We start from the raw sequence: 57,671 nt of genomic DNA, 5'->3' as shown, positions 1-57,671 counted from the left end.
TCTTACCCCACCCTTTCACCCTTACCGCCCGGTACACGGACGGCGGTCTTCTTTCTGTGGCACTGTCCCGCGGGTCACCCCGGGTGGCCGTTAGCCACCGCCCTGCTCTGTGGAGCCCGGACGTTCCTCAGCCTGTCTGGTGCTCCAGGAGCCTGGGCCACCAGACAATACCGCGGCCGCCCGGCCAGCTTGTCCGCAGGCAGCAGCATACCGTACTGACCACCTTACCGGCCTCTAGCAGCCCTCCTGGCGCCTGGTGCTGCTTGCAGCTACCTGAGGCTGCCGTGTCCTAGGATGCGCTCGTGCTCATCCTCCTTCCTCCCTCTGAAGGGAAGACCGCGCCCCGAGAGGGACCAGCCCTGAGGCTGTCTACTCTGCTGGAGGCGCAGGAACTCACTGGCTCCCGAGTACAGGTCATGGACACGCTCGCGCGAGCCAGCGCCCGCAAGGACGCTGCTGCCGTCCTCGGCCTGGGGCCCCGAACCCTCGGGGAGGTACAGACGAACTTGCGTCTTGAGACAGCCGCCTGCGCTCCGGCCTACGACCTGTTCACCGGAGTCCTCTACGAGGCCGCAGACCTGCGGGGACTCGGGAGCCAGGAGGGTACCCACGCGGTCATGGACAGGCACCTCATCATCATCTCCGGCCTGTGGGGAATCCTGCGACCCACAGACCGGATTCCTGACCACCGGCTCCCCATAGGCTCGGCGCTTCCCGGGCTGGGCCGAATGGCAGCCTACTGGCGGCCGCGGCTACAACCTGTCCTGGAGACCACTGCCGCTGGCAGGGTCGTCGTGGACTGCCGCTCCACGGCCTACGCCTCGGTCTGGCAGCCTGCCAGGTCCCTCCTGGCCTCGGCACACAGCCACCTGGTCCGGGTGGCTGTCGTACGGACCGGACCGGGTGGTGCCCGCCAGGTGTTCTCCCACGGCGCCAAACGAGCACGTGGGCAGCTTGTGGGGACGCTGCTGCGCGCTCTGTCCTCAGGCGCCCTGAACCCGCAGAGCAGTACCAGCGCGGTCGCTGAGGCCGCTGCCAGCATGGACGTAGTCCGCGACGTGGAGCTGAGCGAGCCGGACAGGCAGGGCCGACAGTCGCTGACTCTCGTCACGCGGCACTGACACAGTGCTGACCACAACTGATCCACGACTGATCAGGACTAACCACGGTGAGTGGCCAGCACATAACGTGCCACGGCCAGCCGGTACCCACAGGGAGCACGGCTCCTCACTATCAGTACCTCACCGTGTGCCTCTGCGCATCTCAGATGTCCATACGCACCACGATGACGTCGTTCTCCTCCGCGCGCAGGACGGCGTCCTCGGGGGCCGAGGCGAAGCGTGCATACTCTTGAGGGCTGATCTCCAGCGACCCACCCTCGATGCGCCCCGCGCGAAGGGCTACTGCACCCAGGCCACCTGTACGAGACCGCACCTCCTCGTACTCAGCCAGCAGCTCCGCGTCAATACCTCCCACCACGTCACTGCGCTGGTCTTCCACGGCAGCGCGCTCCTGGTCCAGCTGCGCGAGTCGCTCGTCCCGCTCCGCGGTCAGTTGGCGCCCCGCAGCCCGGATGTCCTGCTCCTCCTGGGCCAGGCGGTCCGCCTGCGCCTGGGCCGACTCCAGCGCCTCCAGAGTACTGACCTGTCTGTCCTCCAGCACCTGCTGGCGCTGTCCCAGGTGGTCAATCTCGTGCTGGATGGCGCTGAGGTCACGCGCCCCGGTCTCACCGGAGTGAAGACGCTCCCGCAGGGCCTGCGCACGCCGCACCACCTGGGCCACCTCCTCCTCACTGCGCTCGGCCTCCTGCCTGGCCTCCGCCAGCGCCGCTTGCGCCAGAAGGGCCTCGCGCCTGTTCGTCTTCAGACGCTCCACAGTGGCCTCGATACGTTGAAGAACCGGCAGCCGGGAGCGTTCGTGACGCAGCCGGGCGAGCCTGGAGTCCAGAGACTGCAGGTCGATCAGCATCCGCTGCTGGGTGATGGGTGCACTCCTCACGGCGGGGTATCCTTCGTCAGGGTCGGCGGCAGGTGCCTCGGTATTGTCTCACGGCCTCATGGGCGCCAGCACCCAGTTGGAACACGCAGTGCCCATGGATCTGTGACGACAGCCGACACCTCTGTCTCAAGCCGCCATCCCCGTGCCGCAGCCCTCTGCGCGAGGCCGCGGGCCAGTGGAGGCAGTCCCACCCACTCAGTGGCCCAGTGGGTCCCGCACAGGAGGTAAGGGCGTCCCGCCTCCAGGTGCTCCGAGGCGGGATGGTGGCGCAGGTCAGCAGTGACAAAGACGTCAGCACCAGCGCGACGAGCCGCGTCCAGGAGTGAGTCCCCTGAGCCACCACTGACTGCCACGGTCTCGACCTCCTCCTCCAGGCACCCACCGACCAGCAGCCCCGGAGCCGAGTCTGGCAGCACTGCAGCGACGCGCTCAGCCAGGTCTCTCAGGGACACGGGCCTCTCCAACTGTCCGACGCGCCCGATCCCCACCTGCGGATCCTGTGCGCTGGGCTCCAGCGGCACCGTGTCGCGCAGTCCTACCTGATCAGCCAGGGCGTCCGCCACTCCCCCGTGCGCGGCGTCCAGGCAGGTGTGGGCGTTGAGCAGGGCGATACCACGACGGATGAGAGTGTGGACGACATGACCCTTGGCGTCGTCGGCACGTACGGAGTCTGTCCCACGCAGGTAGAGGGGGTGGTGGGTGATAATCATGTCCGCCCCCCGGCTCACTGCGTCTTCGACAACGTCCTGCACGGGGTCCACCGCCAGCAGGACGTGGCCGACGGACCAGGATGGGTCGCCGCAGATAAGGCCGTTGGAGTCCCACGGGGCAGCGAGCTCTCGGGGCGCCAGCTCGTCCACCATGGCGACGATGTCAGCAACTGTCGGGGAGCCCGAGGAGTGTGGTGGTCGGGCCCCTGGCCCGTGCGGTGCACTGCTCACGGGTCCAGCCTACGGCTACCTGCCGCTGGGGCAGGCACAGTCCCCCCGCAGTGCCACATAGCAGTACCGGTGCTGCCAGCGCCCAGGTGCCTGGGTAGGATAGGGTTGTGCCGGTGCCACCTACGGCGCCCCGGCCTACGTGCCAGCACCAGGCTGGTTGACGCCCCCATAGCTCAGCGGTTAGAGCAGCGAGCTTATACCTCGTTTCGTGCCTGATAAGCACAAGGTCCTGGGTTCGAATCCCAGTGGGGGTACCACGACCGCCTTCAGTCGAAGGGCGGCTGCAGGCTGGCGTTGCTGCTTACGTAGGCCAGGAGGCGCGACAGGCTGTCGGCAGATTCCGCCCCGTCAGCCTGATCGGCCAGTTGGTCGCCAGCCGCACCATCGGCAGGGTCAGGATTTATGTTCGCGTTGTCCACGCCGCCGTCTCCTTCGTCGCTCGGTCTGTCATCCGGCAGAACAACCCGCCCCTCCTCATCAACCAGCGGGTTGACCAGGACTGTGTCGAAGAAGACTTGGTTAAGTAGCTTCCTCAGATGGGCGGGTGCATCGCTGTAGAGGCGGTGGCAGTCTTCGAGCAGGTCAAGGGCCTGATGAAGCGCTGCCGCAGCGCGTGTTCTGCACCAGCAGGCGGGCGCCACACTGACCGCAGTACACCGTTGTTTTGAAGTGGTGGGTGTGCTGGCGCTCGCGCTCACCATAGCGACGCGAGGCCAGGACGGTCTGGACGTTCTGCCAGGTCTCGACGTCGACCAGGGTTCATGCTGCCCGGGGTACTCGACGCCCTGGAGGGTGACGATACCCTTGTAGTAGGGGAGGCGCAGCATACGATGCAACTGGGCGCGCTCCTCATTGAGGTCGACGATGCGGATCTCTCTGCCGTGCTCGTCTCTGGCGCGCACGTTGATGTACCCCAGCGGTGCCTTACCCAAGGTCCCGTCATTCCTGGCTTTTTCGCCCATTCCCCTGATGATCTCATTAGCGAGACTGCGGCTGTAGTACTCAGCGATGGAGCTCATGATGCCGTGCAGCAGCATGCCGCCAGGCGTCCGCCGCGCTGGGCATGCTCGCGGGCGGACACGCGGATGCAGGAGACGGCTCGCTTGGGGGTGACCTGGGCGCCATGGCAGTGAAGGGACCGGGAGCAACAGTTCCTGCGGCTACCGCACCTCCTACTGCGCTACCGTCCATCGCACCAGTTTGCGTCGTTTCTGGTTCCATACCCTCATCCTCCTTTCGCTTCCGCTTTTGTCTGGGCATACCAGCCACCATGGCTGGCGTCTCTTTCCATGAACGCTCAGAATGCACAGGAAGTCCAGTGCGAAGTATGGCGAGATGGAGCCGACCAGGGATCGGGAGGAGACAGAGGGGATGCGAAGTTCACCAGCCAGGTGGTTCAGCGCTGACGGCCCATCCGATTCCACCACCGGTCCAGCAGAGGCGAAGCAACTGGACGACAGCGGTCACCCCTGACGGCGTGGACAGCAGATGGGGGTAGCCCACCAGGGGCTGTCAGTCGCAGCCAGAGATCGTGACCAAACCGCCAAACAGCACGGGAAAGTGGGACTACTTGAGTGCGGCGATTCGTCTAGCGAAACTTCTGGTGAAAGTCGATTCGGCCTAATGACTCGCTCACCATCCGCGCCTTCCGCGCTAGCTCATTGCAGGCCACCATTCAGGTGCGCATCATCGGGGAGGTGCCAACCAGCATCTGGCAGTTCACCTGCGCCAGCCCCTTTGCACACCCACAGAGCGCCAACCAGCACAACCGCACTGTCCTGGATGCCCAGCATAGAGCGACTCTCACCCAGCGCGACGTGCATGGTGGGCTGTTTGGCGAGTTTGGATGGGAATGGTAACGAAGGTGAGGAGTAGCGGCGTCTCGCCAATGCGCTGGGCAGCCCCAGAGCCACACAGAGGGACAAGGACGTAGCCGGGGCGCCGACGCAGCGGTCACAAACTAGACGAATTAACACTGCCAGCCTGCCTGGCGATAGCACAAACGTCAGGTGGCAGGATACCGCCACACCCGCGCATTAGAACTGACCAACTGCTGCAAATTTTGGCGATAGCCACAAAAATACATAGCCTGAGGTCGATTTTTCGGTATTTTTTGGGCCTTGAGGCGCCAGTCCGCCCACTTCCCACAACAACGTCCCGCCATCGCTGTCCTGGCGAACAAGCCCCCTATGGGAACCCACAGTGAGGAGTGATATACGTTCCAAACGTCCAGAACGATATGCGGGCCAGCGCGTACCCAGCGCGACGACGGAGACAGACATGCGCTACCAGGCAGACACTGACGCACTCAGGCTGCGGCGGCACCAGCAGCTGGCGCCGCCCGGCAACCTGCCCGTGCCTGCCTACCGCCGATGGCACCAGCCTGCCGCACACCATTTGTGTCCCCCATGTGGTGCAGCCATGGATCGATATTACGAGGCAGTTGCTTTTCGAATACGTCCGCGAATTTGCTCTTCACTCTGGGGTTTTCTCAACCAGACGCCCGATGGTGGGCGCACCAGTTTTGACGTACCCAAGAATTCAGGAAAAGAGCATGAAAAGTAGGACTCTTGTAGCAGGCGGCCTTTTGAGCATCGCACTGCTGTCTTCAACTATCAGTGGTATTCCGCAGGCTGCGGCGACGGAAGATGCCCCCATTGCCTGCTGCGTCAGCAGCAACTTGCGCTGCAAGTGATCAGGCCGCCTCGGCGGAAGGCTCGCTCAACGAAACCGCCCGGACTTCAACCCCCGCTCCATGGGACAGTTTGGCTATCAGTGCGGTCTCGACTTTGTCGGAGCCGCACATGACGAATAGCGCCCTTTCAATACATACGAAGCGGGACTGCGACCGGGCATACGAGCGAGACAGTAGAAGGTGCAGGAGGGCTCCGGGTGGAGCACGAGGGCGTGCCATCTGCTGGGCCGCCATTGCCGCCAAGTACGCTACTTGTTTGGCGGGTGCTAATGGGTAGCACAAGGAGTCGGAGTCGCTCCGTGCTGCAGAGGCGTCTACGGACGCCTCTGCAGCACGGGTTCTGAGCGGAAGCTCCAAAGTGGATGTCGAGAGTATTTAGTTGCTGCGGAACTGAACTATATACCCGAAGTATATTGTGTCACCGCAATCTCGGCAACGACCTTGACAGATTTCTAATGACAGGTTAATATAGTGGCACCTTAAGGAGCCAGAGTTTGCAGAGTGGAAGACTATGTTCATAAGGCGATATTCGCCCAAGAATGGGCAGGATGTGAAATTTTCCTTGTCTTTACCGTCGCCAGTATCGGAGGATAATGACTCCGAATGGCAGATTGAAATGCGCTCGACAGGATTAAGGCCGCCGTTTAAACAGACCATGTACGGTGTTGACGCCATCCAAGCGTTTGAGGTGGCGCTCATGGTCTTGCGAACAGTTGAAGAAAAAGAAGGCCTTGAGCTCCCTGAAAACTAGCAGAGAGTCTTTAATAAGAGCGTGTTACTCCATGGGTTAGTCACGCATACGAGAAAGCACTGGGATCCATAGTCGACATCGCATTCTCGGTAACACTGACCCCGGCCTGAGTTGTCGAGAATTGAAGCTCAACTAGAATGTTGATAACTCTACACCGCGCGATACGACACCGCCACCCCACACAACCGATAGGCTGTCGAGCGATTTAACACCTGTCTGCCGGACGATCTCTTTGACGGGGACACCGGCGCGGCACAGGTCGGCCACCTGCTGGCGCCGCTCCGTCGTGAGGGGTCGAAGCTTCGTCTGCGTGATGTGACTAACTACACGCGGTGAGTGAGGTGCAGCGCCGGGCGTATCACTCTCATCGTGCTGCCGGTCCCTCAGGCTGTTGTCTGGTGCGGTAGCGCGCCGGTGCAGGTTCTCGCCTTGCGGCTCTGCTGCACCTGGCCTACGGGGGTGGCTTCGGCTCGTTGACATCGGCTCCTGGACCACCTGTCCCTTTGGCGCCCGATCGATACGCTATATTGGGTCCGGTACAAGCCTGGCCGCCCTCACCGGCGGCCAGCTTCCGCCGGAAGTCCAGCAGCGCCGTCAGATTGCTAGGGTCGATGCTGCGGAGTTGTACCGGCGCCCCGGACCATCCCAGGGGCGTCCTGCCCCCGTGGTGGAACCGGTAGACACCGCGACCTTAAAAGTCGCTGCCCACCGGGCGTGCGGGTTCGAGTCCCGCCGGGGGCACCATCTGAGCAGGCTCAGCGGCGCCCGGCCGTGGCGACGCGGTGGACCCGGCCGGACTCGAACCGACGACCGACGCGGTGTAAACGCGTTGCTCTACCAGCTGAGCTACAGGTCCTTCAGGACCCGCCCTGCCGCTACTGTCGAGATCTTCCACCGGCGACTGCCGGGCAGCTGTTGCTGCAAGGTGTCGGGAGCGTCCGGGCGAGCACGGGCAATGCTACAGGAGATCCCGCCAGCCCGACCAGTTGCGGCCGCAGTAGCACACCAAAAGTGGGGTGACCTGGTCAGCGTCTGCGGGTTGTGATCCTGGTCCCGCTCCAGCGCTCACCCATAGAGGCTGTTGACGTAGCGTGCAGGCCAGCGGTGGCAGCCGCCTCCTCGACCTCGGACGCAGGCACCGCGCCCCTCGTACGAGCCTTGGGAGTCAGCACCCAGATCAGCCCGGCCCCGTCCTCAAGATTCGCTTTCGCGTCCACGAGGAGGTCGGTCAGGTCGTCGACGTCACCGTCCTCCTGCCTCCACCACACGAGCGCCGCATCAGCGACGTCCTCATAGTCCTCGTCGACCAGCGCCATGCCAGTCTCGGCCTCGACCACCTCGCGCAGTGCCAGGTCGACGTCGTCGTCATAGCCAAACTCCTGCACAACGAGGCCGGAGGGGAAGCCGAAGCCTCCGCCCGCTGTAGTCACCACTTACTGACACCGTCCTTCCCGGATATCTGCACCCCGGGTCGGGCACAGCGGAACAAGCCCACCTCACCGAGGCCATCGACGCAAGCGAACACGCACATCTGCGTCCCTATACACGGCCTCTCCCATTTCCCCCTCGTGCCCCTCGTTCTTGTCCGTTCTCGTTGCCATCCCGACCTGACACACCGCGCCACCCGCTACCTGCTCGCGCTACTGACGACACCCGCCCGCCACCCAGCAACCCGCTACTGGTGCGTCACCTCACACACGCGAGGGGACCTTCATCCTCCCTCCACCCACCAGCAGCCCACCGAGAGCGCAGATTGACGTAGATTAGGTGCGTCAACCGCATACCGAGCACAGCGGCGCGCGGTACCGGCCACATGCTGGCACAAAGACGCGGGGGAAGGTGCACTCCTGCACCCGCACCGCCCCGCCGCACCGACGCGAGGAAGAAGGATTACGTGAGCCCCTCCAGCGACTCCACGCCACTTATTGACGGCCTCCTGACCAAGGTCACCGACAACGACCCTGAGGAGACACGTGAGTGGCGCGAGTCCCTCGACGCCCTGATCACGGAGAAAGGAGGTCCACGAGCACGGTTCGTGCTGCTGTCCATGCTGGCAGAGGCACGACAGAAGAACGTCACCGTGCCGACACAGCTGACGACCCCCTACGTGAACACCATCAACGTCGCCGACGAGCCCTACTTCCCCGGGGACGAAGACCTTGAACGCGCCTACCGGCGCTGGCTGCGCTGGAACGCGGCCGTCATGGTGACCCGGGCGCAGCGCCCAGGGGTGGGGGTCGGTGGACACATCTCCTCCTACGCCTCCACCGCCACGCTCTACGAGGTCGGCTTCAACCACTTCTTCCGCGGAAAGGACCACCCCGGAGGCGGCGACCACGTCTTCTTCCAGGGCCACGCCTCCCCCGGGAACTACGCCAGAGCCTTCATTGAGGGACGCCTGAGCGAGGCCGATCTTGACGGCTTTCGCCAGGAGGTCTCGCACCCGGCGCACGGCCATGGCCGCGGCCTACCCTCCTACCCACACCCCCGTCGTATGGAGGACTTCTGGGAGTTCCCCACGGTGTCCATGGGCCTGGGCCCCGCAGAGGCCATCTATCAGGCCTGGTTCGACAAGTACCTGTCCGGCTCAGGTATCAAGGACACCTCTGCTCAGCACACCTGGGCCTTCCTCGGTGACGGCGAGATGGACGAGCCGGAGTCCCGCGGCATGCTCCAGCTCGCTGCCTCCCAGCAGCTGGACAACCTGACCTTTGTCATCAACTGCAACCTGCAGCGCCTGGACGGGCCCGTGCGCGGCAACGGGAAGATCATCCAGGAGCTGGAGGCCTTCTTCAGGGGCGCAGGGTGGAACGTCATCAAGGTGATCTGGGGGCGCGGCTGGGACCAGCTGCTCGCCGCCGACAAGGACCACGCCCTGGAGCACCTCATGATGGAGACCCTCGACGGGGACTACCAGACCTTCAAGGCCAATGACGGCGCCTACGTGCGTGAGCACTTCTTCGGTCGCGATCCCCGTACCGCCTCGCTCGTCAAAGACTGGACCGACGACCAGATCTGGGCGCTGCAGCGCGGGGGCAACGACTACCGCAAGATGTACGCAGCGTACAAGGCCGCAACCGAGCACAAGGGCCAGCCCACGGTGATCCTGGCACACACCGTCAAGGGCTACATGCTCGGGAGCCACTTCGCCGGCCGCAACGCCACCCACCAGATGAAGAAGCTGGGTATCAACGACCTCAAGGGACTGCGCGACCGCCTCCACATCCCGCTCACTGACGCTCAGCTGGAGGCTGATCCTTCGTTCCCGCCGTACTACCGTCCTGCGGACGACGATCCTGCGCTGCTCTACATGCTTGAGCGCCGCCGCCAGCTCGGGGGGTTCCTCCCCGAGCGCAGGGATGCAGGCACCGAGCTGGAGCTACCAGGAGACAGGCCCTACGAGATCCTCAAGTCGGGGTCAGGCAGGCAGGAGGTCGCCACCACCATGGCCTTCGTGCGCCTGCTCAAGGAGCTCATCAAGGACAAGGGCATTGGACGCCGTCTGGTTCCCATCGTCCCGGACGAGTCACGCACCTTCGGCCTGGAGTCGTTGTTCCCGACGAAGAAGATCTTTAACACCCAGGGACAGAACTACACCCCGGTCGACGCGGACATGATGCTGTCCTACCGCGAGTCGTCCTCAGGCCAGCTGATGCACACCGGCATCAATGAGGCCGGATCGGCAGCACTGTTCCAGGTTGTCGGCACTAGCTACGCCACTCACGGCCAGCCGATGATCCCGGTCTACATCTTCTACTCCATGTTCGGCTTCCAGCGCACCGGTGACCAGTTCTGGGCGGCAGGCGACCAGCTGGCCCGCGGCTTCATCATCGGTGCCACAGCAGGGCGCACCACACTGACCGGCGAGGGCACCCAGCACATGGACGGGCACTCGCCCCTGATCTCGGCCACGAACGAGGCGGTCGTCACTTATGACCCGGGGTACGCTTATGAGATCCGTCATATTGTGCGTGACGCTCTGGAGCGCTGGTACGGTCCCGACTCGGGACGCAACCGTGACGTCATGTACTACCTGACGGTCTACAACGAGCCGATCCACCAGCCCGCCGAGCCTGAGGACGTTGACGTCGAGGGCATTATCCGTGGCATCCACCGCCTGGAACCGGCTCCGGAGGGCGAGGGACCCGAAGTCCAGCTGCTCGCCTCCGGAGTGGGGCTGCCCTGGATCGAGGAGGCGAGACGCCTGCTGCTCGAGGACTGGGGAGTCAGGGCGGCAACATGGTCGGTGACCAGCTGGAACGAGCTGCGCCGCGACGCCCTGGCGGCCGACAGGCACAACCTGCTGCACCCAGAGGACCAGCCCCGCACGCCGTTCCTGACATCGCGACTTACTGGTTGCCCAGGCCCGGTCATCGCTACCAGCGATTACGACCACCTGGTGCCTGACCAGGTTCGGGCATGGGTGCCAGGCAACTACTACACCCTGGGCGCTGACGGCTTCGGCTTCTCCGACACACGCTCGGCAGCCCGCAGGTACTACCTCATTGACGCCCAGTCTGTGGTGGTCAAGACTCTACAGGCCCTTGTCGAGCAGGGAGGTCTGGACCGGTCAGTCCTGGGCGAGGCCACGTCTCGCTACGCCCTGCACGACGTCAACGCAGGCTCCTCCGGCAACCAGGGCGGGCAGGCCTGACCGGGCAGGGGTCCTGGAGGACGTCCCGCCGTGCTCCAGGACCCCGACTGGGTGTCCCGACCAGCGTGCCACCGGTGCAAGCGACCAAGGCTGTCCGCACCCTAGTCGGGTCTGATCCCAGGCGCAGGCACCAAGCTACAGCCTCGTTACATGAGGAAAAATACAGTTAGTTCCCAGAGTTTCTGTTGCTATCCCTGGGAAAGACTGTGGCTTCGTGGCCCATCGCACGCCATGCCCAAGAGATCTTCCCGTGATTCACTGGATTTTGTCGGTACCATCCCAGTCATGGATGAGTTGAGCACTCCGGCAGTGTCTGCGCTGCGCCAGGCGCAGGACACACTTATCGAGCACTCACTGGACCGCATTAGCTCCGCTCACGATTTCTACAGAACCCTGCCTGAGGCTGATCGCGAGCAGATTGCCGCAGTGGCACGGCTGGGCGTCACCATGTTCGTGGACTCCGTCGAGAGCCCGGCGGCACCATCGGCCCCCTCCCAGATCTTCTCTGTGGCGCCAGCGGCGCTGACCGGCGTCATCACGCTGGAGCAGACCCTGGCCCTGGTACGCACCGTCCTGGACGTGGTCGTCGACGAGGCTCCGCAGGCCGTCCCGGAGGAGGACCATGACATGGTCCGTATCTTCGTGCTCTCCTTCGGACGTGATGTCGGATTCGCCGCTGCAGAGGTCTATGCCCGGGCGGCTGAGGCGCGCGGGGCCTGGGACGCCCGCCTGGAGTCGGTAGCGGTGGACTCCATGCTTCATGACGCCCCCGAGGATGCCGCCACCCGTGCCGGGACCGCGGGATGGAACGGCACCGGCCCCGTGGCTGCGGTCGCTGCACGGACCACGCTGGACGCCCTGGGCGTCTCCCGCCTGCGCAATGAGTGCCGCAGCCTCGCTAACGACTGCCTTGTGTCCGTCCGAGGAGACTCAGTCCTCATCGTTCTGGGTGGCAAGCCCGACGACTCAGAACCTCCTGCACCCTCACCCGCCACCACCACAGCCAAGAAGGGCGCCGGAAAGGGGGCAGCCAGGCGTTCGCGCGCCTCCTCCGCAGAGCTGCTCATCGACCAGGCGGCGATGCAGGTGGCCGCAGGTCTAGGTGGCTCAGCGGTGGTCGGCACGGTAGTGCCCGGCATCGGCCACGCTGGCCGGTCCCTGCGGTCTGCGCTGGCTGGGCTTCGGTCCCTGCCGGGCTGGAGGGAGGCACCCAACCCGGTCCATGCTGACGACCTCCTCCCTGAGCGGATCCTGGCTGGGGACGAGTTCGCTGCTGAGCAGATCCTCAGTCTCGTCCATGCTCCGCTACACGAGATGGGCGACCCTTTTGAGAGCACTGTCGCCACCTACCTGGCACTGGGACGGAGCCTGGAGGCTACCGCACGCAGCCTCTTCGTCCATGCCAACACGGTGCGCTACCGGCTAGGAAGGGTCAGTGAGCAGGTGGGGTGGGACGCCACCGACGCCAGAGACGGCCTGATGCTGCACATGGCCATCATAGTCGGCCGCCTCAGGGAGAACCGGGAGATCTGACGACAGCACCGCGGGCCACGACAGCACGGCACGACCGCGACAGCATTGCGGGAGCCACGGCACTACACTGCCCCTGCACCCACGCTATACCGTCTCGGTGCGTGCACGGAACCTCCTCCGTGCACGGGCCGCCGCACCTGAAGGAGTCTTTGGTGACAGACGACAGCCGCACCGCCAGCAGCGATGACGTCCTCGCTGCTGTCATTGAGATCGTCAGCGAGGAGACGGGTCTGGACGCCTCCCAGATCACCGGGGAGAGCCGGTTTGACGACCTTGACATCGACTCCCTGGGGCTGCTGACCGTCGCGACGCAAGCCGAGGAGCATTTTGGAGTCAGCATTGAGGACTCCGTCATCCCGACACTACCCACCGTCGGTGCCCTGGCGGACCTCGTGGTCCGCCAGCGGAACTGACCAGGCTGGCGGCAGGAGCGCCCAGGCCCATGCCTCCTGGACCATCGCGGCCTGACGGACCCGGGGAGGTCGTCGTCACCGGCCTGGGTGCTGTGAGCTCCCTAGGTGGCGACGTGCCGTCCACCTGGCGAGCTCTTCGGGCCTCGTGCTGCGGCGTGCGCATCCTGGAGGACGAGTGGGTAGACGAGTTCAGACTGCCGGTCCGCATTGGCGCTCCGCTTGCAACAGACGTCACTGCCCTACTTACGGTCAAGGAACGACGTCGGCTGGACCGAGCCTCCCAGTGCGCCCTCCTGGCTGCGCGCGAGGCCTGGGTGCAGGCCCGCAGCCCCCGCGTCGAGGCTGAGCGCCTGGCGGTGTCACTCGCTCCGGGCATGGGGCCTGTGCTCTCAGTCATGGGCACCTGGGACACACTTCGCTCCAGAGGACCTCGCCGGGTCGCTCCTACCGCCGTGCCCGCACTCATGCCCAACGCACCTGCTGCAACCGTCGGTATCGAGCTAGGTGCGGCCGCGGGCATCCACTCCCCCGTATCCGCGTGCGCCTCCGGGGCGGAGGCCATCGCATACGGAGCCGACCTTATCCGCCTGGGACGTGCAGACGTCGTCGTCGCCGGCGGCACTGACGCGGCTCTGCACCCTATGACAGTGGCAGCCTTTGCGGCCATGAGGGCGCTGTCAACCCGCAACGAGGAGCCGCTGACCGCGTCCAGACCCTTCGCCCCCGACCGGGACGGCTTTGTCCTCAGCGAGGGGGCGGGAGTGCTTGTCCTGGAGTCGGGCGAGCATGCTCGTGGCCGAGGAGCTCATGTGCTGGCCATCATGTCCGGCACGGGCGTGACCGCAGACGCCTTCGACGTCGCACGCCCTGAGCCCAGCGGCACCCAGCAGGAGCGGGCGCTGCGCCGCGCCTTGGAGGATGCAGGACTGGGACCCGACCAGGTAGGCCACGTCAACGCTCACGCAACCTCCACTCCTGCGGGGGACGCAGTCGAGGCAGGGGTCCTGTCGCGAACGGTACCGCAGGCGGCCGTCAGCGCCACCAAGTCAGCCACCGGCCACCCGTTAGGGGGTGCTGGTGGCCTGGAGGCCGTGCTGACCATCATGGCCCTGATCACCCAGTGGGCACCCCCAACCCTGCTGCCTGCGGGCATGGATCCACAAATCGCAACGACCGGCCTGGACGTCGTCGGCCCTGGCGGACGTCCCCTACGAGGGGTCGATGCTGCCGTCAGCACTTCCTTCGGGTTCGGGGGGCACAACGTCGCCCTGGTCTTCTCCCGGGGCCCCGCTGCGACGGGTGGGGACCGCACCCCGCCTCCATGACCCCCGGCACCCAGGGCTGCGACAGGGCCAACCGGTAGTCTGCTCCTATGCGACTTCGACGGAGTCCTCGCCGCACCAGGATGCCGACTGTCCTTGCCACACAGGTTGACGAGCGCCGCCTGGCGGAGGCCCCTGTGTCGCAGGATGGCTCCTGCTGGGCTGTGGCGACTGCCTACCACCTTGTCATCGTGTCCCTGGACAGCCAGCCTCACCACCTCCCGTGGGACCAGGTCGAGCACGGCTCCTGGAACGCTGAGGAGCGAGTGTTTCGCCTGCGCCGAACCGGGGGACAGGAGGAGGTGGTGCTACAGGTCCCAGGCGGACTGCGCCAGGAGGGCCGCTACGTACCGGTCGACGTGACGGCCTTCGCGCGAGCACTGCGCCAACGCGTCGAGGCTGCCCTTGTGCACAGCGCCGTCACCACCCTGCCCAGTGGGCAGGCGGCCTCCGCAAGCGTGCGACGTGACCCTAACGGAATCCTGTACTCGGTGACCAGCCCCCCGCACCACCAGGTGGCAGGCACCGAGGACGAGGAAGCCTTGCGGGAGCTGGAGCGACAGACGCGAAGTACTGTGGGACTGCCCATACGCTAGGCGCCACAGTTCAGCCTGTGGCCTTTCTCCTCCTCCCGGACTCGACGACGCGGGCGGGACGCTGCTAGAGTTCCACCCGCATGAGACGCATTCCCGCGTAGCTCAATGGCAGAGCATCCGACTGTTAATCGGACGGTTGCTGGTTCGAGTCCAGCCGCGGGAGCCCGCCCGAGCCCCGGCCTGCACCGGCCGGGGCTCCGTCGTCCCCGGGGGCGGGAACCGGCTCCTCCCCCGTCTCCAGCCACTGCACCGGCACACCGGTGGCCAGGCCCCACGCGTTGAGGACGATCTTGCGCGGCCTGGTGAGTTGCGCAGGCAGAACTGCGCGCGCGACTTCCAGCCAACCACAAGTCGTGGCAGGGTCTGCCCTCCAGCAGCAGGCACGCAGTTATGCGGCAACGACGTCGCGTAACGCGTCTCGGGCACAGGGACGCCGCGCCAAGGCGTCTTAGGCTGACACGCTCTTCACTTTCACCCCACGGGCAGCGTCCGCCGGCCCGACCAGGTACCAAAGCCCGCCGGATACGGGACCGTGCCGGAGTCGTGCGAGGATGTGCCCATGGCTTACCGCGACATCCGCCTGATCGGCGACCCTGTGCTACGCACCCAGTGTGACTGGATCACTGACTTTAACGCGCCAGTGAGGTCCCTGGTGGAGGACCTGCTGGAGACCGTCGACGCGGACGGGCGCGCAGGCCTGGCAGCCAACCAGATCGGTGTCAGCTTGAGGGCATTCTCCTGGAACATCGAGGGGGACATCGGCTATGTCCTCAACCCTCAGCTCGTCGAGATCTCGCAGGACAAGGACCAGGATGGCGAGGAGGGGTGCCTGTCCGTGCCCGGCCTGTGGTACCCCACCCGGCGTGCCTGGTATGCCAAGGCTGAGGGTGTTGACCTGGACGGCCAGAAGGTTGTGGTGGAGGGCGAGGAGCTCATGGCCCGGTGCATCCAGCACGAGCTGGACCACCTGGACGGTCACCTCTACCTGGACCGTCTGGACCGCAAGAACCGGGCGCAGGCCATGAAGGAGCTCCGCGCTCAGGGACTCTAGGCACCCCGCCTCCTTCGTCCCAGTCGCACTGCCCCGGTTCCAACTAGGAAGGAACCGCTAGCAGCCGCCAGAGGTCAGCCCACGCGGTGCAGCCAGCGCACCGGAGCACCCGCCCCGGCGTAGCGGAAGGGCTCCAGCTCGTCGTCCCAGGCCTGGCCCAGGGCCAGGTCCAGCTCGCGACGCATGCGCTCAGGGTCAGCCGCATGGATCAGGGCGGCACGGATTCGGTCCTCCGGCACCACGACGTTGCCGTGAACGTCGGTCTGGGCGTGAAAGATCCCCAGGTCGGGCGTGTGCGACCAGCGTCCGCCATCTGTCCCCGCGCTGGCCTCCTCTGTCACCTCATAGCGCAGGTTCGCCCAGCCTCGCAGTGCCGACGTGAGGGTCGTTCCTGTGCCTACCGGGCCAACCCAGCTTGTCTCGGCACGCATCATGCCCGGGGCGGCAGGCTGCTCCGTCCAGTCCAGGTGCACTCGTGACCCAATGACCTCAGCCGCTGCCCACTCGACATGGGGGCACAGTGCCCTAGGCGCAGAGTGCACGAAAAGAACACCGCGGGTGTAGGCACCGACCATAAGTAACGCCTCCTTGTTGGTTCGAGATTCGCCTTCCCCAACGGTCTCGACCAACACGGATACGCTTGTGGCTGCGCGGCGTGCGCTCAAATTATGCCTGACGGGAGGAAGACCGTCCAGTCCGCCTCCCCGTCAAGCCCGTTGCCGTGTCGTGACCGACGCCTACGAGCCTCGCCGCACCTGCATACGCCGCTGCTCCAGAGACGTGATCTCGGTAAGGACCTCCCGGTAGCCCTCCTGATCGACCGACAGGCGACGGTGCCGCGAGCGCAGCTCGGCCAGCCGCCGGTTGATCCCCATCACCTCGACCGAGCCGAGAACTTCCCTGGCGTAACGCTGAAGGGCGTAGGAGTCCACCTCACCGTCCTTGCCCCGCACCGTGGGCAGAGGCAACGGCACTACTGCCAGCTCGGTGAGCGCGGCATCGACAAGTCCCACAGCGCCGGCCCGAACCTGCTCGATCCAGCGCAGCGTAGCACGGTGGGCCGCCTGCCCAGCCGCCGCTCCCGCCTGCCGAGCCCGCTCCTCCAGCGCCAGGACCTCAGCAGTCCCGCCCGCGGCCGCCACTGCCTCGTAGACGGCCTTATGGGTGAGCTGGCTGAAGGAGTCCGCACCGATGTCGTCGGCACCGGCACCGGCTGCGGCCTGAGGCTGCTGAATAATGAGCGCCAGGGCCTCTCGCTCAAGACGCTCCACAGGGTCGCTAACTGGCGGCAGCCCCCGGACAAAGGACGCGGCGTCACGGGACGATGCTGGTGCGTGCGCCTGCTGGCCGTCGGCGCGCCACTGCCGGTGGGTGCTCCCGGGCGGCCGCTGCCTCTCCGCCGCCTGGACAGCATGAACCACCTCGCCGTCGGGCAGTCCCAGCCATCCTGCCAGCCTCCGCGTGTACTCACGCCGCAGCGCACGGTCCCGGATACCCGCGACCACGGGAGCGGCCGCACGCAGCCCCCTGATCCGGGCCTCGGGAAGATCCAGGTTGAGGTCAGCCAGCGAAGCCCGGATCACAAACTCGAACAAGGGCACCCTGCGCGCCAGCAGGCGTGGAATACCCTGGTCGCCCTCGCGCATACGCAGGTCGCAGGGGTCTGCCCCCTCCGGGTCCACGGCAACAAAGGTCTGGGTGGCGAAGCGCTGGTCCTCAGCGTAGGCACGAAGTGCCGCCTTCTGTCCGGCCGCATCACCGTCGAAAGTGAAGATCACCTCACCTCCACGGGCGGCACGCCCCTGGCCGGTCACGACACCGGCGGCCGGGTCGTCGATATCGCCTAGCAGGCGACGCACCGTGCGGACGTGGTCGGCGCCGAAGGCCGTACCACAGGTGGCCACGGCGGTCCTCACCCCGGACAGGTGGGCGGCCATGACGTCGGTGTAGCCCTCGACCACGACAATCTGGTGAGACCTCGCCACCTCTCGCCTGGCCAGGTCAAGGCCGTAGAGCACCTGGCTCTTGTGGAACACGGCGGTCTCAGGGGTGTTGAGGTACTTGGGTCCCTGGTCGTCCTCGGACAGACGCCGGGCGCCGAAGCCCACCGTGGCCCCGGTGATGTCGCGGACGGGCCACACGAGCCTGCCCCGGAAACGGTCGTAGACGCGGGAGCCGTCCTGACCGCCGCGGCTGCACAGGCCGGAGTCCACCAGCTCAGCCTCGGTATAGCCGGCTGCACGCAGGTGACGGGCCAGGTTGTCCCACCCGGCCGGGGCGTAGCCAACCCCGAAGTGTGTCGCAGCACGGCGGTCAAAACCACGCGAGGTGAGGAAGTCACGCGCTACCTGGGCCTCAGCAGTCGCCAGCTGGTCCTGGAACCAGGACTCTGCCAGACGGTTGGCATCCATGAGGCGCTGTCGGGTCCCAGGCTCCACACCCCGACGTACCTGTCCCCCCTCCTCGTAGCGCAGCTGGACCCCGTACCGGTCCGCCAGGTACTCCACGGCCTCGGCGAAGCCCAGGTGGTTGATCCTCTGGACGAAGGTGATGACGTCCCCGCCCTCACCACAGCCGAAGCAGTGCCAGTAGCCCAGCTGGGGACGCACGTGGAAGGAAGGGGTCCGCTCGTCGTGGAACGGGCACAGGCCCTTGAGCGAGCCCACCCCAGCGCTCCTGAGGGTCACCTGCTCCCCGACGACGTCCTCAATCCTGGCGCGCTCCCGCACGGTGTCGATGTCCTCGCGCCTGATCAGTCCTGCCACGAGGACATCGTAGGCGAGCCGACGGCGTCCCCGCCCTTACCCCGCCCGTCATGTGGAGGCGTGGAGGTCCGGCCGGGAGCAGACCGGCCGGACACCGGGCCTCAGGCCGGTAGCTCGGAGAACATGCCGCACAGACGGGCGTGCCAGGACCGGGCGGAGGTGTCTGTCAGGGAGGCGATCTGGTCCACCACCACACGCAGTCGCCCGGCGTCGTCAGCGGCCTCCTCCCACGCGGGGCGCAGGGACGGGTCCAGTACGCTGCCGTCACCCTCCATAAGGACCTCGGCCAGGTCGAAGATAATAGTGCGCTGGCGCAGGTAGACCGGCTCCTGCTCCCGCGGGGCCATGACGTAGCGCACCGCAGCCCCCTTGAGGACGAGGATCTCCTCAGCGGTGTCCTGGGGGATGACGAGATCGGCTTCGTGCCGGGTCAGCGGCCCCTGCCCTGCGTCGTCCCTGGTGGCCTGGGCCACGGCAGACACGAAACGACCGATGAGCTCGCTGGTGAGGTTCTTCAGGCGTGCGGCGTCCGCGACCGAGCCGCTGTAGGAGCCGATCCAGTACGGCTGCGAGACCAACCGCTCCCAGGCCGATCCCAGGGCGTCCGCGCTCACCTCGGTCCCGTACCAGGTCCGCGTGTCCTCCACCAGCTCCTCGACCTCACCCGGGCGACGGAGACGAGCAGGGTCCATGCGGCCCAGCGCGACAGCGTCCTCCACGTCGTGGACAGAGTAGGCGACGTCGTCGGAGAGGTCCATGACCTGGGCCTCCACGCACCGGCGAGTGCCAGGAACGCCCTGACGCATCCAGTCGAACACCTCCAGGTCCGAGTCGTAGACACCGAACTTTACCCGGTACGTGCGGTCGTGGTTCTGTCCCTCGTCCGGTCCCGCCCCTTTGGCCCAGGGATACTTGGCCACGGCGTCCAGGCTCGCACGTGTGAGGTTGAGGCCGACCGGGCGCCCGGCAGGGTCGAGGGCCTTAGGCTCAAGACGGGTGAGGATCCTCATAGTCTGGGCGTTGCCCTCGAAGCCCCCGATACCGTCCGCGACACGGTCAAGAGCCTTCTCACCGTTGTGCCCGTATGGAGGGTGCCCCAGGTCATGGGAGAGGCAGGCCGCGTCCACCAGGTCCGGGTCGCAGCCCAGGGCCTGTCCCAGTGCCCTCCCCACCTGGGCCACCTCCAGGGAGTGGGTCAGCCGGGTACGCACGAAGTCGTCAGCAGCGGGGCCCAGGACCTGCGTCTTGGCTCCCAGACGCCGCAGCGCCGAGGAGTGCAGGACCCGGGCTCGGTCCCGCTCAAAGGGCGTGCGCTGCGGGTTCTTGGCTGACTCGGGGACGTACCTCTCGACGTCGTGCGTGCTGTAGCCCGTACGGCTGCCGTATGGCTCGCCGTCCGGCTGTGGCAGGTTCCGCTCAGAAGGCTCCGGGAGAGGCAGGCAAACGGGCATGGTCACAACCTAGCGCAGCGACAGGCTAGGATGGCGGGGTTCCGCGGCGCGGTGGTCCCGGGGGCGTAGCGGGCACTCACGCCCCGACGCTGTCGCACCGGCACGTTGCATCTCGCTGTGCTCCGCAGAACCGTAACAGACAGGCATTCGACTTGCCCCAGGCCGCGCCTGTACCAGAGGAACTGGACCGAAGGAGACGCCAGCGGTGACGACTACGACGACGCTGATCCACCGGCCCTATGACGGGCCGCGCCAGTGGTGGCGCCAGGCACTGGTCTACGAGCTAGCCTCTCCCGCCCTGGGGGCTACCGACCTGGAGCGTACCGGCCCCCTCCTTGACCACGTCGCCTCCCTTGGGCTGGACACGGTACTGGTGCGCCCCAGCCTGGTCGACACCGACACCGAGGCGGATGCCGTCGTCGGCTTCACCGAGCGCGCCCACCAGCGTGGTATCCGCGTCCTGGCACGGGTCTCCGGCGCCCTGGGCCCAGTGACCGGGCCGCACGTCCAGCACGACACTCGTATCGTCACTGGCAAAGAGACCGAGGGTGAGGACCTGCTTCGCCGTGCCGAGGCCTTCCTCGCAGCAGGTGCCGACGGCATCGACCTGGGGATGATCGTGCCCCCGGAGGTGAGACAGGCGACCGACCTGGAGGTGCTGAGCTCCTACTTCGCCCTCCTGCGGCACACGGTGAGCCGCTACGTGAGCGAGGGAATCATCGGGGCAGACGTCTCCACCGACTACCCTGACTCCTTGCGCCACCACCTCCAGGAGGACTGGGTCCACCACCTCCGTGACGACTACCTTGCCCTGGTGCGCTGGGACGCCTCGTCGCTGACCTCCCACCTCGGCCGGTCCCTCAACGAGCACGACCAGTTCCAGGCACCTCCTGTCTGGCGTTACCTTCCCTCACACGTCGTACTGGCAGAGATGGCCCCGGGAGACGGGCGGCGCTGGTACTCCGCGTCCCGGAAGGAGCGGCTGCGACGGGCTAACGCCCTACAGACCATGATGCTGGCACTACCAGGCTCCGTCTACCTGCGCCAGGGCGACGAGATCGCCCTGGCGGACCAGGACAAGCCCGGCACCCCCCTCGAGCTGGCCGACCTGGTCAGCCAGCAGGCGCAGCAGCAGGCGTCCCAGTTCGGCTCCCCTGTGGCCACGGTGCGCCACGCGGCCTACCTGCGCCGCGAGAACGACCTGGCCGGCGCCCCGCTGGCCTTTGTCTCCGGCCTGGAGTGGTGCCCCCAGCAGACCCTCACCTTCCTGGTGCGCGGGGTCCTGGTCCTGGTCAACACCTCCAGCGCCCCGGTGGTCCTGCCCCGGGAGGCACGGGTGCTTCTAGCCTCCTCCCCGCTGAGTCAGGACGAGGGAAGCCTCCTTGTCCCTGCCGCGACAACCACCTGGATCGAGGCCTCCACCGTGGCCTAGGGGGTGGTTGTCCCACAGCCCCAGGACTACAGCCAGGCAACGGAAACGTCATAGGGCAACGTGTCTTTTGTTGTCCTATGACGTTTCCGTTGTTCTGGACAGTGCCGGGGCAGCCTGCCTGTGTGCGGCCTCATCCGGGCTGCCTGCTGACGTGACCGTTGCGCAGATGTGATACTGCCTACTATCCTTGTCCCGCAGGCCCGGTGGCACCCGGAACACGGTTCAAAGGAGAATCCTCATGTCCCCCCCCCCCCCCCCCCCCCCCCCGCCCCCCCCCCCCCCCCCCCCGACGGTCCTTCCTCGCCCTGACAGCAGTCGCCACCACACTGGCTGCGGTCGCAGCCTGCTCCGGCTCTTCCACGTCGGACTCTGACACCCCGGGCAGTGGCTCCGGTGACGCTGCCGAGGAGGGTAGCGCCGCGACACAGGCGACCGTGCGTGACGACAGCGCTGACCTGGTGATCTGGGCTGACGAGCCGAAGGCGCGCTCCGTCGAGGACGCTGCCAGGGCCTGGGGTGAGGAACAGGGCATCACGGTGGCGGTCCAGGTGATCGCAGACGACCAGCAGGACACGTTCATCACGGCCAACCAGGCAGGTAACGGCCCCGACATCATGCTGGGAGCCCACGACTGGATCGGCAACCTCGTCCAGAACGGGACCATCACTCCTGTCACGATCAGCGAGGAGGACAGGACCAACATCAGCGAGGTCGCCCTGAGCGCCGTCACCTATGACGGCCAGACCTACGGGGTCCCCTACGCCGTAGAGACCCTGGGCCTGTTCGTCAACAAGTCCCTGACAAACGTCGTCGCCCCCGAGTCCGTCGAGGAACTCGTCGAGGCAGGCAGGGAAGCGGACACCGGTACCATCTTGTCCCTGCCTGTCGGCGAGGAGGGAAACGCCTACCACCTCCAGCCCATCTACACCGCCGGCGGCGGGTACCTCTTCGGCAGGAACGAGGACGGCTCCTACAACCCCGATGACCTGGGAGTAGGCAAGGAGGGTTCTCTTCAGGCCGCTGAGCGGATCTCAGAGCTGGGCAGTGACGGGGTGCTCAAGAAGTCAGTGACAGACGACAACTACATCTCCCTGTTCACGGAGGGAAAGGCTCCCTACCTGGTCTCAGGACCCTGGGCGCTGGCTGACATCAAGGCGGCCGGGATCGACTACCAGCTCTCCGAGATCCCTGGCTTCAAGGATGTCCCGGACAGCCAGGCTCTGCCCTTCGCGGGCGTCAACTGCTTCTACGTCGCCTCCAGGGGGAGGAACAGGGCCTTCGCGGAGAGCCTCGTGACGCACGTCGCCACCAGCTCCTCCTTCGCGGAGAAGATGTTTGCCCTCAACGAGCTCCCTCCTGCGCAGAAGGACCTGGCAGACCGGCTCTCCGCCGACAACCCGGACATGGTCTCCTTCTCCGATCTCGCCGCGCAGACGGACCCCATGCCCTCGATCCCTGAAATGTCAGCCGTGTGGATGCCCCTGGCAGCGGCCCAGGCCAACATTGTCGCCGGCGCGGACCCGGTGTCGACCATGACCAGCGCCGGGGAGCAGATCACCTCCTCCCTGGCCGGGTAAGGGCACAGCGCTGCCCCGACACACGCCAGCCACCTCCTCAGCACCCTCAGCACCGTCATGACCTTCTCTGCTCCCACCGCGCCTGCCGGGACGACGACCACGGCAGGTCTCCTGGGCCGTGTCGTCGTCGTATCGATGACCCTGGCCGTCACGGTCTACCTAGTGCCACTGCTCGTCCGGTTCCAGATGTGGACGTGGCTGGTGATCGTGCTCCTGTCGGCCGCGTCAGCAGCCGCGCTGTACTCCACACGCAGGCTGGTCCCGGGCAAGTACCTGTTCCCCGGTACCTTCTTCCTCGCAGTCTTCCTTGTCGTACCTGCCGTCCTGACAGTCCAGACCTCCTTCACAAACTTCGGTGACGGCTTCCGTGGTACCAAGGAGGAGGCTATTACCTCCATCACGAACAACTCGGTGGTCCAGACTGCCAACTCCCCCGTCTACAACCTGTCGGTCGCTACCGTCGGCAGCGTCTCCGAGGGTCCGTTCACCCTCTTCCTGGTCGACCCTGCCACCGGCAGAGTCCTTTACGGCGGTGATGGAGAGACTGTCCGGGAGCCGGCCCCCGAGGTCACAGTGACCGACGGGTACGTCACCTCCGCCCCGGGCTACACGATACTGAGTCCCCGAGAGGTCAACGACGCCTATGAGACCGTATCAGCACTGACCCTGACGGTGTCCGACAGCAGCGCCATCAGGGTCCAGGGGGTCCGTGCGGCCTTCGAGGGAACCAGACGGATGGTCTATGACGAGGCTGCCGACACCATCACGGACACCGCCACCAACGAGGTCTACTCCGTGGAGAAGGTAGGGCTGTCCGAGCGCTTCGTCAACAAGGACGGTCGAAGCCTCCCCCAGTCCTGGAGGCAGGGCGTGGGCCTTGCCAACTACGAACGGCTCCTCACCCGCTCCGACCTGGCGTCCCAGTTTCTCGGGGCCTTCCTGTGGACTCTGACCTTTGCCCTCCTGTCCGTCCTTCTCACCTTTGTCGTCGGGTTCGCGCTGGCCCTGGCCCTCAACGACCGCCGGATGCGCGGTCAGAGGCTGTACCGCTCTCTCCTCCTGCTGCCCTACGCGGTCCCCGGGTTCATATCCCTGCTGGTCTGGTCCAGTTTCTACAACCAGGACTTCGGGCTCATCAACGAGGTGCTGCACCTTGACGTCCCGTGGCTGTCGAGCACTACGGCGGCCAGGGCCGCGGTCCTCATCACCAACACGTGGATGGGCTTCCCCTACATGTTTATTGTGTGTACTGGGGCACTGCAGTCTATTCCCTCCGACCTCACGGAGGCGGCGCGGATAGACGGTGCCAGCAGCCTCCAGATCACGTGGCGGATCACCACGCCGCTCTTGCTAGTCGCCGTCGCCCCCCTCCTGGTTAGCACCTTCGCCTTCAACTTCAACAACTTCAACGCCATCGAGCTGTTGACGGAGGGAGGCCCCTTCGCCGCAGGGGAGTACACCCGTGGAGGCACGGACATCCTCATCTCCATGGTCTACCGCATCGCCTTCGGCGGCTCGGGGGCGGACTACGGGCTCGCCTCGGCCGTGTCCGTGGTCCTCTTCGTCATCACGGGGGTGCTGGCTGCGGTCCAGTTCCGAGCCATCCGCACCCTTGAGGACATCCGCTGACCCGGGAGGCAGTCATGAGGTCCACCAACTACCACAACGGCCAGGCGGGGACAGCTTCCGCCGCACCGGAAGGACTGGCCAGAGCGCCTGTAGGACCAGCGAGGAGACCCCCTGGGAGCCCACCAGGAAGGCAGCCCGGAAGGACAGCCCCGGACAGGCGCATGCCCCTGAGGCGGTGGGCGCAGGAAGTGGGGTGGCGCCATGTCGTGGGGCTCCTCGCCCTGGCCTTCGCCGCGTTCCCGGTCCTGTACGTCGTCTCCGCATCGCTCAACCCCCAGGGCACGCTGGCCTCGACCGGCCTGGTCCCCACCGAGGTGAGCCTGGCAAACTACACGGAACTGCTCTCCGGACGCCACGGTCCTTTTCACCGGTGGTACCTCAACAGCATGCTGGTGTGCACGACGGTGGCCGGCACACAGGTCCTCTTCTCCCTGCTGGGCGCCTACGCCTTCTCACGTTTCCGCTTCACCGGTCGCCGGGGAGGCCTGCTGACGGTGCTGCTGATCATGATGTTCCCCGCGACCCTGTCCATGATCGCCGTCTACACCATGATCTCCGACCTTGGCCAGGTCCTGCCCGCCGTGGGTCTCAACACCCTGGTCGGCTACAGCCTGGCCCTCATGGGCGGCTCACTGGGGCAGGTGTGGCTGATCAAGGGCTCCTTCGACACCGTTCCCCGCGAGCTGGACGAGGCTGCCGTCCTTGACGGGTGCACCCACTGGCAGGTGTTCTGGCTGGTCCTGCTCCCCACGCTGCGCCCCATCGTCGCCACAACCTTCCTGCTGGCCTTTATCAGTGTCATCAGCGAGTTCCTCCTGGGAGGGATCTTCCTGACCGACGGCTCCGTCAAGACGCTGGCCGTCGGCCTCTACGGGCTGCTCGACGCCAACCGCTCCAGCAACCTCGGCGTGTTCGCTGCCGGGGCCGTCCTGACGATGCTTCCTGTCATCGCCCTGTTCCAACTCCTCCAGCGCTATATCGTCGCCGACTCGACCCTGGGCTCTGTCAAAGGATAGTCGTCAAAGAGGAGGCAAAGAGGAGGCAAAGAGGAAGCAGGAGAAAGCCCACCGGCTGGTAGGCCAGGCCAGCCGGGTCCTACCGCGACCAGCTGCGCGCCAGCCGGGCCCCCATCTCCTCCAGCCGCTGCCGCAGAGCCTGCTCGCCTCCGGCGTCCCAGCCACCGCCGTCGGTGTGGGGCTGCTCCAGGGAGTAGACCGAGGAGACGCCGGCACCAGCACGCTCTCCCCGAGGAAGAAGGCTCCGTCCTGCCACCAGGACGACGGGAAGCGCCCGGCCCTGGGCAGCACGCGCCACCACCGCCACCGGGCTGTCCTCAAGCAGGTCATAGACCTCTCCAGCAGCGGTAACCACAAGGTCCTGCCTACGGACAGACCTCTCCAGGCCAGTCAACCGGGCCATGACACGCGCGCCCGGTAGCGCCCAGGCCCCCAGCGCACGTAGCACCAGTGCGGTACCTCCGGCCGCCCCGGTCCCCCAGGTCGTGGGTGTAAGCCGCTGAGGCTGACTGTCTCCCAGGACAGTCAGCCCCTCAAGCCTGCCTGTCTGGGCCACCCGAAGCAGGTCGGCCGCGTGGCGACAGGCCAGCCGGTCGCGCTCCTGAGCCTCCCACTCCTGGACACCCACGGTCATGCCCAGGCCCGCTCCGGCACCGTCCATGCCTCCCAGCGCGACACCGTCAGCCAGCACCAGGCCCAGGCTGCGCCCCTCCACGAGGGCGCGACCACCCCTGACACCTCCCAGAGCGGCAACAGCACCGGCACCACCGTCATGGACAGCCGACCGCGACAGCCCGACCAGCAGGGTGTCAGCAGGAGCCGTACGGCGCAGGGCCTGGGCAACCACGGCACCCAGTCCATAGGTGGTCCCCTCTCGCGCCTCCTGGCGGGCCTGGGCCGGGTCGGCAGGTAGCGCGACCAGCCGTGCGGCATCAAGGAACCAGGTCCGCCCCGACGCCCTACCACCACCTGGACCCGCTCCGGAAGCGGGGGCAAGCTGCAGCAGGTCCACCTCCCGGACCTGGCCCACAGGCCCCTGCCCTTGAAGAGCCTCGCGTACCGTCACCAGGTCGGAAGGCACCACCTGGGCCGACCCAGGACCGCCGTCAGCGACGGGAGCCTGCACCACGACGTCGGCACCGCGCGCCTCCTGCCACCCTCTGGCCAGGGCTGCCGCGACCTGCGGCGCCGCCAGCCCAGCGCAGCCCTCCCCCACCAAGGGAGTCCCGCTCGGCTGCGCACGCATGTCGCCAGGGGCCATGAGGACCCTCATAGGTTGTCTCCCTCCTGGTGGTACCAGCCAGTCACCGGGCGCCGTCACTCCCGCTGCGCCCAGTACTCCCGTCGACCAGGCCCCGACCGTACCTTAGCGCTAGACGGCGCCGCCCAGCCGCGCCAGCAGCAGGGCCTCAGCAAGCACCGCGCTCTCCAGGTCACCCAGGTGCACGGACTCGTCCTCGCTGTGAGCGCGGGTGTCGGGATCCTCCACACCAGTGACCAGGACCTGAGCGTGCGGGAAGGTCCTGGTGAGGACGGAGATGAACGGAATGGTCCCGCCCTGGCCCACGGACACCGCCTCCCGCTCCCAGGCGGTCGACAGCGCCCACAGCGCGGCCCGGCAGGCCTCGGTGTCCTGCGAGCCGTCGAAGGACGGCCCGCTCTCGCGGCAGGAGACGCTCACACGGGCTCCAAAGGGAACGTGCGCCCTCGCGTGAGAGGTCAGCGCCTCCAGCGCCTGCCCCTGGTCCTGGCCCGGCGCGGTGCGCAGGGACAGGCGTGCCGTGCAGGAGGGGGCCAGGACGTTTCCTGCCAGGTCCAGGGGAGTGACGTCCATACCGGTCACTGTCAGGGCGGGTCTGGTCCACAGGCGCGTCGTCAGGTCTCCGGTCCCCGCCAGCCTCACCCCCTCAAGCACCCCGGCGTCCGCCCGGAAGTCGGCCTCCGGGTAGTCGGGTGCCCCGGTGGCGGTCTGGCTGCGCGAGACTAGGCCGTCGATAGCGACGTCACCGTTGTCGTGGTGAAAGGATGCCACCAGTCGGCACATGAGGGTAACCGCGTCCAAGATGGGGCCGCCGTACTGTCCTGAGTGCAGGGCGTGGTCCAGGACCTCCAGGTGGATGTCCACCTGGAGGACACCGCGCAGCGTCGTGGTCAGGGCCGGTACGCCTACTTTCCAGTTCATCGAGTCGGCCACAACGACGACGTCGGCGTCCAGGCGCGAGCGGTAGGCCTCCAGGAAGGCCGCGAAGGTGGGGCTGCCCACCTCCTCCTCCCCCTCGACGAGGACCGTCACCGAGCAGGGCAGCTCCCCCTGCCCCAGGGCGCTCAGGACCCGCAGGGCGTGGACGTGGGCAACGATGCCGGCCTTGTCGTCGGCGGCACCGCGGCCGTAGAGTCGCCCGGCGTGGTGACGTACCGTGAAGGGGTCCTCCTGGTTCCAGCGCTGAGGGCGGCCCACGGGCTGGACGTCGTGGTGGGCGTAGAGCAGCACGCGCGGCGTCCCCGTCGGCCCCTGCCTGTGGGCAAGAACCGCCGGGGCACCCAGGACGCCGCCATCACCCGGTGCTGAAAGGACCTCAGCCTCCAGCCCGCTACCCTCCAGCAGGGCAGCGACGGCCTCGGCGCTGCGCCTGAGCTGGGTGCGGTCGTGGCTGGTGGCGGACACTGAGGGGATGGCTACCAGCTCGGACAGGTCTGCAAGGACCGTCTCGAAGGACGTCCGGGTCGCGGCTCGCAGGGCGTCAACGGTGATCATGTTTTTAGAGTATCGCGACGTTACGGCTACCCTGGTCACTGTGAGTCCGTCGAAGAGCCGCCGTGAGACCGCCCAGCCGGAACCAGCACCCGCCGCCCCCCGGTCCGCGGGGAAGGGGCGCCCCACTCCCCGGCGTAAGGACGCGCAGGCCCGGGGACTGCGCCCTGTCGTGCCTGTGGACCGCAAGGCGGCCAAGAGGCAGGCGCGGGCGGCACGGGACGAGGCCTGGCAACGTCAGCGCGAGGCCATGGCCACCGGCGACGAGAGGTACCTGCCAGCCAGGGACAAGGGTCCCGTCCGGCGCTACGTCCGCGACTTCGTGGACGCGCGCTACTGCGTTGGGGAGCTCTTCATGCCCCTGACCTTCTTCCTGATGCTGCTTATGCTGGGACTGTCCTCCTGGCTCGCGCTCGCCTCCGCCTACCTCATGCTCGCAGTCTATGTCGTCTTCCTCCTGGCTATCGGGGACTCCGTCCTGTGCTGGTGGCAGGTACGCCGCAGGCTCGACACGGCCTTCGGTAGGGACAAGGCGCGGGAGCAGGGGTCCGTCTTCTTCTACACCTTCATGCGCTGCATGCAACTGCGGCGCTGGCGCCAGCCTGCCCCCCAGGTGCGCCGACGTGAGTTCCCCGCCTAGCCCCGCCGCGGCCTCCGGCCCTGGAGGCTGTCCCCTCCGGCAGGGACACACCCTCATTCGCGTGCCGTGAAACAAACAAGTTAGTGTGCACGCCAGTGTGGTTGCGGCCACGCTACCGTCCTAGGGTGGAGCCATGGTTACTTATCGTCACCTAGGCTCATCCGGACTGAAGATCACTGAGATCACCTACGGCAACTGGCTGACTCACGGGTCCCAGGTGGAGGCGGACACCGCCACGGCCTGCGTTCACACCGCCCTGGACCTGGGCATCACGAGCTTTGACACCGCCGACGTCTACGCCAACACCGTGGCGGAGGAGGTCCTGGGGCGGGCGCTGGCGGGGCAACGCCGCGAGTCCCTGGAGATCTTCACCAAGGTCTACTGGCCTGTCGGCCCCAAAGGCCCCAACGACGTCGGCCTGTCGCGCAAGCACATCATGGAGGGCATCGACGGCTCGCTCAGGCGTCTGGGCACCGACTACGTCGACCTCTACCAGGCGCACCGCTACGACTACGCCACCCCGCTGGAGGAGACCATGCAGGCCTTTGCCGACGTGGTGCGCTCCGGCAAGGCGCTGTACATCGGCGTCTCGGAGTGGACGGCGGACCAGATCCGGGCCGGCCAGGAGCTGGCCACCCAGATGGGCTTCCGCCTGGTGTCCAACCAGCCTCAGTACTCCGCCCTGTGGCGGGTCATTGAGGAAAAGGTCATCCCTACCTCCAAGGAGCTGGGACTGGGCCAGATCGTATGGTCTCCCATGGCCCAAGGAGTCCTGTCCGGCAAGTATCTGCCTGGCCAGAAGCCGCCAGCAGGCTCACGGGCCACGGACGACAAAGGGGGGCAGCAGATGATCTCGCGCTGGATGCGCGACGACATCCTGACCGCTGTGCAGGGGCTGCGGCCGGTCGCGCAGGAGGCGGGCCTGTCACTGCCGCAGCTGGCGCTCGCCTGGGTCCTGCAGAACCCGAACGTCTCGGCAGCCATCATCGGGGCCTCCCGACCCGAGCAGCTAGAGGAGAACGTCAGGGCCTCCGGGGTTGTCCTGGACCCCGAGGTCATGGCTGCGGTAGACACGGCGCTCCAGGGAGCGGTCCTCACCGACCCCGCACTGACCACCTCGCCGCAGGAGCGTCCCGCATAGCCTGGCTAGGCTAGGGGACCTGAGGAGCCAAGCACGGGCAGTGGGAGGCACCACGGGAACCCCACTCCTGCAGTGCCCTCCCAGGCCCGCAGGGCTCGGTGCCCAGGGGCACCCAGGCGCTCCCGCAGATGCCCTGAAAAAACCTGCACGAGACCCTGGTCGCCGCTCACGGCGCGGCTCAGCGCCTGGGGTGGCCCAGGGCCAGGGCACGGTTGACACGGCCCGGCCAGGCGGGGCCGTTGTAGACGAACGCAGAGTAGGCCTGGAGCAGGTCGGCTCCAGCCTCAAGCATGAGTTCGGCATCCAGGATCGAGGAGATACCACCCACTCCGATGATGGTCGGCTGCTCCCCCAACTGCTGGCGGAGGCGGCGCACGACCTCCAGCGCCCGGGGCAGCAGCGGCGCCCCGGACAGCCCCCCCTCCCCCAGGTCATGGTCTGTGGTGGTGTTGGTCGCCACTACGCCGTCCAGCCCCATGTCCAGCACCAGAGCGGCTACAGCGTCAACGTCCTCGTCAGCCAGGTCAGGAGCGATCTTGACCAGGAGCGGGACGTGGCGACCAGCCGCCTCGTCACCAGCCTGGCGCACCGCGCTGAGGATCGGGCGCAGGGAGCTGACGTCCTGGAGACTGCGCAGCCCAGGTGTGTTCGGGCTGGAGACGTTGACTACGAGGTAGTCGACCCACCGGGCCAGCCTGGAGGCGCAGTAGCGGTAGTCACCTACCGCGTTAGCCAAGGACGTCGACCTGTTCTTACCGATGTTGGCACCCACAACGATGCTGCGCCCGCGTACCGTGGAGCGCAGCGCACGCAGCCTCCTGGCGGCCTCGTCGGCCCCCGAGCTGTTGAACCCCATGCGGTTGCGGATGGCCCGCGTCGCCGGGTAGCGCCACATGCGGGGCCTGTCATTGCCCTCCTGAGGCTGGGCAGTCACGGTCCCGACCTCGACGAAGCCGAAGCCAAGCATGTCCAGGCCCTCAACTGCCCCGCCCTCCTTGTCCATACCTGCGGCCAGTCCCAGGAGGCCGGGCACCGGCCGCGCGAAGGGCCCTCCCTGGTTGGCGCTGGGCACCGGGAACGCCGGACGCCGCCCCCACACCTGGCGCGCCATGTCGCGCGCGAGGGGAACCCGGCTGACGGTCTCGATCGCCTCCAGGCACACGTCGTGGATACGCTCCGGGTCAACGCGGGTCAGGACGGTCTTGTAGAACAGCTCGTAGAACACCTGCCCAGGGTACTCGCCACGCTGTGTCCTCCCGGCAGACCCCAGCAGGGAGGATGCAACGCAGACACACCGTCCTGCAGGCAGCGGATGGCCCGGCCCGGCAGCGGGCGCTAGGCTGGGGTGACGTCCGCTTGTCCCCAGGGGTGCCCATGTCCTTCAACCGCGACATCAAGATCGACCCGAACCGCGTCTCCACCCGTTCCGGTGGCAGACGCGGCGCGTTCATCGGCGGCGGGTCGGTCCTGACCGTCGTGGCACTCATGCTCGTCTCCCAGCTGACCGGCATCGACCTGACCGGTCTGCTGGGAGCCCAGCAGGACACGACGCAGGTCTCAACCTCCTCCACGATCGACACCTCCGTGTGCACGGACGGGGTCAGCGCCAATGAGTACACCCAGTGCCGCATGATCGCCACCGCAGAGTCCCTGGACGCCGTCTGGGGAGCGCAGCTGCCCGCCCAGGCGGGCCAGGCCTACCGACAGCCCCAGTTCGTCCTGTGGGACGGCTCCTCGGTCAGCTCGGCCTGCGGAAACGCCTCCAGCGCCGTCGGCCCCTTCTACTGCTCCGGGGATGAGAGCGTCTACCTGGACATGAGCTTCTTCACCGACATGGAACGAACCCTGGGAGCCCAGGACACGCCCCTGGCCGAGGAGTACATTGTCGCCCACGAGTTCGGCCACCACGTCCAGCACCTGACCGGGAGCATGGCTGCGGCGGACCGCTCCGGGGCCGGGGCGACGTCAGACTCAGTACGCCTGGAGCTCCAGGCCGACTGCTACGCGGGTGTGTGGGTCAGTCACGCCGCGACGACGCCGGACCCGGACACCGGGCAGCCCTTCCTGGTGACCCCCACCTCTGCGGAGATCCAGACCGCGATCAACGCCGCCGAGTCCGTGGGGGACGACCACATCCAGCAGCGCAGCTCGGGGCCAGTAGACTCTGACTCCTGGACCCACGGCTCCTCCCAGCAGCGTGTGCGCTGGTTCACCACGGGCATGGAGCAGGGGACAGTGTCAGCCTGCGACACCTTCGCCGTCAGCCCTGACCGGCTCTGAGACCACCGTGGCCGCCGTGGCGTTCACCCTTTGACCGCAGTACCCGCCAGCGACTGCACGAAGGAGCGCTGGAAGATGACGAAGACGACGAGCACGGGAAGGGTAATAAGGGTGCCGTAGGCCATGACCTCGCCCCACACCGGGTTGAGCTGGAAGAAGTACTGCATTCCCACGCTCACCGGCCGCATGGACTCCTGCTGGACCACCATGAGCGGCCACAGGTAGGAGTTCCAGGCAGGCAGCATCATGATGATGGCGACCGTAGCGAAGGTCGGGCCGGACAGCGGTACGACGATCCTGCGGTAGATTGTCCACCACCCGGCGCCGTCCACACGGGCAGCCTCGTCGATCTCCTTGGGGATGTCGCCGAAGTGCTGAGAGAACAGGAAGATCGCCAGCGCGTTGGCCACGTAGGGCAGAATCTGCACCTGGTAGGTGTTGAGCATGCCCTGCCTGACCAGGAAGCCGTCGACGACCCACTGGACTGAGGGCAGCCGGGCGACCCAGAAGACCAGCGGCACGGCAATGGTCTCGAAGGGCACCATGAGGGTGGCCAGCACGAGGGACAGGATGATGTTCCTTCCCCTCCAGCGCATACGTGAGATGGCGAAGCCGATCATTGAGTTGACGACCAACCCGAGCCCCACGATGAGCACGGTAACGATGACGGAGTTGAGGATGAACCGGCCTGCGGGGACGCGGTTGAACACTCCCTCGTAGTTGTCCAGGCTCAGCTCTCCCACGGGCAGGAAAGCCCGCACGGTGCCAAGGTCAGCAAAGATCTGGTCGTCGCTCTTGAGCGAGGAGAAGATCATGAACAGCAGCGGGAAGACAGCGACGACCGCCGCGACGGTCAGTCCGACATAGGTCAGGACCCTGGAGCGGATCCTGGAGGCGGCACGGCCTCGGCCCCTGACGACAAGGACGCTGGTGCCGGGTCGTTCGGTAGCAGCCGCAGCGGCCATGTTTAGCCCTCCTCCCGGGTGAGTCGACGCTGGATCACACTGATGGCAAGGACGGCAATGAAGAAGATCAGTGAGATCGCGCTGCCGTACCCCATGTCCTGCTCGCGGTAGCCCCTGCGCACCGCGTGGTAGACGATCGTGGAGGTGGCGTCCTGCGGCCCGCCGGAGGTCATGACGTCGACCTGGACGAACAGGCCCATCGCGGCAATGGTGATAGTCACCAGGATGAACACCATGGTCGAGTGGAGCCCGGGCCAGGTCACGTAGCGAAACCGCTGCCAGCCGTTCACGCCGTCGAGGGAGGCCGCCTCGTAGAGGGTCGGATCGATGCCCTGCAGCCCCGACAGCCAGATGATCATGTGCAGGCCCACCGCCTGCCAGATGGACAGCACGATGATGGCTGGCATGGCCGTGCCGGGGTCATTGAGCCAGGCGACAGCGGTCCAGCCACCACCAGTGACGGTGTTCAGCACGGAGTTGAACAGCCCGTCCTCCTCGTAGAAGAAGCTCCACAGGATAGAGACCACCACCATCGAGGTGACCACTGGCATGAAGATCATGGTGCGGAAGGCCGTGACTCCCCTGACCTTCTGGTTGACCAGGATCGCCAGCGCCAGGGCGAGCGCCGACTGGCAGGGCACCACCACCAGGGCAAAGAAGGCGGTGTTGGTCAGGGAGCGGATAAACGTGGGGTCGTTGCGGAAGACCCGGAAGAAGTTGTTGAGTCCGACGAACTCAGGTGGGTTGGGTGAGATGAGCCGGACGTTGGTGACGCTGAGCACGAACGTCAGGACAACAGGGACACCCATAAACAGCAGAAGCAGCAGCAGGGCGGGCGAGGACATGAGCCAAGCCGCTCGTGCCTCCTTGCGCGACGCGGCAGAGCGGCCGCGTCTGTCGGTAGCTGTGGACGGAACAGGCATGGGAGCCTCCTTCCCGGCAGGGTTTGCCTGTAGGCGCCGGTGGTGGGGACGCGGCGGCGTCAGCCGACCTGGTACCCCTTGTTGGACCTGATGTCGACGTCGATGTCCTGTGCGGCCTGGTCCAGCGTGGACCTGACGTCCGCGCCGGAGACGATGTCTCGAGCTGCCTTGTCAAATACCGAGGAGATGACCCTGTAGCCGGGGGTGGGCGGGCGCAGCAGGGCGTAGGTGCGACCGATCTCGTAGACGGGCTCGAGCGCCCCACCCTCCCGGTAGTAGTCGGTCTGCCCGATGGCGGACTCCACCGAGGGGAAGTTGCCGATCGCGTTGGAGTACTCCACCAGGTACTCGTCCTGCATGAGCAGCTCGATGAAGGCGTTGGCGGCCGCAGGGCTGGGACTCGTGGCGGACACGCCCCACTGCCAGGAGCCTCCTCCCACTTTTGCACCGTGCCCAAAGTCGACAGGTGGCAGGATGAGAACCTCCTCCCGGCCAAACGTCTCCTGCGACTGCAGGACCTTCCACCCCCCGGCGTAGTAGAGCGGCACCCTGCCCTGGAGGAAGTCCTGCCCGTCGGTGGCGGGCGTCTGAGAGGCGTAGCCCCGGGTGAAGCACGAGCGGAACCACTCCCCCCAGGCGACAGCCTCCGCCCCGTTGAGAAGGCCCTCAGCGGTGTCGAGCGTGTCCCGGTCGATAAGGTCACCGCCGAAGGACTGAAGCATAGGTGCGTAGGCGTAGGGCCACCACTCAGCAGAGTCCGCCACTGAGAAGTCGATGACGTAATCGTAGTCGGACAGCCTGGAGAGCCTGGCAAGGGCGTCATCAAACTCCTCTCCGGTCCAGGGCCGCTCGGTCGTGGGGACCGCGACACCCGCCTCCTCGAAGGCAGACCTGCGTCCCAAGAAGCACAAGGAGGTGTCATAAGGACCGATCGAGTACAGGGTGTCGTTCCAGTAGCCCTTGGCAGAGCTGATGATGCTGTCCTCCAGCTCGGAGGAGACCTCCAACGGCGCCAAGTACCCGGCCCACGCCCAGCTGGGCATGATCGGTCCGTCCAGGTCGAGGACGTCCGGCAGGTCCCCGGCAACGGCGGCGGCAGCGACAGAGTCGTTGTAGGAGGCCTGGGGGAAGGACTTCACCTCCACCGGGGTGTCGGGGTTAGCCTCGTTGAAGGCGATGACTGCCTTGCGGACCACGGCGAGCTCCTCCTCGTTGCCACCGTTGTGGGTCCACAGGGAGATGCCACCACCGGGGCTGGCACCTCCTCGGTAGGAGGAGCAGGCGGTCGTCGTGGCCGCTGCAGCGGCAGCAGCCGACGCCGCGAGGAAGGCACGGCGAGTAGGAACTGTCATAAGGCACTCCTTTGTGCGTTACTGGGTTCTCACGAGGGTTGTCGTGGGACCAGGAGGGTTCAAAGCGTGCGGGTCCCTCAAGGTCCCGAGGGCGAGGAGCCGACGCGCGGAGCGGCTGTGGAGCCACGGGTGAACAACTCGCAGGGAAAACGGTGCACGGCGGGAGGGTCGGGCAGGTCACCTGTGACAAGCCGACGCACCAGCCAGTCAGCCATCTCGTAGTGCGGTAGGCGCAAGGTAGTCAGGGCGGGGGCCAGATTGGTCGAGATGAGCCTCAGGTCGTCAAAACCGACAACCGACAGGTCCTCAGGAACAGACAGCCCGAGAGACGCCGCCGCACGGTACACCCCGGCTGCCATCCCGTCGTTGTAGCAGAAGACGGCGGTAGGACGGTCCCTGCGCTCCAGGAGCCTCCGGGCAGTCGCCTCGGCGGAGTCAGGATCATTGCCACCGCTGACGACGAGCGAGGTGTCCGTGCCGATCCCGGCCTCGCGAAGGACCCTGAGGTAGGCGGCACGGCGCAGTCCTACGGCGAGCGCCGGGTCGTCGTGGGTGATGTGCCCGATCCGCCGGTGGCCAAGGGCCAGAAGGTGGGTGACAGCCGCTCGGGTAGCGCCCTCCTCGTCAGGAACCACACCAACGACGTCGTCCCGGTCGGCAAAGCCGTTGAGCACGGCGACGGCCTCCGGCCCGGGAACCACGTGCACCTCCTGGTGGTACATGGCGGCATAGAGGACGGCGTCGACCCGCCGTGACCGGAACTCACGCACAGCCCTGCCGGTCTGCTCGGGGTGTCCACCAGAGTCTGTCAGCAGCACCGACCAGCCCAGCTCCCGGCTGGCAGCGAGGATGGCCTCGATCATTGCCACGGCATAGGGCGTGGACAGGACCTGCTCAGCCAGGACACCGATGGTGCTGGTCCTACGACTGCGCAAGCTACCGGCCAGCGCATCACGCACGTACCCGAGCTCGTCAGAGACGGCACGCACCCGGCTAGCCGTGGCAGAGGAGACGCGTCCCTCCGCCTTGCCGGACAGGACCAGGGACGCGGTAGCGGTGGAGACCTGCGCCCTCTGCGCAACCTCAGCAAGAGTCGCCATCGTCCCCTCCTGGCTGGTAGCGGGGCCGGGCAGCCTCGCCCGACAGCAAGAGTCTGGACCCCGAGACCGCGTTAGTCAACCGATTAACTTCCTGGTCACAGATACCACATCGGTGTCGCCAAGGCTCTTCGGAGACACCACCACGCCGAACAGCCTGGCGCTGACGGGCCCCTGGGCACGTACCAGTTCACGAGCGTGGACCTGCCCACACACCCTGTTCTGTGCGGGACAGTCACGAGCCTCAGACGTTGAAACCCAGTGCGCGCAGCTGCTCGCGACCCTCAGGGGTGATCTTGTCCGGTCCCCACGGCGGCAACCATACCCACTGGATACGCACCTGGTCGACGATCCCGACCAGGGCCTGCTGGGCCTGCTCCTCAATGACGTCGGTCAGCGGGCACGCGGCAGTTGTCAGCGTCATGTCCAGCACCACAGTGCCGTCCGGCTCGATCGACACGCCGTAGAGCAGTCCCAGGTCGACCACATTGATCCCCAGCTCCGGGTCAATGACATCACGCAAAGCCTCCTCAACGGCGGCGACGTCGACCTGTGAGGCCACAGGAGTCGGCTGGTGCCGGGCCGCCATAGGGTTATCGGGGGTCGGAGGTGCCGTCGGGTTGTTACTCGTCATCATGTCTCCTCCTGTCAGCTCTTGCCAGGTTATTCGTGACCGGGAAGCAGGCGATCGCCTACCCCGTCTGCTCAGGGTCTTCCTGTGCCTGGTGCGTCGCCAGGGAGGTACCCGTGCGGGCCAGGGCGTCCTTGAGCGCCATCCAGGCCAGGAGAGCACACTTGACACGGTTGGGGTACTTGGAAACCCCCTCAAAGGCAGCCGCGTCCTCAAGCCCGTCTAGAATCGCCTCGTCAACTCCTTGTCCCCGGGAGTGCATAAGGGTGGAGAAGTCCCGTTCCAGCCTTGCCACAGCCTCCAGGTCCGCACCATCGACCAGGTCATGCATGACTGAGGCTGAGGCCTGGGAAATGGAGCATCCCTGTCCCTGCCACCCCAGGGAGACGATCACCCCGTTCTCCACACGCACACCGAGGTCGATCTCGTCACCACAGGTCGGGTTGACCTGGTGACTGGTGGCCTGCGCGTCCTGCGGGAGCCCCTCCCCGTGCCGCTCGCGGGAGTGGTCGAGGATGACCTGCTGGTAGAGACGGTCGAGCTCGTTCATGATCACCTCAGAAAATAGTCCCGGACAGTGCCGACGGCAGCAAGGAACCTGTCCACGTCCTCAGCACTGGTGCACGGCCCCAGGGACACCCGGGAGGAGGACCGGACGCCAAAGTGCTCATGGAGAGGCTGGGCGCAGTGATGGCCGGTACGCACCGCGATCCCCTCAGCGTCTAGGAACTGGCCTACGTCGTGGGGATGGACACCCGCGACGCTGAAGGCGACGACGCCAAGACGCTCGTCCGTGCTGCGCGGGCCGATGACATGGACCCCGTCCAGCTGGCCCAGCCCCTCCAGCAGGCGCGTGGTGAGGCGGGACTCAGAAGCGTGCAGGCAGTCCATACCCAGCTCGGCCAGGTAACCGACGGCCGCCTGCCAGCCCGCGGCCTGGGCCAGGGGCTGGCTGCCTGCCTCAAAGCGGGCGGGTCCGCTCATATAGGTGGAGGACTCCATGGAGACGTGCTCAATCATGGAGCCACCGGTCAGGACCGCCGGCATGGCCTCCAGCAGCTCCTGAGTGGCAACCAAGGCGCCGATACCCGTGGGTCCCAGCATCTTGTGGCTGGACAGCACCATGGCGTCCACGCCGTCAGCGCTCAGGGAGGCGAAATCCAGGGGCAGGTGAGCCGCGGACTGGCAGGTGTCCAGGAGGACAAGCGCCCCCACCTGGCGAGCACGCGGCAGGATCTCCCCCACAGGAGTGACCGCCCCGGTGACGTTGGAGGCGTGGGTCAGGGCCACTACCCTGGTCCGCTCGGTCAGGACGCCCACGGAACCAGGGTCGATGCGCCCCTCCTCGTCCAGCTCCATCCAGCGCAGGACAGCCCCGGTCCGCGCACACAGCTCCTGCCAAGGCACCAGGTTGGCGTGGTGCTCGGCCCGGGTCACCACGACCTCGTCACCTGGCCCTAGGCACAGCCTGCGCGCAGGGTCAGCACCGGCAGACGGGGCGCCCCCACGGGCGGCGGGGCGGCCCAGGCTGGCATGGCCGACTGCCAGTGCCAGGAGGTTGACGGCCTCCGTCGCGTTCTTGGTGAAGACCAGCTGGTCAGGACGGGCACCCACAAAGGCAGCGACCGCCGCACGAGCGTCCTCCCATACTGCTGTCGCCTCGTCGGCAAGCTGGTAGGTGGAGCGTCCAGCGGCCCCGTTGCTCATGCGGTAGTACCGTTCCTCGGCCTCCAGGACGACCGCTGGCTTCTGGCTGGTGGCGGCCCAGTCCAGGTAGGCCAGTGGTGCGCCGTTACGGGCTGGACGCTCCAGGTAGGGAAAGTCGGCTCGCACACGGGCAAGCTCCTCCGGGCTCGTAGGAGTCGTGGCAGCGTGGGTCATCGGGTGCCTCCCAGCAGGTGGGTCGCAGGTGTCAGGGCTTGCCGCCTAGGAGAGGAACCGGTCGTAGCCCTCCTCCTCGAGGCGGTCGGCCAGGTCCGGTCCCCCCTGCTCGGCGACACGCCCGTCAACGAACACGTGGACGTGGCTTGGCTTGATATAACGCAAGATCCGGGTGTAGTGAGTGATGAGGAGGAAACCCGCGTCGGAGGAGCCGTGAAGACGGTTGACTCCCTCGGAGACCACGCGCAGCGCATCCACGTCCAGGCCGGAGTCGGTCTCGTCCAGGACGGCGAAACGGGGTTTGAGGAGCTCCATCTGGAGGATCTCGAAGCGCTTCTTCTCCCCGCCCGAGAACCCGGTGTTGACGTCACGCTCGGAGAAGGAGGAGTCCATGCGCAGCCTCTCCATGGCGGCATCGACCTCACCCACCCACTGGCGGACCTTAGGAGCCTGCCCGTCCAGGGCCGTCTTGGCGGTGCGCAGGAAGTTTGCCACCGTCACCCCGGGCACCTCCACCGGGTACTGCATAGCCAGGAACAGGCCGGCACGTGCCCGCTCGTCCACGCTCATCTCCAACAGGTTGGCTCCGTCGAGGAGGACCTCGCCATCGGTGACCTCGTACTCAGGGTGACCGGCGATGGAGTATGCCAGGGTGGACTTACCCGACCCGTTGGGACCCATGATCGCGTGGATCTCGCGGGAGTCGATCGACAGGTCCACTCCCTTGAGAATGGGTTTGGGGCCGTCGTTGGTCTCGACCTGGACATGAAGGTTCTTAATGGTCAAGGTGCTCATATAAGGAGTTCTCTCGGCTGGCTGTGGTCATGGTCGTGTCTGGGGATACTGGTGCGGCAGCATATGGCGCCTTTGTGACGCCGTGACACCGCCCGAGGGTGCCTAGGAGGAGGCAGATACCTGGTCCTGGAACGGGGCTGAGATGACGCCGGTCAGCGCCAGCTCGGCCTCGATGGCGCGCATGAGCCGGTCCTCCACTTCGGGAACACCGATCTCAGCGACGATCTCGTTGAAAAAGCCCAGCACCACCAGGCGTCGGGCCTCGGTCTCGGTGATCCCCCGGGCGCGCAAGTAGAAGAGCTGCTCGTCGTCAAAACGCCCCGTGGCGCTGGCGTGACCGGCTCCCTCGATGCTGCCGTTCTCGATCTCCAGATTGGGGACGGAGTCGGCCTTGGCCCCCTCGGTGAGGACCAGGTTGCGGTTGAGCTCGTAGGTATCCGTCCCGCGGGCCTCGGCTCCGATGAGACAGTCCCCCACCCACACGGCGTGGGCACGCTCCCCCTGCAGCGCCCCCTTGTAGGTGACCCGGGAGTAGCAGTGCGGCTGCGTGTGGGCGACGTAGGGCCGGTGCTCCTGGTGCTGGTCCGCGTCGGTGAAGTAGACGCCGTAGGCGTCGATGTGCCCGCCCTCTCCGGCAAAGCCGAAGTCGGGGCAGATGCGCACGTCCCCTCCCAGGGAGACAACGACGTGCTTGAGGATCCCGCGCCCCTCGACACGTACCCGGTGGTTGGAGGCGTGGACAGCGGTGTCGTCCCATCCCTGGACGGTGACCACCGTGAGCTCGGCCCCGTCAGCCACAAGGATCTCTACCGCCTGGGTCAGCAGAGCCGCCCCGGTGTGGTCAATGATTACCGTCCCCTGGGAGCCGGCCTCAGCCTGGACCAGGATGTGCTGGGCGGTGGGGCGGACCAGCTCCTTGTCGTGCCCGATGACGTTGATGCGCGCGGCGCGCTCGAGCCGAGACCCAGCCGACAGGGTGAGGACGGTCGCGGTTGAGAAGCCCGTCCAGGCTACGACCCCGGTCCGGTCCACAGGTGCGCCGACACGTCCCAGACGCGGGTCAGAGCGAGGGACGGTCTCCACAACCGCTCCCTCTGGAAGATCCGCCTCCTGGCTGAGCGGCCCCCCGTCGGAGGCCCCCGCAGCAACCTTGTCAGCGTCAAAGAGCGGGGCGAAGCGCTTGACGGGGGTAAAGCGCCACTCCTCCTCACGCCCGTGAGGTACCGGGATGTCCGCCGGGTCGAAGGACGTCACACGGTCGGCCCGGGAAGAGGTGTAGCGGGGAGCACGGGGATCCCCGTGGGAGTGCGCCCCCTCCAGCACCGCGCTGGAGTGGTCGGTGACGAGTTCAGTCATTCATGGCTCCTTGCCGTTCAACGGCTCACAGGTGTCTCGACGGTCATGGCCCCGGGGGCGAGCCCCGGTCAGCCCACGGAGTTCTCCATCTGCAGCTCGATGAGCCGGTTGAGTTCCAGGGCGTACTCCATGGGTAGCTCGCGGGCGATGGGCTCGACAAATCCGCGCACGATCGTGGCCATGGCCTCCGTCTCCGTCAGGCCGCGCTGCATAAGATAGAACAGCTGGTCGGCGCTGACCTTGGAGACGGTGGCCTCGTGCCCCATCTCCACGTCGTCAGTACGCACGTCGACGTAGGGGTATGTGTCGGAGCGGGAGATCTCGTCCACCAGCAGCGCATCACACAGCACGTTGGACTTCGAGCTGCGCGCGTTCCTCATGACCTGCACCAGGCCGCGGTAGGCGGAGCGCCCCCCGTGCCGGGCGATGGACTTGGAGACGATGTGGCTGGAGGTACGGGGCGCCATGTGCACCATCTTGGCGCCGGTGTCCTGGTGCTGACCCTCCCCGGCGAAGGCGATGGACAGGGCCTCGCCCCGGGCGTGGGGGCCCATGAGGAAGACAGCCGGGTACTTCATGTTCCGCTTGGAGCCGATGTTCCCGTCGATCCACTCCATGGTGGCCCCCTCGGCGCAGGTGGCACGCTGAGTGACCAGGTTGTACACGTTGTTGGACCAGTTCTGCACGGTGGTGTAGCGCACGCGGGCGTTCTTCTTCACGATGATCTCCACGATGGCAGCGTGCAGGGAGTCCGTGGAGTAGATCGGGGCCGTGCAGCCCTCGACGTAGTGGACGTAGGAGTCCTCGTCAGCGATGATGAGCGTACGCTCGAACTGGCCCATGTTCTCGGTGTTGATACGGAAGTAGGCCTGCAGGGGGATCTCCACGTGGACGCCCGGGGGCACGTAGATGAAGGAGCCCCCGGACCACACGGCGGTGTTGAGGGCGGCGAACTTGTTGTCGCCGGCGGGGATGACCGTGCCAAAGTACTCCCTGACCAGTTCGGGGTACTCACGCACGGCGGTGTCCGTGTCCACGAAGATGACGCCCTGCGCCTCCAGGTCCTCACGAATCTGGTGGTAGACGACCTCGGACTCGTACTGGGCAGCCACACCCGCCACCAGCCGCTCACGCTCCGCCTCGGGGATACCGATACGGTCGTAGGTGTTCTTGATGTCCTCAGGCAGGTCGTCCCAGGAGCTTGCCGGGCGGTCGGTGGAGCGCACGTAGTACTTCACCGCGTCCATGTCGAGCTCAGACAGGTTGACGCCCCACGTGGGCATCGGCTTGCGCTCGTAGGTCTGGTAGGCCTTGAGCCGCTTGGCCAGCATCCACTCGGGCTCGCCCTTGATCGCGGAGATCTCACGGACGACCTGCTCGTCAAGACCACGCTTGGCGTTGGCTCCTGCCTCGTCGGAGTCGTGCCAGCCGAAGTCGTAGGTCGTCGGTATCGAGTCGATGATCTCGTCGTCAGTGCTACGCACAGTGTCGGTCGTGGGTGCCGTCATCGGGTTCCTTCCGGTCGTCGGGCCTGTTGTTGACCCTTCCTCCTCGCCGCCCTGACCGCACGCTTACGCAGCGCGGGGACAGCGATAGGAATATGAGTGGTGCACACGTGCTCACCCCCGGCCAGAGTGGCCAGACGCTGCACCGGGACGCCAACCAGCCTGGAGATCGCCTGGGTCTCGGCGTCGCACAGCTCGTGGAACTCTCCCGCCACCTCACGCACAGGGCAGTGGCCCTGGCACAGCTGGACAGCGTAGGAGCCATCCCCGACATCACGCACCGAGGCGGCATAGCCGTCCAGGGTGAAGGCGTCAGCCAGTGCCCGCGCACGCTCGGCAGGGTCCTGACCAGCCGCCTCGACAGCGGCGCAGTATCGACGCTCCAGGTCCCGCCCGCGGGCTGCGGCGAAGGAACCTACGGCACGCTCCCCCGCTACCTGGGACAGATAGCGCAGGGCATGGCTGGCCAGGTCAGAGTAGCCGTCCGCAAAACTGGTGCGCGCCTTGGAGGTTAGCACGTAGTGACGCGCCGGACGCCCGCGCCCGCGGCGCAACGGCGTCGCCGGGGTGTGGACCTCGATCTCCTCCGACTCCTCCAGCACGGTGATGTGCCTGCGCACCGCCGCGGGAGTCAGCCCCAGCACCTTGGCGAGCTGCGCCGCCGAGACGGGGCCCTTCTCCGCGATGAGGTCAAGGACCCGGGCGCGGGTGGAGTCGTCGTCAGCCTGTGCCATGGCGTGCTCCTCTCCGTCTCCTCTGGTGGCCTCACCACGGCCGCTCAGGGGTCGTGGGTCCTGTGTGGCAACGGCCGATCAGGACCGGGGTGCGGTTCATCGTCGTTCCACAACTTTAACTCATATAGTGCTTGCAAAATTCGAAGTCCGCAAGTTGGCGACATGGTGTCACCGGGTGGGATCAAACACATCTGTCAATGAAAGGCAGTTATTATTGAAGCATCGCCTACAAATCCCGCAGGCAATACCTCGCGCCCGGCTACTACGTATTCCGCGCCCTGACCACACCTCACTGGCAGGAGCGGGAGCCAGGTAGTCCAGGCAGTCACAGACTGTAGGGACTGCGCAGCCACGGCGCGTCAGGAGCGCGCAGCCGCGCGTAGCCCTCAGCCCGGGCCTTGTGCACGGCCAGCAGTCCTATCACGGTGGACGGATTGTGGAGACTGCCGGAGACCACGGCCTCGACAGCAGCCTCCAGGGGCACCCAGGTGGGGACGATCTCCGCCTCCTCGGCCTGACGCGGCCTCCTGAGGGAGCGGGGCAGCAGGTCCAGGTCACGAGCCAGAAAGACCCGCACGCCCTCGGTGGTGAACCCGGGCGAGGCGTAGAAGTCCGCCAGGACGTCCCAGCGCTGGGCAGCGTAGTCGGTCTCCTCGGCCAACTCGCGCCGGGCAGCCTCTACCGGGGACTCCCCCGGAACGTCAAGCAGACCTGCCGGGACCTCCCACAGGGCAGCACGCACCGGGTGGCGGTACTGGCGGACCATAAGGACCTCTGCGGCACCGTGGGGCTGGGAGGAGTCACCGCCCTGCCTCAAGGCAACCACGGCCACGGCGTCGTGGTGGGCCACGACCTGGCGCGCCACCGGCTCCTGGCCCGGGCGCAGCACCACCTCCTCAGCACCAACGGCAAAGATCGGCCCCTCCCACACCCGCTGGCACGCGGCCACCTCCCGGTACTGCCGCTCGTCCGCGGTCCCCGGCACCTGAGCGCTCATCGGTCCTCCCGTCAACGACCGCAGCGGGGGCGCAAACCACCACTGCCGACACGACGCCACAGGCTGGTGCGCGCGGCCGTCGGCCACCGCGCCTGACAGTACCCTGACAGCACCGTGGCAGAGTCCAAGGTAGCGGCGCGTCACACGCCCAGTGCCCGGTGCAGCTGCACAAGAAGATCGTCGTCCGTGGGCAGGCTGGCGGCGGCACCATGCGCCCGCTCCCGAGCCTGCCGCAGCCTGTCGGGGCTGGTCAGGAGCGCCCCAACTGCCTCCGCCACCTCCTGGGAGCAGGGTGGCACAAGCACCGCCCCGCCACGGACCGTGAGGGCCGTGCCGCCCACGTCGGTGGCCACGACGGCTGCCCCGGCTCGCAGGGCCTCCTGGAGAGTCAGGGGCTGTCCCTCCCACAGGCTGGTCTGGACGACGACCTCCGCCTGCGCCATGAGCGCAGCGGCTCCCTCGCGACGCCCCAAGAGCCTGACAGGCAGGCTCTCGGCGTCAATGCGCTGCTGGGCCTCCGCCCGTGCGGGACCGTCACCGACGACGACCCACTCGAGCGTGGGCAGCCTGCCTTCTGCCGCACGACGTCCCAGGACGGCAGCAGCGTCCAGCAGCACGTCCAGGCCCTTCTGGGGCGCCAGCCGGGCCACGGTCAGGACCCGGCGGAGTCCGGGTGCCCACACCGCACTGGGCACGGCGTCTGACGCCGCATCGGACATGCTCCCGGAAGCAGGTTCAGGCACGTCCCCGGAGGCGGCCATGGTCTCGGCCCCCCCTCTGGGAGCCCACGGCGCCGGGACTACAGCCAGCTCCACGGCGGCGGCTCCCCGGCCCTGGGCTCGCCCGGCCAGGTCAGGGCTGACAGCCAGGACCAGGTCGGCGCGAGCCGCCACCAGGCCCTCCAGGCCGCCCCCCACGAGCCGAGCCAGTCGCCCCCCAACCGTGAGGTTATGGACGGTGACCACTAGCCTGGGCCGACCCACTCGCCGCCCTCCTACCGCCACGGCGGCCAGTGCCCCCGCCCTCAGGCCGTGGGCGTGCAGGACCTCGGCACCACGCGCCAACCGGCGCAGCCGTACCAGGGCACCCGCCACGCGGGCCGAGGGCCGTGAGCCGATCCCCAGCACCTCCCGGTGCGCCCGCCCGGTGTCAAGCCCCTCCAGCACCGCAGCAGGAGCAGCCACCAGCACGTCGCAGCCGTCAGCAGCCAGAAGGCGCGCGCACTGCGCCAGATGGGCGCGCACACCGCCTGCTGCCATCCCGCTGACCTGCAGCACGCGGGGGCGACGCCCCCGGGCCTGAGCACTCATACCTGCTCCTTACCCAGAGAACCCGTGTCAGCGGGGCCACGGCGACCCCGCCCCCGCAGGACGTGGAGGATGCCACGATGTGCCGCTGCGGCTGCCGCAGCCACCGCCGCCGCACACACGACGGCCCCTACAGCGGCGAGAGCCGCCGCGACAGCCACCGGCTCCACGGCCGCCACGGCAGCACGCAGGCCGAGACCAAGAAGCGCCACGACCGGTATGCCTGCTCCCAGGACGGCCAGGCTTCCTGCCAGCACCTGCGCACCGAAGCGGCGCGCGACAGCAGCCCCCAGGCCGACAGCCGCCACCGTCATCCCCACGCCCTGTCCCAGTGCCAGAGCCACCAGAGTCCCTGAGGCGTCAGCCCCCTGGGGAGCCAGGATGCGGACACACACGGCCGAGGCGACCGCGACAGCCAGCCAGCCAGCCACTGTCGATCTAGCGGCGTCACCAGCATGATCCGCGGCGTAGAGCACACGCGTGACCTGATAGATCAGGGCGTAGCCCACCAGCGCGGGAGACAGCACCGCCAGCGCAGGTCCCATACCCTCCACCGGGGCCAGGAGGCTGAAGAAGCGCTCCGCCACCTGGGAGACCACCAACAGCATCCCGGCACCCGCAAGCGCCACGGCAGTCACCAGGGCGGTGGCATCAGCCACCAGCTGCCGAGCAGTCCCAGGAAAAGCCCCGGGAGAAGACTGCTCCCTGGACCCGGTACCCTCACCGCCGCGCTCCCCGGCACGACCGTCGCAGCCGTCGGGGCTGTTGGTCGGCACCTGCTGCTCCTGCCCCGCCTCCAGCCGGTCCCCGTGCTGCCGGGTCTCGAATGCTGCCGACAGGCGCGGGTAGAGGACGGTGGCAACCGGCACGACCAGGACAGCGTAAGGCAGCGCGTAGACCGCCTGGGTGTACTGGTAGACGGCCACGGTCCCCGTGGTCCCTGCCGACCGGGCCAGTGCCAGGACCACTACGACGCTCAGCTGCTGGGCCAGGAGCGTCCACACCCCGGCTGCCCCCAGGCGCCAGGCACGTCGGGCGAGGGCTCCCCCCAGGCCCAGGGTGGGACGCAGACCCAGTCCCAGGCGGTGCACCGGCCACAGCAGAGGCAGGCTCAGGGCAGCCACGCCTGCTGTGGTCCCCCAGCCCAGGACGTACAGGGAGGCCTCGCCCCCCTCCGGCTGCCACCCGCCCATCGCCGCGTAGAGCCCATAGGCACCCATGACCGTGACCGAGGACAGCACTGGTGTCAGCGCCGGCCAGGTGAAGGAGCCGTGAGCCTGCAGGATCCCGGTCAGGACGACGCCAAGTCCGTACAGGGGGACCTGGAGGGCGAACATTCGTAGGAACCCGGCCACGAGGGAGACCTGTACCGAGGCGTCCACCCCCTGGGAGACCGGGAAGGCGGCGGCCACAAGCTCAGCCAGGACGGCCAGGAGGATCGCCAAGGGGGTCAGGACTGCCAGGACGACTCCCAGCAGGCCGCTGGCGGTGGTACGCACCTCCTCCTGGCGACCGCCACTAACTGCCCCCGCCAGGAGAGGGACCACGGTAGCGGCCAGCGCTCCGCCCACCACGACCTCATAGAGCACGTTGGGCACCTGGTTGGCGGTGCTGTACGCGCCTGCGACTGTTCCGGACCCGACGGTGACCGCCTGGACCACCCAGCGTCCCAGCCCCAGCACACGGGACGCGAGGGTGAGCCCGGCAACACCTCCTGCCGCAGCAAGCCCTCCCCGGGCGGGACCGCCAGCCATCAGGGGCGGCGGCCCAGGCGGTCAAGCGCTGCCAGAGCAGGGACCTTGTCAATCACCGAGCTGAAGGAGACCTTCTCGCTGGCCAGGACAAGGACCACCCCGAGAAGGGCTGCCGCCTCACGCGCAACCCGGCAGGGGTGCGACGCCACCGCAGTGCCCACCAGGGCACCCAGGGCGTTGGCACCGGTGTCACCAAGCATGGTGCGCTCCCGCAGGTCGCCGGGCAGGCAGGCGGCCACGACGCCCAGCGCTCCAGCCGCGAGGCGGCGCGAGGCCGCTGCCCGGTCAATGGGCACCACGAGCACGAGGGCGGATACCAGGCCGGTCGCCTTGAGCGTCCGGCCTGGCCGCAGGTCGAGCAGGTTCATCACGTTGGCCCACGAGGCGATCGTGACCGTGGTGACCACGGCGTCACCCAGGACGGCACATCGTCGGGCGCGGCCCGCCCCTGCCCGCCCGCGGCCACGGTCAGCTGCGAGCAGGCCCCCGGCCACCGCCGCACCTGCTCCGATCACCACGATCTTCACGACCCCGGTGGTGACCCTACCGCGGGCCAGAGCGCCCAGGTGACCTCTGAGACCCTTGGCAACGTGCTCACCGTCATGAGCACCCTCGTCCAGGTCGTCAACCAGTCCTGCCACCGCGCCGGCCCCGGTCGCCACCGCCGCAGGTACCACCGTGCCCGCAGCCTGCTCCCCGGCAGCCAGGCACGCCACCACGCTCCCGACCGCGGCTCCAGCGCCCCCGCGCAGACTGACCCTACGTCCGTGGAAGTTGGTGCGCGTGAGCACGGGGGACCTGCCAGCCAGCCCCGTGCACGCGCACAGGGCAGCACAGGCTGAGCCCAGCGCCGCCGTTGCCAGGCGGCGTGAGGAAACGGTGCTGCTCCTCGTCAGTCTCATGGGACCAGCCTAGGCTGCCGACCTCAGCAGGGCGGGGTACCGGCTCACCAGGACCAGGTCGCAGCCCCGAGGAGGGACCCTGTAGGTGAAGCACCAGCTTACCCCGGCACAGGAGGCATGACGGCGGTGGCGCCCTGGTCAAAGCCATAGTGGCCTACCGTGCCTGCCTCGGTGGCAACCAGGGCCAGCGGGGTCGATACCGCCGCAGGGGCCTGCCCCACCGAGTCCACGGTGGTGACAGCAGCGTCGTCTGAGCGAATCAGGGCGACGACGCCTGTGCTCTCGTCGGCCGATCCCACGACAACCGTGGTCGCTGCGGAGCCCGCACCGGTCATGACGGGGACCCAGGAGCCAGGCTCGGTACCGTCAGTCGCCTGTGGTGTCGCTGTGCCGGAGGGTCCGCCGGAGGAGGGCTGCGCCCGTGGCCCGACGACAACGACCATGTCGGCGGGGCCGCTCGGCTCGGCCTCAGTTGTCATGAGGGGGTCCTCGCCTGCAGTGAGCAGGTTTTCCAGTGCCCTGGCGCTGCCGTCGTCCCCGGTCAGGGCCTTGCCCACCCCCTCCCCCATGACGGCGTTGGGCGCAGACGACGCGGGGTCTGCCAGCAGGTCGGTGAACTGCTCGGAGTAGGTGCTGCGGTAGCTCTCCCGAGAGCGCTCCACCCACGTCTCCGTCAGGGCGTAGCGTCCGTCGGCCGCTGCTCCGGCCGCCTGCAGCTGGGCGACAATCTGGTCGGCATCATCCTCCTCAGCACCGGGAAGCATGACGACAGCCACCGTCTGGCCACTGAGCGTTCCCGGAAGGAGAGAGCGGGCCACCTGGGTGATGTAGGTGTCACGCTCGTTGAGCGCCGATGCTGTCTGCTCAAGCTGGCTGTTAAGGGTGTTGCGACTCTCACGCAGAGAAGTGACCTGGTCGTTGAGCGCTGTGCCGAGGGAGTTCTGGAGCGGTCCGGCCCCCAGGACGATCCCGACCGCAAGCGCCAGGAAGACAGAGATGAGAGAGACCAGGTGGTAGCGGAAGTCGATCATAGTTACTGCCTCACGTCCTCAGAAGTCCGTAGCGTGCCTTAACCTGCCTTACACGGTCGGGGGCCGTGGGGACAGTCCCACCAGTGAGCGGAAGAAGTTGACGATGTCGTCCCAGATCGCACCGAACAGCCCCAGGAAGGTCTGGCCCCCCGGGGTTGACATCAGGGCCGCTGTGAGGGCAAGGACACCGGCCAGTGCCAGCAGGAGCAGCCACCACCCTGAGATGCGGGTCCGGTAGAGGCGGGAGACCCCCTTGGCGTCGATGAGACGGCCGCCAACCTTGAGACGGGTCAGGAAGGTGGAGGACATCCCTGAGCGCCCCTTGTCCAGGAACTCCACGAGGGTGGCGTGCGTACCCAGGGCGACGATGATCTCCGCGTCCGCCTCGTCAGCCATGAGCATCGCGATATCCTCTGAGGTACCGGTGGCGGAGAAGACGTGGTGGCTCACGCCCAGCTCTTCCACACGCTCAAGACCAGGGGCACGGCCGTCACGGTAGGCGTGGACGACGATCTCCGCACCGCAGGACAGTGCCCTGTCAGAGACCGAGTCCATGTCGCCCACGATCATGTGGGGTTTGAGACCCGCCTCCAGCACCGCGTCAGCCCCTCCGTCGACACCGATGATGACGGGCTTGTACTCGCGGATATAGGGCCGCAGCGCCCTAAGGTCCTCCTTGTAGGAGTACCCGCGCACCACGACCAGGACGTGCCGCCCCCCCATCTGCGTAGACACCTCGGGCATACCGACACCGTTGAGCAGCAGGTCCCACTCCCCGCGCATGTACTCGATGGTGTTGGCAGCAAAGGCCTCTAGCTGGACGGCGAGCCCTTTCCGGGCAGAGGCCATGGAGGCCTCCACAGTCTCGGCGCTCTGGCGCGTCCCCTCGGCAACCGGCTGCTCCTCGTCCGGGAGCAGGACGGTCCCGTCCCGGATGATGACTCGCTGCCCGTCGTGCAAGCGCATGACCTCCGGGCCGAGGTCGTCAACCAGGGGTATTCCCGCCTCCACCAGGACGCCGGGGCCAAGGTTGGGGTAGCGGCCGGACACCGAGGGGGCAGCGTTGAGCACAGCCGAAGGGCGGCACTCGACCAGTGCCTCCGCAGCTACCCGATCGAGGTCAGCGTGGTCGATAACGGCGACCTCACCGCTTTGAAGGCGCTTGGTGAGCCTTTTGGTACGCGAGTCGACACGGACCACACGGGTGGAGCGGTCAGAGCCTGACGGCGGCGTCCTGCGGAAGGGGTTCCTCACGCCTGGGATTGTGCCACGGTGGCCTCGCGGAGCAACTCGGCAGCGTGGCGAACGGCAGCCTGGGAGTCCTCGTGCCCCGACAGCATGCGCGCCAGCTCTCGCTGGCGCTGCCTGCCCTCGACAGCGGTCACGGTCGTCAGCGTCTGCGCCGCGGTATCAGGCTGCACAGAGGCAGTGTCAGGGGCGCTGCCACCAGCCACCGCACCCACGTGCCCCGTGGGTGCGGCCGTCTGCCGACGCACCACCAGGTGGGTGTCTGCCCATGCCGCTACCTGGGCTAGATGAGTGACTACTACCACTTGATGGCGGCGCGACAGCCGCGCGAGCCGTCGTCCGACCTCTCGGGCGGCCCGTCCCCCGACCCCCGCGTCGATCTCGTCGAAGACAAGGGTGCGGGTGTGCGCGGATCCTCCCACCGGGTCCCGGTCCTGCGGCTGCGCCTCCGCCAGGACGACCTCCAGGGCCAGCATGATCCGGGAGAGCTCTCCTCCTGAGGCCCCCTTGCCCAGGGGCAGGGCCGGGGCACCGGGGTGGGCGACCAGCAGGAACGTCACCGACTCGGCTCCGGCAGGCCCCGGCTGGTCGAGCGCGGTGAGCTTGACGACCAGGCGGGAGCCTGCCATCTGCAGTCCGTTGAGCTCGGCGGTGACAGCCTCCTCCAGGCGACGTGCCAGCACGGCGCGCGCACCGGACAACTCGCTGCAGGCTGTGGAGAGCTCGTCGTCGGCCTCAGCCAGCCGCTGCACCAGCAGCGACTCGGTGTCTCCGGGGCCGTCCAGCTCGCAGAGGCGCCGCACCGCCCGCTGCTGCCAGGCCAGCAGGGCGTCAACGTCCTCTAGGTGCTCAGCCACCCCGCCGATCTCCTGGCAGCCCCGGGCCAGGGCAGCGCGACGGTCCTGGACCCAGGCCAGGCGTGCCGGATCGGCCTCCAGATCCTCCAGGTATCCCGCCAGGTCGGCAGAGACATCTGCCGCTTCAATACCCAGCCGACGGGTACGGTCAGCCAGGTCTGCCAGGGTCGGGTCCACGGCGGCCACGGCGGCCAGCGCCCGGTCCGCCCTGGCCGCCAGGGTGACGACGTCGGCGGGGTCCTCGAGTGACTCCTCACGCCCGCTGAGAGACACTAGGGCCGACTCGGCCGCACGGCGCAGGTCCTCCGCGTTGTCCAGCCGCTCGGCCTCCTCCCTCAGCCTATGGTCCTCCCCGGGCTGGGGGGCAAGATCGTCAAGCTGGTTGAGCCAGGCGCGCAGCCGTTCCGTCTCCTGAGCGCGCTCCTGGGCTGAGGCCTGCCAGGAGGCAAGCTCCTCCGCAGCCTCCTTCCGGTGCCGGTAGGCCTGGGAGTAGCGTCGGCACACCTGAGCGTGCCCGTTGCCTCCCAAGGAGTCCAGGGCTGCCCGCTGGGCGGAGGCAGAGCGCAGCCGGAGCTGGTCAGTTTGTCCGTGGACGGCGACGAGCGTGGTGCCGACCTCGGCGAGAACTGCTGAGGGCACTGAGCGACCCCCGAGGTAGGCACGTGAGCGTCCTGAAGCAGGGACGGCCCGGGAGGCGATGAGAGCCTCTCCGTCAAGCTCAGCACCTGCCTCGACTGCACGTGCAGCAGCCCGGGAGGTGGGCTCTAGCAGGAAGGTCCCCTCGACCAGGCAGCGCCGGGCACCAGCACGCACCACCGAGGCATCCGCCCGCTGCCCCAGAAGAAGACCCAAGGAGGTCAGGACCATGGTCTTTCCCGCACCAGTCTCTCCCGTCAGGGCGGTCAGCCCCTTGCTCAGGGACACCTCAGCCTCCTGGATGACCCCGAGGTCCTCAATGCGCAGGGAGTCGATCATTGTGTCTGCTCCCCCGGTGGCCGTCGCTGGGCGGTTCCGTAGCTGCCTGCCCCAGGCGAGGCGCGCCACCCTTGGACGGGCAGTCCCAGCTTGCGCACCAGACGCGTGGAGAAGGGGGCGTCGTTGAGCCGGGCCAGCCTGACGGGCCGATCTGCCCGGACGACCCGGATACGGCTGCCCGAGGGGACGTCGAGACTACGTCGGCCGTCACACCAGATCTCGGCCCCACCGAAGCCGCCGTGCTGTACGACGACCTCGAGGCAGGAGTCAGGACCCAGCACGAGGGGACGCGTGAACAGGGCGTGGGCAGCGACCGGTACCAGAAGGAGGGCCTCGACCTCCGGCCATATGACGGGTCCGCCGCAGGAGAAGGCGTAGGCGGTGGACCCGGTCGGGGTGGACACGATGAGGCCGTCACACCCGAAGGAGGAGACCGCCTGGCCGTCCACACCGATGGCGACCTCCAGCATGCGGGCACGGTCACGTTTCTCCAGTGCGGCCTCGTTGAGCGCCCACTGGTGCCGGGTCGAGCCGTCGGGCGCGATAACCTCGACGTCAAGGGCCGTGCGGGTCTCTACGGTAAAGCGTCCCGCGACGATGTCGGCGACCACCTGCTCGACAGCGTCCGGATCAGCCTCAGCCAGGAACCCGATGTGCCCCGTATTGATCCCAACTAGGGGGATGTCGCGCTGACGAGCCTCCTCACAGGCCCGCAGGATCGTGCCGTCACCTCCCAGGACCAGGACCATGTCTACCGGCAACTCACTGCCCGGGGCGACCGGCTCCACGCCGTGCTCACGCAGAGCCGCCTCCGCCCGGGCAACAGCGTTGGCCGTGGGGGCAGACCTGAGGTGACGAGGCACCGGCTGGTCATTGCGGTCACGACGAAAGACCATGACACGACGCACAACCTGCCGCTGGTTGTGGGTGTCGGCACGGCTAGGGACTCCCCGGCCGTGAGTCGCCGCCGAGGAACTAGCGTCATACCCACCGCAGTCCTCAACACGTGCCGCCCCAGCCCAGGCCCCAGGGCCGCTCATAACAGGGTCCTCCCGTCGTCACTGCTACAGTCAGCGGGCCGCTCCGTCTCCGCCGGCCCTTCCCGGACGGCTCGCTCAGCCTCAGCGCGCAGGCGCGCCCCAGTCAGGCTCTCATGGTGCGGGGCCCCGGCAGCGTGCATGCTCACAAAGTACTCCACGTTGCCTGCGGGGCCAGGCAGGGGCGAGGCCGTCACGGCGTCAGTGTTCAGCCCGAGGCTGTGCGCGTGGTGGGCGACCGCAAGCACCGTCTCGATATGCAGCAGGGGGTCACGCACGACACCGTTGCGCCCTACCCGATTCTTTCCCACCTCGAACTGGGGCTTGACCATGAGCAGCAGGTCCGCGTCAGGCGCGGCTGCCTGCACCAGGGGCTCCAGGACCAGGGTCAGTGATATGAAGGACAGGTCAGCAACGACAAGCCCGGGCGCAGGAGCAACGAGCCGGGGGTCGAGTGTACGCACGTTCGTACGCTCCAGCACCGTCACACGCGGATGCGTCCGTAGCGACCAGGCCAGCTGACCGTAACCGACGTCAACAGCGACGACATGCTCAGCCCCACGGCGCAGCAGAACGTCGGTGAATCCCCCGGTTGACGCCCCAGCATCCAGGCAGCGGCGTCCCTGGACGCCGGGGGCGAGGCCCCGCGCGGCTAGGGCCTCAAGGGCACCCTCCAACTTGTGGGCTCCCCGGGAGACATAGGTGTGCTGGTCACCGTCAGGGGCAGCGAGCTGGAGGGCCTGGGCAGGGCTGACCTGACGCGCCGGCTTGGTCACCACGACACCGTCAACGGTGACCTGCCCGCTGGTCACCAACGTCGCGGCGTGGTCACGAGAGCGAGCCAGGCCACGACGAACCAGCTCGGAGTCGATACGGATGAGACGGGCCACGCTCAGTCCCCGGTCTCGCGGAGCATGCGGGAGAGACGGTCGTAGAGCTGTGCCAGGGCCGAGACCTGCTCCTGCGGATCCATCTGAGCGATCTGGGCGAGACGCTGCTCATCCTCCGCGACGTCACCGGGAGGAGGCAGGGTAATGTCATCATGGGCCTGTGTCGCCGGTGGAGTATCAGCCGAGCGGGCTGAGCCCGCGGAACCACTACTCATGGTATGCTGCTCACAAGAGAGATGTCCGTTGTCATGCTGCCTGCGACATGGAAGCCTCGACATCGATATGAGGGACAGTGAGTCCCGCCGCAGCTCCGGGCGCCTGGGAGTCTGTCCACTCCCAGGCGGCACAGGCGAGAGCACGGTAGGCATCAAGGCTTACCCGGACGGAGTCGCCGCCCAACGTGCCCACGGTGTCCAGCACTAGCTGGCTGGCACGCACGCAGGCGCGCCAGGCCCCCACCTGCCACCAGACCGACTCCTGCTCTACGAGCCGCACTGCCCCTGGGTGCGGCTGGACCAGACCACGCAGGTCTGTGTGCAAAAAGCTCGGGCGCGCCGACGGCGGAGCCAAAATAACGTCCCGGGCGTCCGACACCCCGGTGAGGACGTGGAGACCGGGGACAGCGGCATGGCGCGCACCGGTAAGGTCGGTGTCCAGCCTGTCACCCACTGCTAGGGGGGCAGTGCCTCCCGAGTGTGCCAGTGCTCTCCGGTAGATGCCGGCATGGGGCTTGCCGCCCACCAGAGGCTGCCTACCCGTGGCTGAGACGACAGCGGCTACAAGACTGCCGTTTCCCAAGGCTAGGCCTCGTTCCGTCGGAAGAGTCACGTCACGATTGGTGGCCACGTGCAGCGCTCCCTGACTGACAGCGTAGGCGGCCTCTGACAGCATCGCCCAGCCGACGGAGGCGTCCCACCCCTGGAGGACTGCTACCGGTCGGTCCTGCGCCGTATATGTCGTGACGTACCCTGCCTCAACCAGAGCCTGACGTACCCCCTCCCCGCCGACGACCAGCACGGTGGAGCCCTGGGGGATGTGCTCACGCAGCAGCGCCGCACCGTCCATAGCGGCCGTAAACACCTCCGAAGGACGCGCCTTGATGCCGTTGGCTTCCAGCTTGTCGACAACCGCCTGCGGAGGCCGGGAGGCGTTGTTGGTGACAAAGGACAGCGTCATACCGCTGTCACGCGCCGCGTTAACCGAGGCGGCAGCATGCAGGATGCGGGACTCGCCCGCAAAGCACACGCCGTCGAGATCGAGCAGCGCCACGTCATAGGCCTCGCACAAGGGCCTGCTGCTTCCTAGCAGCCTTGCTGGTTCCAATGGCGCCGCCCCAGTCGTGCCCTCACTCCTGTCGTTAGTCACGAGCACCGATGCCTTCATCCCCCGACGCCCTGTCATAATAACCACCCTCCACCTGGGCAGCGTCATCGGGATCGCGCTCATCTTGCGAAGCAGGACCAGTGTCGCCCAGAAGTTCAGCGACCTCCTCCTCGACTCGCTGCTCAAAAGTCTTGCCCTGCTCACGCGACAGGTCACTAGGGGGGGTGACAGCGGTGGTGTCCTCCTGGTGCAATCCGTCCTGCGAGGCAGGTACTACACTGGAGGAGCCGAACTCCTGGTCGTAGTCGTCCTCAATGTCAAACACCTCGACTAGCTCCTCCAGGCGGTTGAGGTCGTAATCAGCAATACGCTGACGAACTGCCTGTGCCTCAGCACGGCGGCCAAGCCCTTCCAGGCGGTCCGCACGTACTGAATGCAACCGCCGTAGGATGTCAGGGCTCCTGGGAGCAGAACGAATAGCGTCCTCAATAACGACCAGGCCCAGTTCCACCTGTCCCATCTCGTGACGGACCCCAGAGACAACCATCGCCAACTCTGCGCGCTCAATATCGTCAAGTTGTTGGGGATCAGCCTCCTGAGCCACCCTGAGAGCCTTGTCGTAGTGACCTAGTGCCCGTTCGCAGTCGGCCTCGATAGCACGATGAAGGTCGTACCCGGACAGTCGCCTCACTGTCCGGATGTCGCGCAGCGCTTCCGCATAGTGTCCAGACACGTAAGCGGCTACCGCAGCCGTCTCTCGCACCACCGCGATACGACCAGCGCTGTCGGCAGCGTATCGCGCATGCCTGTAGGCCGCCTGCGGATCCTCGTCGAGCAGATACTGGACCATGACAAGATGGCGAGCGACCTTGTCGGCGTTAAGCCGCCCCAACGGACGTAACTGCCTCAGAGCGCCACGCTCAAGATCCGAAGGAGACACCGAGTCTGGAAGATCAGGTGCCTTACGTCTCTGGGACGAACGTCGCCCGGAACTGTCCCTCCGACTCCGAGGCCCCTGCCTAGAGGTGCCCGACCCCTCGCTGTGCGCCATCGGCCGCCCACTGTTGGACAGACGGATACCAGACCGCTCACTGCGCTCAGTAACAGGGTCAGAGACGATATCACGCCCACGTCTCACAGCCCCAGTCAACTCGGCCTCGTCGGGGTCACGGCTCCAACGCGGACCAAAGCCATGTCGCTGTGAACCCGCAGTACCCGACTTGCTACCGGAGCGACGACCGTCGTCAACGTCAGCCATCGCTGCTCCTTAGGCCGAGCATAGTTGGTACCGTGTTCTCCTTTTAGTTGGCTGGGGTGGCCGGGGGGTGGCGCCCCCGCCTTTTTTTCTTTGCTCCCCCGCCCCGCCCCCCCCGGGGGGGGCGGGGCGGGGGGTGGTGTGTGCTCGGTGGTGTCCTGCTCTCCCGTCCCCTGGCGGGGACAGTACCATCGGCGCTGGCAGGCTTAGCTTCCGGGT

The 57,671-nt window shown here is 67.1% G+C and carries 47 protein-coding genes, 4 tRNA genes and 1 other RNA gene (1 of these 52 running past the window's edge); 17 read left to right on the top strand and 35 right to left on the bottom strand.

Features of this window, described 5'->3' with window-relative positions; genetic code table 11:
* An RNA gene (rnpB, locus tag D4740_RS00265) (RNase P RNA component class A) lies at positions 1–192 on the bottom strand; it reaches 208 nt to the left of the window's first position.
* A 110-nt stretch (positions 193–302) separates the two neighbouring features.
* On the opposite strand from rnpB, the gene D4740_RS00260 reads away from it, so the two are divergent.
* Positions 303–1,121 (top strand): YaaA family protein, encoded by an 819-nt coding sequence (locus D4740_RS00260; RefSeq protein WP_119834955.1) that lies wholly within the window; start codon positions 303–305, stop codon positions 1,119–1,121.
* A 142-nt stretch (positions 1,122–1,263) separates the two neighbouring features.
* On the opposite strand, the gene D4740_RS00255 is transcribed toward D4740_RS00260, so the two are convergent.
* Together D4740_RS00255 and D4740_RS00250 are read right to left on the bottom strand one after the other, a co-directional pair.
* Entirely contained in the window at positions 1,264–1,998 is a 735-nt protein-coding gene (locus D4740_RS00255; protein ID WP_119834954.1) for a zinc ribbon domain-containing protein, read from the bottom strand.
* A 56-nt stretch (positions 1,999–2,054) separates the two neighbouring features.
* Positions 2,055–2,939, bottom strand: coding sequence for a Nif3-like dinuclear metal center hexameric protein (locus tag D4740_RS00250; protein ID WP_259390561.1), 885 nt, complete (start codon positions 2,937–2,939; stop codon positions 2,055–2,057).
* 162 nt (positions 2,940–3,101) lie between these two features.
* Between D4740_RS00250 and D4740_RS00245 the strand changes: the two genes are divergently transcribed.
* Positions 3,102–3,196 (top strand) — tRNA-Ile (locus D4740_RS00245).
* Between the two features lie 9 nt (positions 3,197–3,205).
* Here the strand turns inward: D4740_RS00245 and D4740_RS00240 are convergent.
* On the bottom strand, positions 3,206–3,976 hold the full coding sequence (locus D4740_RS00240) for a hypothetical protein (RefSeq protein ID WP_259390560.1): 771 nt from the start codon (positions 3,974–3,976) through the stop codon (positions 3,206–3,208).
* Positions 3,977–7,043: 3,067 nt separating this feature from the next.
* On the opposite strand from D4740_RS00240, the gene D4740_RS00230 reads away from it, so the two are divergent.
* Positions 7,044–7,129, top strand: a tRNA-Leu gene (locus tag D4740_RS00230).
* Positions 7,130–7,168: 39 nt separating this feature from the next.
* On the opposite strand, the gene D4740_RS00225 is transcribed toward D4740_RS00230, so the two are convergent.
* Both D4740_RS00225 and D4740_RS00220 read right to left on the bottom strand, forming a co-directional pair.
* A tRNA-Val gene (locus D4740_RS00225) sits at positions 7,169–7,241 on the bottom strand.
* 169 nt (positions 7,242–7,410) lie between these two features.
* Positions 7,411–7,818, bottom strand: a complete 408-nt coding sequence (locus D4740_RS00220; RefSeq protein WP_119834952.1) for a DUF3052 domain-containing protein — start codon at positions 7,816–7,818, stop codon at positions 7,411–7,413.
* Between the two features lie 461 nt (positions 7,819–8,279).
* Between D4740_RS00220 and aceE the strand changes: the two genes are divergently transcribed.
* From aceE to def, 7 genes are all read left to right on the top strand, one after another.
* Positions 8,280–11,039 carry a pyruvate dehydrogenase (acetyl-transferring), homodimeric type gene (gene aceE / locus D4740_RS00215; RefSeq protein WP_119834951.1) on the top strand — a complete coding sequence of 920 codons (2,760 nt, stop codon included), beginning with the start codon at positions 8,280–8,282 and terminating at the stop codon, positions 11,037–11,039.
* Between the two features lie 285 nt (positions 11,040–11,324).
* Complete coding sequence (locus D4740_RS00210; protein WP_119834950.1) at positions 11,325–12,572, top strand: CdaR family transcriptional regulator; 1,248 nt, start codon at positions 11,325–11,327, stop codon at positions 12,570–12,572.
* Positions 12,573–12,724: 152 nt separating this feature from the next.
* Positions 12,725–12,985 carry an acyl carrier protein gene (locus tag D4740_RS00205; RefSeq protein WP_119834949.1) on the top strand — a complete coding sequence of 87 codons (261 nt, stop codon included), beginning with the start codon at positions 12,725–12,727 and terminating at the stop codon, positions 12,983–12,985.
* 29 nt (positions 12,986–13,014) lie between these two features.
* The gene (locus tag D4740_RS00200; protein ID WP_119834948.1) at positions 13,015–14,310 is read left to right on the top strand and encodes a beta-ketoacyl synthase; all 1,296 of its coding nucleotides are present in this window, start codon (positions 13,015–13,017) and stop codon (positions 14,308–14,310) included.
* A 47-nt stretch (positions 14,311–14,357) separates the two neighbouring features.
* On the top strand, positions 14,358–14,903 hold the full coding sequence (locus D4740_RS00195) for a hypothetical protein (protein WP_259390559.1): 546 nt from the start codon (positions 14,358–14,360) through the stop codon (positions 14,901–14,903).
* A gap of 91 nt (positions 14,904–14,994) precedes the next feature.
* Positions 14,995–15,066, top strand: a tRNA-Asn gene (locus tag D4740_RS00190).
* A gap of 396 nt (positions 15,067–15,462) precedes the next feature.
* Positions 15,463–15,954: a peptide deformylase gene (def, locus tag D4740_RS00185; RefSeq protein ID WP_119834946.1), complete on the top strand. Its 492-nt coding sequence runs from the start codon at positions 15,463–15,465 to the stop codon at positions 15,952–15,954.
* 74 nt (positions 15,955–16,028) lie between these two features.
* Here the strand turns inward: def and D4740_RS00180 are convergent, their stop codons facing one another.
* The 3 genes from D4740_RS00180 to D4740_RS00170 all read right to left on the bottom strand — a co-directional run bounded on the left by D4740_RS00180 (position 16,029) and on the right by D4740_RS00170 (position 20,170).
* The gene (locus tag D4740_RS00180; RefSeq protein WP_119834945.1) at positions 16,029–16,529 is read right to left on the bottom strand and encodes a DUF3145 domain-containing protein; all 501 of its coding nucleotides are present in this window, start codon (positions 16,527–16,529) and stop codon (positions 16,029–16,031) included.
* A gap of 162 nt (positions 16,530–16,691) precedes the next feature.
* Positions 16,692–18,719: a DNA primase gene (gene dnaG, locus D4740_RS00175; RefSeq protein WP_119834944.1), complete on the bottom strand. Its 2,028-nt coding sequence runs from the start codon at positions 18,717–18,719 to the stop codon at positions 16,692–16,694.
* A gap of 101 nt (positions 18,720–18,820) precedes the next feature.
* Positions 18,821–20,170 (bottom strand): deoxyguanosinetriphosphate triphosphohydrolase, encoded by a 1,350-nt coding sequence (locus D4740_RS00170; protein WP_119834943.1) that lies wholly within the window; start codon positions 20,168–20,170, stop codon positions 18,821–18,823.
* A gap of 205 nt (positions 20,171–20,375) precedes the next feature.
* Here D4740_RS00170 and D4740_RS00165 point away from each other — a divergent pair, with 205 nt between their 5' ends.
* The 4 genes from D4740_RS00165 to D4740_RS00150 all read left to right on the top strand — a co-directional run bounded on the left by D4740_RS00165 (position 20,376) and on the right by D4740_RS00150 (position 25,824).
* The gene (locus D4740_RS00165; RefSeq protein ID WP_119834942.1) at positions 20,376–21,602 is read left to right on the top strand and encodes a glycosidase; all 1,227 of its coding nucleotides are present in this window, start codon (positions 20,376–20,378) and stop codon (positions 21,600–21,602) included.
* 434 nt (positions 21,603–22,036) lie between these two features.
* Entirely contained in the window at positions 22,037–23,179 is a 1,143-nt protein-coding gene (locus D4740_RS00160; RefSeq protein WP_259390558.1) for an extracellular solute-binding protein, read from the top strand.
* Positions 23,180–23,236: 57 nt separating this feature from the next.
* Positions 23,237–24,808 carry an ABC transporter permease subunit gene (locus tag D4740_RS00155; protein WP_119834941.1) on the top strand — a complete coding sequence of 524 codons (1,572 nt, stop codon included), beginning with the start codon at positions 23,237–23,239 and terminating at the stop codon, positions 24,806–24,808.
* Positions 24,809–24,969: 161 nt separating this feature from the next.
* Positions 24,970–25,824, top strand: a complete 855-nt coding sequence (locus D4740_RS00150) for a sugar ABC transporter permease (protein ID WP_119834940.1) — start codon at positions 24,970–24,972, stop codon at positions 25,822–25,824.
* Positions 25,825–25,903: 79 nt separating this feature from the next.
* On the opposite strand, the gene D4740_RS00145 is transcribed toward D4740_RS00150, so the two are convergent.
* A complete protein-coding gene (locus tag D4740_RS00145) occupies positions 25,904–27,097 on the bottom strand; it encodes a glycerate kinase (protein ID WP_119834939.1) in 1,194 nt (397 codons plus the stop codon).
* A 99-nt stretch (positions 27,098–27,196) separates the two neighbouring features.
* The gene (locus tag D4740_RS00140) at positions 27,197–28,579 is read right to left on the bottom strand and encodes a M20/M25/M40 family metallo-hydrolase (protein WP_119834938.1); all 1,383 of its coding nucleotides are present in this window, start codon (positions 28,577–28,579) and stop codon (positions 27,197–27,199) included.
* Between the two features lie 40 nt (positions 28,580–28,619).
* Between D4740_RS00140 and D4740_RS00135 the strand changes: the two genes are divergently transcribed.
* Entirely contained in the window at positions 28,620–29,216 is a 597-nt protein-coding gene (locus D4740_RS00135; protein WP_119835217.1) for a DUF3043 domain-containing protein, read from the top strand.
* Between the two features lie 133 nt (positions 29,217–29,349).
* The gene (locus D4740_RS00130) at positions 29,350–30,357 is read left to right on the top strand and encodes an aldo/keto reductase family protein (RefSeq protein WP_119834937.1); all 1,008 of its coding nucleotides are present in this window, start codon (positions 29,350–29,352) and stop codon (positions 30,355–30,357) included.
* A gap of 178 nt (positions 30,358–30,535) precedes the next feature.
* Here D4740_RS00130 and D4740_RS00125 read toward each other — a convergent pair whose 3' ends face one another.
* Positions 30,536–31,582, bottom strand: coding sequence for a quinone-dependent dihydroorotate dehydrogenase (locus D4740_RS00125; protein WP_119834936.1), 1,047 nt, complete (start codon positions 31,580–31,582; stop codon positions 30,536–30,538).
* A 149-nt stretch (positions 31,583–31,731) separates the two neighbouring features.
* On the opposite strand from D4740_RS00125, the gene D4740_RS00120 reads away from it, so the two are divergent.
* Positions 31,732–32,637 (top strand): neutral zinc metallopeptidase, encoded by a 906-nt coding sequence (locus D4740_RS00120; protein ID WP_119835216.1) that lies wholly within the window; start codon positions 31,732–31,734, stop codon positions 32,635–32,637.
* A gap of 23 nt (positions 32,638–32,660) precedes the next feature.
* Here D4740_RS00120 and D4740_RS00115 read toward each other — a convergent pair whose 3' ends face one another.
* From D4740_RS00115 to D4740_RS00005, 23 genes are all read right to left on the bottom strand, one after another.
* Positions 32,661–33,602 (bottom strand): carbohydrate ABC transporter permease, encoded by a 942-nt coding sequence (locus D4740_RS00115; RefSeq protein ID WP_119834935.1) that lies wholly within the window; start codon positions 33,600–33,602, stop codon positions 32,661–32,663.
* Between the two features lie 2 nt (positions 33,603–33,604).
* On the bottom strand, positions 33,605–34,525 hold the full coding sequence (locus D4740_RS00110) for a carbohydrate ABC transporter permease (protein ID WP_119834934.1): 921 nt from the start codon (positions 34,523–34,525) through the stop codon (positions 33,605–33,607).
* A 59-nt stretch (positions 34,526–34,584) separates the two neighbouring features.
* On the bottom strand, positions 34,585–35,877 hold the full coding sequence (locus tag D4740_RS00105; protein ID WP_119834933.1) for an extracellular solute-binding protein: 1,293 nt from the start codon (positions 35,875–35,877) through the stop codon (positions 34,585–34,587).
* A gap of 77 nt (positions 35,878–35,954) precedes the next feature.
* Positions 35,955–36,977 carry a LacI family DNA-binding transcriptional regulator gene (locus D4740_RS00100; RefSeq protein ID WP_119834932.1) on the bottom strand — a complete coding sequence of 341 codons (1,023 nt, stop codon included), beginning with the start codon at positions 36,975–36,977 and terminating at the stop codon, positions 35,955–35,957.
* A 241-nt stretch (positions 36,978–37,218) separates the two neighbouring features.
* Entirely contained in the window at positions 37,219–37,608 is a 390-nt protein-coding gene (locus D4740_RS00095; RefSeq protein WP_119835215.1) for a metal-sulfur cluster assembly factor, read from the bottom strand.
* 58 nt (positions 37,609–37,666) lie between these two features.
* Positions 37,667–38,155: a Fe-S cluster assembly sulfur transfer protein SufU gene (sufU, locus tag D4740_RS00090; RefSeq protein ID WP_119834931.1), complete on the bottom strand. Its 489-nt coding sequence runs from the start codon at positions 38,153–38,155 to the stop codon at positions 37,667–37,669.
* A 2-nt stretch (positions 38,156–38,157) separates the two neighbouring features.
* Positions 38,158–39,486, bottom strand: coding sequence for an aminotransferase class V-fold PLP-dependent enzyme (locus D4740_RS00085; RefSeq protein WP_119834930.1), 1,329 nt, complete (start codon positions 39,484–39,486; stop codon positions 38,158–38,160).
* Between the two features lie 45 nt (positions 39,487–39,531).
* Entirely contained in the window at positions 39,532–40,281 is a 750-nt protein-coding gene (sufC, locus tag D4740_RS00080) for a Fe-S cluster assembly ATPase SufC (protein WP_119834929.1), read from the bottom strand.
* Between the two features lie 102 nt (positions 40,282–40,383).
* Positions 40,384–41,637 (bottom strand): Fe-S cluster assembly protein SufD, encoded by a 1,254-nt coding sequence (gene sufD / locus D4740_RS00075; protein WP_119834928.1) that lies wholly within the window; start codon positions 41,635–41,637, stop codon positions 40,384–40,386.
* 68 nt (positions 41,638–41,705) lie between these two features.
* The gene (gene sufB / locus D4740_RS00070; protein WP_119834927.1) at positions 41,706–43,145 is read right to left on the bottom strand and encodes a Fe-S cluster assembly protein SufB; all 1,440 of its coding nucleotides are present in this window, start codon (positions 43,143–43,145) and stop codon (positions 41,706–41,708) included.
* Positions 43,142–43,876: a metalloregulator ArsR/SmtB family transcription factor gene (locus D4740_RS00065; protein ID WP_119834926.1), complete on the bottom strand. Its 735-nt coding sequence runs from the start codon at positions 43,874–43,876 to the stop codon at positions 43,142–43,144. The genes sufB and D4740_RS00065 overlap by 4 nt, the downstream gene beginning before the upstream one ends.
* 325 nt (positions 43,877–44,201) lie before the next feature.
* On the bottom strand, positions 44,202–44,873 hold the full coding sequence (locus D4740_RS00060) for an NUDIX hydrolase (protein WP_119834925.1): 672 nt from the start codon (positions 44,871–44,873) through the stop codon (positions 44,202–44,204).
* A gap of 140 nt (positions 44,874–45,013) precedes the next feature.
* Positions 45,014–46,183 carry a glycosyltransferase family 4 protein gene (locus D4740_RS00055; protein WP_119834924.1) on the bottom strand — a complete coding sequence of 390 codons (1,170 nt, stop codon included), beginning with the start codon at positions 46,181–46,183 and terminating at the stop codon, positions 45,014–45,016.
* Entirely contained in the window at positions 46,180–47,934 is a 1,755-nt protein-coding gene (murJ, locus tag D4740_RS00050) for a murein biosynthesis integral membrane protein MurJ (RefSeq protein ID WP_119834923.1), read from the bottom strand. The genes D4740_RS00055 and murJ overlap by 4 nt, the downstream gene beginning before the upstream one ends.
* Entirely contained in the window at positions 47,934–48,836 is a 903-nt protein-coding gene (locus D4740_RS00045; protein ID WP_119834922.1) for a hypothetical protein, read from the bottom strand. Before D4740_RS00045 ends, murJ begins: the two co-directional genes overlap by 1 nt.
* A gap of 98 nt (positions 48,837–48,934) precedes the next feature.
* Positions 48,935–49,867, bottom strand: a complete 933-nt coding sequence (locus D4740_RS00040) for a copper transporter (RefSeq protein ID WP_119834921.1) — start codon at positions 49,865–49,867, stop codon at positions 48,935–48,937.
* A gap of 48 nt (positions 49,868–49,915) precedes the next feature.
* Entirely contained in the window at positions 49,916–51,121 is a 1,206-nt protein-coding gene (steA, locus tag D4740_RS00035; RefSeq protein WP_119834920.1) for a putative cytokinetic ring protein SteA, read from the bottom strand.
* A complete protein-coding gene (recN, locus tag D4740_RS00030; protein ID WP_119834919.1) occupies positions 51,118–52,947 on the bottom strand; it encodes a DNA repair protein RecN in 1,830 nt (609 codons plus the stop codon). The genes steA and recN overlap by 4 nt, the downstream gene beginning before the upstream one ends.
* The gene (locus D4740_RS00025; protein WP_119835214.1) at positions 52,944–53,843 is read right to left on the bottom strand and encodes an NAD kinase; all 900 of its coding nucleotides are present in this window, start codon (positions 53,841–53,843) and stop codon (positions 52,944–52,946) included. Before D4740_RS00025 ends, recN begins: the two co-directional genes overlap by 4 nt.
* A gap of 140 nt (positions 53,844–53,983) precedes the next feature.
* Positions 53,984–54,874, bottom strand: coding sequence for a TlyA family RNA methyltransferase (locus tag D4740_RS00020; RefSeq protein WP_119834918.1), 891 nt, complete (start codon positions 54,872–54,874; stop codon positions 53,984–53,986).
* A gap of 2 nt (positions 54,875–54,876) precedes the next feature.
* Positions 54,877–55,089, bottom strand: a complete 213-nt coding sequence (locus D4740_RS00015; RefSeq protein ID WP_119834917.1) for a hypothetical protein — start codon at positions 55,087–55,089, stop codon at positions 54,877–54,879.
* Positions 55,090–55,120: 31 nt separating this feature from the next.
* Positions 55,121–56,239 (bottom strand): HAD-IIA family hydrolase, encoded by a 1,119-nt coding sequence (locus tag D4740_RS00010; RefSeq protein ID WP_243106973.1) that lies wholly within the window; start codon positions 56,237–56,239, stop codon positions 55,121–55,123.
* On the bottom strand, positions 56,232–57,047 hold the full coding sequence (locus D4740_RS00005) for a hypothetical protein (RefSeq protein WP_243106972.1): 816 nt from the start codon (positions 57,045–57,047) through the stop codon (positions 56,232–56,234). Before D4740_RS00005 ends, D4740_RS00010 begins: the two co-directional genes overlap by 8 nt.
* Between the last annotated feature and the right edge of the window lie 624 nt (positions 57,048–57,671).

This window comes from Actinomyces sp. 2119, from assembly GCF_003591215.1.
Lineage (GTDB): Bacteria > Actinomycetota > Actinomycetes > Actinomycetales > Actinomycetaceae > Actinomyces > Actinomyces lilanjuaniae.
The sequence above is the reverse complement of the archived record's forward strand: the minus strand, read 5'-3'. Positions and strand labels throughout refer to the sequence as shown.

Bases quoted from the DNA above. Each gene is read 5' to 3' on its own strand.
- D4740_RS00240 (WP_259390560.1), bottom strand. From the start codon at position 3,976: ATGCTGCTGCACGGCATCATGAGCTCCATCGCTGAGTACTACAGCCGC.
- D4740_RS00210 (WP_119834950.1), top strand. From the start codon at position 11,325: ATGGATGAGTTGAGCACTCCGGCAGTGTCTGCGCTGCGCCAGGCGCAG.
- D4740_RS00200 (WP_119834948.1), top strand. From the start codon at position 13,015: ATGCCTCCTGGACCATCGCGGCCTGACGGACCCGGGGAGGTCGTCGTC.
- D4740_RS00195 (WP_259390559.1), top strand. From the start codon at position 14,358: ATGCGACTTCGACGGAGTCCTCGCCGCACCAGGATGCCGACTGTCCTT.
- def (WP_119834946.1), top strand. From the start codon at position 15,463: ATGGCTTACCGCGACATCCGCCTGATCGGCGACCCTGTGCTACGCACC.
- D4740_RS00180 (WP_119834945.1), bottom strand. From the start codon at position 16,529: ATGGTCGGTGCCTACACCCGCGGTGTTCTTTTCGTGCACTCTGCGCCT.
- D4740_RS00170 (WP_119834943.1), bottom strand. From the start codon at position 20,170: ATGCCCGTTTGCCTGCCTCTCCCGGAGCCTTCTGAGCGGAACCTGCCA.
- D4740_RS00155 (WP_119834941.1), top strand. From the start codon at position 23,237: ATGACCTTCTCTGCTCCCACCGCGCCTGCCGGGACGACGACCACGGCA.
- D4740_RS00150 (WP_119834940.1), top strand. From the start codon at position 24,970: ATGCCCCTGAGGCGGTGGGCGCAGGAAGTGGGGTGGCGCCATGTCGTG.
- D4740_RS00145 (WP_119834939.1), bottom strand. From the start codon at position 27,097: ATGAGGGTCCTCATGGCCCCTGGCGACATGCGTGCGCAGCCGAGCGGG.
- D4740_RS00140 (WP_119834938.1), bottom strand. From the start codon at position 28,579: ATGATCACCGTTGACGCCCTGCGAGCCGCGACCCGGACGTCCTTCGAG.
- D4740_RS00130 (WP_119834937.1), top strand. From the start codon at position 29,350: ATGGTTACTTATCGTCACCTAGGCTCATCCGGACTGAAGATCACTGAG.
- D4740_RS00120 (WP_119835216.1), top strand. From the start codon at position 31,732: ATGTCCTTCAACCGCGACATCAAGATCGACCCGAACCGCGTCTCCACC.
- D4740_RS00115 (WP_119834935.1), bottom strand. From the start codon at position 33,602: ATGGCCGCTGCGGCTGCTACCGAACGACCCGGCACCAGCGTCCTTGTC.
- D4740_RS00110 (WP_119834934.1), bottom strand. From the start codon at position 34,525: ATGCCTGTTCCGTCCACAGCTACCGACAGACGCGGCCGCTCTGCCGCG.
- D4740_RS00105 (WP_119834933.1), bottom strand. From the start codon at position 35,877: ATGACAGTTCCTACTCGCCGTGCCTTCCTCGCGGCGTCGGCTGCTGCC.
- D4740_RS00100 (WP_119834932.1), bottom strand. From the start codon at position 36,977: ATGGCGACTCTTGCTGAGGTTGCGCAGAGGGCGCAGGTCTCCACCGCT.
- D4740_RS00095 (WP_119835215.1), bottom strand. From the start codon at position 37,608: ATGACGAGTAACAACCCGACGGCACCTCCGACCCCCGATAACCCTATG.
- sufU (WP_119834931.1), bottom strand. From the start codon at position 38,155: ATGAACGAGCTCGACCGTCTCTACCAGCAGGTCATCCTCGACCACTCC.
- D4740_RS00085 (WP_119834930.1), bottom strand. From the start codon at position 39,486: ATGACCCACGCTGCCACGACTCCTACGAGCCCGGAGGAGCTTGCCCGT.
- sufC (WP_119834929.1), bottom strand. From the start codon at position 40,281: ATGAGCACCTTGACCATTAAGAACCTTCATGTCCAGGTCGAGACCAAC.
- sufD (WP_119834928.1), bottom strand. From the start codon at position 41,637: ATGACTGAACTCGTCACCGACCACTCCAGCGCGGTGCTGGAGGGGGCG.
- sufB (WP_119834927.1), bottom strand. From the start codon at position 43,145: ATGACGGCACCCACGACCGACACTGTGCGTAGCACTGACGACGAGATC.
- D4740_RS00065 (WP_119834926.1), bottom strand. From the start codon at position 43,876: ATGGCACAGGCTGACGACGACTCCACCCGCGCCCGGGTCCTTGACCTC.
- D4740_RS00060 (WP_119834925.1), bottom strand. From the start codon at position 44,873: ATGAGCGCTCAGGTGCCGGGGACCGCGGACGAGCGGCAGTACCGGGAG.
- D4740_RS00055 (WP_119834924.1), bottom strand. From the start codon at position 46,183: ATGAGTGCTCAGGCCCGGGGGCGTCGCCCCCGCGTGCTGCAGGTCAGC.
- murJ (WP_119834923.1), bottom strand. From the start codon at position 47,934: ATGGCTGGCGGTCCCGCCCGGGGAGGGCTTGCTGCGGCAGGAGGTGTT.
- D4740_RS00045 (WP_119834922.1), bottom strand. From the start codon at position 48,836: ATGAGACTGACGAGGAGCAGCACCGTTTCCTCACGCCGCCTGGCAACG.
- D4740_RS00040 (WP_119834921.1), bottom strand. From the start codon at position 49,867: ATGATCGACTTCCGCTACCACCTGGTCTCTCTCATCTCTGTCTTCCTG.
- recN (WP_119834919.1), bottom strand. From the start codon at position 52,947: ATGATCGACTCCCTGCGCATTGAGGACCTCGGGGTCATCCAGGAGGCT.
- D4740_RS00025 (WP_119835214.1), bottom strand. From the start codon at position 53,843: ATGGTCTTTCGTCGTGACCGCAATGACCAGCCGGTGCCTCGTCACCTC.
- D4740_RS00015 (WP_119834917.1), bottom strand. From the start codon at position 55,089: ATGAGTAGTGGTTCCGCGGGCTCAGCCCGCTCGGCTGATACTCCACCG.
- D4740_RS00005 (WP_243106972.1), bottom strand. From the start codon at position 57,047: ATGGTCCAGTATCTGCTCGACGAGGATCCGCAGGCGGCCTACAGGCAT.